Below are 55,279 nucleotides of genomic sequence, written 5' to 3'. Positions count from 1 at the left end.
CGCGGCGGTCGGCTCGCGCGAGGCAGGTGTCGCTCCACGTCCCGAGCATCATGTGTGCACGCGCGCAGGGATGAGCTGGGGAACTCCCCGGAAGGTGACGACGGTGTTGCCGGCCGCGTCCGGCGGGACGAACCAGACGCGCTTGTGCCGCGCGATCCGCCCGCGCAGGAACGGACCGACGTGCACGGTCAGCAAGAGAGGCGGTGACCCCATCACGACCAGACGCCCTCCTTCCCACTCCGCACGAGCGAAATGCCACGGTTCGCCTTCCGGTAAACGCACCGGTCGACGGCGTGTCACCCGCCAGAGCACGACTGCCGCGAAGAAGAGCAGCAGCAGCGCCACGGGCGACGACCACGACCACGTGAGCACCAGGACGAACTGGAGGACGAAGGCCGCACCGGCCAGGACGGTCCACACCAGGGCACGGCGGCTCGCCCGGTCGACGCAGTGCCGGGTCCACTGGTCATCGAGCGCCGTCACCTCGGTGGACGGCTTGTTGGGCACGACCACCTGTCCACCGTACAGGTGACGCTTCCCAGGACGAGCACGGCTAAGTTAGGCTTGCCTAACCTTCGAGGAGGTGCAGCGGTGACCGACACCCAGACAAGGCGCCCGCCGGCCCCGCATGCCGCCGAGCGCGCGCGCACGATCGCCGCTCGCGGTGGCAGCGCCGCGCTGCTCCCCCAGGCGGGAACGCGGACCAGTCCGCTGTTCCACCACGTCCACCCGTGCGGCACCGCGATCCTGCTGCTGGCCGACGAGCACCCGCTGGTCGGTCAGCTGTGGCAGGCCCCGCGCGCCGAGGTGACGGCGATGCTGGAGATCGCCGACCAGGCGCCGGTGGCGTTGCGCGAGCCCGTCCGCGGCCTGCTGTGGCTCACCGGCTGGGTCACCGCGCTCGACGGCCAGGAGGCGCGCGACGAGGTCCTCGCGGTCGCCGACGTGCGGGCCGACCACCGGCTGCTCGACGCGGGTCACGGCGCCGCGGTGCTGCGGCTGACGCCCGCCTCGCTGGTGATCGCGGACGCCGAGGGCACGTCGTCGGTGCGGCCGGAGCAGTTCGCGAGCGCGACACCGGACCCGTTCTGCGGCAACGAGGACCACTGGCTGCGCCACCTGGAGGCCGCCCACCGCGACGTCGTCGGCCAGCTGGCCCGCCACCTGCCGGAGGAGCTGCGGAACGGGCACGTGCGGCCGCTCGGGCTCGACCGGTTCGGGCTGCGGCTGCGGGTCGAGGCGGAGTGCGACGACCACGACGTGCGGATCGCGTTCTCCAGGCCGGTCAGCACGCCGGCCGAGCTCGCCGCCGAGCTGCGCCGCCTGATGGGTTGCCCGTTCCTCTCCCAGCGCTGATCACCGAGGTAGCGTCAGCCGGGTGACCGAACCTGCGCTCATCCCCGACGCCGAGAAGCGCGGCTACCGGATCGAGCTGCTGATCGTCTTCAGCATGACGCTGGGCCTGTCCGGCCTGCGCAGCCTCGTGCGACTGGTCGACAGCCTGCTCCAGCCGACCCCGCTCAACCAGCAGTCGGTCGCGATCAACGTCCCGCAGGCGCGTGCCGACCTGCTCGACCTCGTCGCCCAGCTGCTGAGCGTGCTGCAGCTCGCCGCGTGGGGCGGGATCGGGCTCTACCTGCTGTGGCGCACCGGGATCAAGCTGCGGGTCGTCGGCCTGGACGGCACCCGCAAGCTCGCCGACTCGCTCGGCGCGCTGGGTCTCGCCGCGGTCATCGGCATCCCGGGGCTCGCGTTCTACTTCGCCGCGTGGGGGCTCGGGCTGAACCTCGCGGTGCAACCGTCCACCCTGGACGACCAGTGGTGGATGAGCGTGGCGCTGGTCCTCGCCGCCGCCGGCAACGCCTGGGCGGAGGAGGTGCTCGTCGTCGGGTACCTGATCACCCGGCTCGAACAGCTGGGGTGGCGGCGGTACACAGCGCTGTTCGCGGCGGCCGTGCTGCGCGGCTCGTACCACCTCTACCAGGGCTTCGGCGGGTTCGTCGGCAACCTGGTGATGGGGCTGGTGTTCGGCTTCTACTGGCAGCGGACCAGGCGGTTGTGGCCGCTGGTGATCGCTCACACCATCCTCGACGTGGTGGCGTTCGTGGGCTACACAATGTTGCGCGGCAAAGTCAGCTGGTTGCCTTAATGATTCGACGGTAGTTGGCGGGATTGCACCGCATTCGTTGCCATTTCAGGCTCTGGAGCGGCGATTTGTGCTGTTCAGGGTTACGCTCGTCCGGTGACTGCGCACACGATCGCTGAGACCGAAGCACTCCCGGACGCCGCGCCGCGCGTGGACAGCGAGGTCGGCCCCCTGCGCACGGTGTTGCTGCACCGGCCGGGCAACGAGCTCAAGAGGCTCACCCCGCGCAACAACGACCAGCTGCTGTTCGACGGCGTGCCGTGGGTCGGCAGGGCCCAGGAGGAGCACGACGCGTTCGCCGCGACGCTGACCTCGCGTGGCGTCGAGGTCCTGCTGCTGTCGGACGTCCTGGTGCAGGCCCTGGAGGACAGCCGCGCGCGCATCGCGGGCATCCACAGCGCCGTCAACGAGCGCCGCCTCGGCATCGACCTGGCCGACGCGCTGCGCAGCCACCTCACCTCGCTGCCGGCCCCGCAGCTGGCGCAGGTGCTGACGACCGGCATGACGTTCGAGGAGCTGCCCGCCGCCGAGGGCGCGTCGCTGGTGCGCAAGATGCACCTGCCGATCGACTTCGCCGTCGACCCGCTGCCGAACCTGCTCTTCACCCGCGACTCGTCGGTGTGGGTCGGCGACCGCGTGGCCATCACGTCGCTCGCACTGCCCGCCCGCGACCGCGAGACGACGCTGACGGACCTGATCTACGCCTACCACCCGCGGTTCCGCCGCACCGGCCGCGCGTACGGCGCGCACTCGGCCCCGCTGGAGGGCGGCGACGTCCTGCTGCTCGCGCCCGGCGTGATCGCGATCGGCGTCGGCGAGCGCACCACCCCCGCCGGCGCCGAGTCGTTCGCCCGCTCCGCGCTCGCGGACGGTCTCGCGCACACGGTGCTGGCGGTGCCGATCAAGCAGGAACGCGCCACCATGCACCTCGACACCGTGTGCACGATGGTGGACCGCGACGCCGTGGTGATGTACCCGGCGATCAGCGACTCCCTCACCGCCTACCCGCTGAAGTCCGACGGCGACGGCGGCGTGCGCGTGGACGGCCCGGTGCCGTTCCTGGAGGCGGCGGCCGAGGCGATGGGCATCGAGCGCCTGCGCGTGATCGACACCGGCCTGGACGTCGTCACCGCCGAGCGCGAGCAGTGGGACGACGGCAACAACACGCTGGCGGTCGGCCCCGGTCTGGTCGTGGCGTACGAGCGCAACGTGGAGACCAACGCGCGACTGGAGGACGCCGGCGTCGAGGTGCTCCGCATCGCCGGTTCCGAGCTGGGTTCCGGCCGCGGCGGTCCCCGCTGCATGTCGTGCCCGATCGACCGCGCTCCGCTGGTCTGATTTTTCCTTAGGAACGCCTAACCTTTGTTTGGATTACCTTTCCAAACAAAGGTTAGCTTTTCCTGGAATGCAGGAGCCGTTGTTTTCGGCTACCGTACTCCGCATGGCCTCGAACGTGAAGAAGATCCTGTCCAAGAAGTCGAAGTTCCACGAGCTGCTGCAGGCCCAGGTCGGTCACGAGTTCTCCGCCTCGCAGCAGTACACCGCGCTCGCGGTGTGGTTCGACAACGAGGACCTGCCGCGCCTCGCGGCGCACTTCTACAAGCAGGCCCTCGAAGAGCGCAACCACGCCATGATGATCGTGCGTTTCCTGATGGACAACGACATCCCGGTCGTCATTCCCGGCACCGAGACGCCGATCAACGAGTTCAAGGCTCCGCGCGACCTCGTCGACCTCGCCCTGCGCCAGGAGCAGCAGGTCACCGACCAGATCGTGGCGCTGGCCCAGGCCGCTCGCGAGGAGAGCGACTACATCGGCGAGCAGTTCCTGCAGTGGTTCCTGAAGGAGCAGGTCGAGGAGGTCTCCTCGATGAAGACGCTGCTCACCATCATGGACCGCGCGGACGGCAACATGTTCTACGTGGAGAACTTCCTCACCCGCGAGAACGTGGGCGACGAAGGCGCCGACCCGAGTGCTCCCACGGCCGCCGGTGGCGCGCTGTAGTTTTCCTCCGCACGTCTGAGTGCCTGATCTGAGGCCCGTCCCACCGAATTCGGTGAGACGGGCCTTTTCAGTTCTCCGCCGCTTCGGCCACGTCGGGTCAAGCTCCGGAACAGTCGCTGTCGGCGAGGCGCATGCGCACGGCCTTGACCGTGGTGCCGTCGTTCTCGAAGACGTAGAACCACTTCGGCGACGTGTTCATCTGCACGACGAGCTCCGGACCGTTCTGGGTGGCGGCCGGATAGGCGTTCCTGAGATCGGTGACCGTCGCCCCGGCGCCGATGTTCCTCGACGTCTTGGCGTACTCGGGCAACGTGATCCGGACGATTCCCCTGGCCGCGGAGATGATGACGGCCTTCGGGTCGTTCACCGACGTCATGGCGTAGTTCTTGCACGCCTCGTCCGGCTGGGGCTTCGGTGGGACCAGCATCTCGGTCTTCAGCGCGTCGGCCTCGGTCATCGTCAGCCGCAGCTTGTTGTAGACCGGTGCCGCCGCCTCCGGGGCGCGGGACGGCGTCGTGGTGCCCGTCGTCGACCTCGTGGTGCTGCCGCTGCCGGTGTTGCCGTTGCCGTTGCCGGGGTGGGTGCCGCTCGGGGGAGGCACGTCCGCCGGCACGGTGATCGTCTCGGTGATCACGGTGGTCGACGGCGGCGGGGTCGTCGTGGACGAGGCGGAGGTCGAGAGCGCCGACCCGGCCACGTCCGTGTCCACCGGGCCGTGCCTGAGCTGCACCAGGCCCACGCCGGCGCCGATCAGCACCACCACCGCGAACGCCCCTGCGGCGGTGCTGCGGCGGTGCCGGCGGCGCCGGGCACCGCGGACGACCGTCTCCTCCGCACGGGACGAGACGTGCAGATCGAGGCGTTCGTCGTCCTTGAAGAGCCGGCGCAGCTCGTCCTCGACGTTCACGTCAGTCCCTCCCCAGGCGTGTCCGCAGACTCGCCATCGCCTTGCTGGCCTGGCTCTTCACGGTGCCGCAGGAGATCCCCAGCGCGTGCGCGATCTCGGCCTCGCTGAGGTTCTCGTAGTAGCGCAGCACGACCACGGCGCGCTGCCTCGGCGGCAGGTCGCGCAGCGCCTGCCACAGCGGCTCGTGCTCGAGCCGGCTCAGGTCCGACGTCACCGGCGTGTCCGGGAAGTCCGCCACGAGGTTCTCGCGGCGACGCCGGCGCCAGGTGCTGATGTGCGTGTTCGCCATGGCCCTGCGCACGTACGCGAGCGGGTCGTCCCCCTTGCGCAACACGGCGGGCCAGCGCGAGCCCACCTTCTCCAGGACCGACTGGACCAGGTCTGCCGCGTCGTGCGGGTTGCCCGTCAGGGCGTGCCCGTACCGCAGCAGCCCCGGCATCGACATGCGCACGAACTCAGCGAAATCCCCCACGGTTTCCGCTCTTCCTCCGCCGCCGGCCGCGGCCCACTCAAGTTGCAGCACCGCGGTCACGGCACGTCCTCTCCCCCGGGCAACCTGGCATCGAGGAGATCACGCACGTTCGCGGCACCCGGTTGCCGCCGCCGCGTCACGGAACGGCAACGGCCTCCGGCAGCACGAAAGACCCGCCCGGTGAGCACGGGAAGTCGTGGACCTGCACGACCGCCTCGACCGGGATCGGGCCGTACACGTGCGGGAACCACAGCGGCGAGTCGGGCACGGCCTCCCACCGCACCGGCACGCCGAGCCGTTCCGGGTCGACGACGAGCAGCAGCAGCCCGTCGCGCCCGTGGAAGAACTTGCCCGCCGTCACGTGCACGACGCCCCGGTCGGAGCAGTGCACGAACTCCTCGCCCGCGGCGGGCGTGATCGAACCCGCCGACCGGGCCGCGGCCCAGTCGGCGGTCGAGATGATGTGCAGCAGCACTTATCCACAGCTCCTTGTGGACAACCCTGTGTACAACTCGGTCCGAGCGTCAGCGCAGGGTGATCTGGCGGCCCCGGAGGCCGTCACGGGCCCGGCGCTCGGCGTCGGTCAGCGGCTCGTCCGAGGCCAGTGCCTCCAGCAGGCGCTTGCCCAGCGCCTCCGCCGGGTCGGCCCACTCGCGCGCGTGCATCTCGCGGTCGAGGTCCCACACCGGCACCAGCAGGCCGTGCGCGCGGAACGACCCCGCGTACCGCGAGCCCTCGCCCAGGTCCAGCTCGCCGCGGGCGGCCAGCCGCGCCATCGCGGGGATCAGCTTCTCCTCCGGCTCCGGGCGGACCCAGCGCAGGTGCGCCTTGTCGCCCGCGTCCACCCAGTAGGCGGCCTTCACGCCGGGCGCGTCCACGCGGTCGGTCGGCAGGATCGCCGCGTTCGCGCGTTCGAGGGAGAGCGCCACGTCACCGGTCGGCTCGGTGCCCTCCGGCATCCACCAGATGAAGTCGGTGTGCAGCTGCGGCACGATCTCGGCCTCGGGGTCGAGCAGGTCCTGCAACCGGCCGGGGTGCTCGCCGTTGTCGGGGCCGACGACCGACAGCACCTCACCGGTCTTCGCCTGCTGCGCCCACAGCAGCGCCCGCGCGAGGTCGCGGCTGATGTCACCGGAGCGCGTCTGCACCTGCAGGCCCACGAACGGCACGTCGTCGCCGCGGATCAGACCGGCCGCCGCCGTCGGCAGCACCGTGGCCAGCGTGACCTCGCGACCGTCCTTGACCGGCAGCTTCGCGACGGCGGACGGCACGAACTCGCGCAGCGCGATCAGCTCGCACTCGGCGGCGAGCCCCTCGAACGGGCGGGACACGATCACGTCCGCCGCACCGCCGGGGGCACCGTGGCAGGCCTTGTACCGCTTGCCGGAGCCGCACGGGCAGGGCTGCTTCGGGTTGATCCCGTCCTTCGGTGCGTCCTTGACAGCGGTCCGCTTGGCCACCTCGGCCCTCCTCGTGCTCAGGCTTGTCAGGTCGCCAAGTTAGCCGTCAGCAGGCGGCGCGTGTTCGCCGGGGCGTTCGTCGCGAGGTAGCGGACGCCCAGGTCACGGCACAACGCGATGTCGTCCGCGTCGTCCACCGTCCACACGTACGTCTCGTGGCCCGCTCTGCGGGCGCGGTCGACGTACCCGGGATCGCGGCGCAGCAGGTGGATGCCCGGTCCGGTGCAGTCGGCGAACGGCGGCAACGCACCGCCGCGGTATCGGCCGAGGCGGTCGAGCAGCAGGACCGTGCGGACGTCCGGCGCGAGCTCGCGGAACAGCCGCACGGCGCTCGCGGAGAACGACATCATGACGATCTGCTCCCGCAGCCCGTGCTCCTCCAGCGCGGCGGCGAGCTTGCGCTCGACCTCGTTGCGGTAGCGCACCGGGTGCTTGGTCTCGATGAACAGCTGCACGTTCGTGTCCTTGACCAGCTCCAGCAGCTCGTGGAGCCGCAACAGCCCGGCCGGCTGACCGTGCCGGTGCCAGCTGCCGTAGTCGTGCCGCTGCAGTTCGGCCAGCGTCAGCGCGCTGACCGTGCCGCGGCCGTCGGACGTGCGGGTGAGCGTGCGGTCGTGCACGCACACGAGCTCGCCGTCCCTGGTCAACCTGATGTCGCACTCCAGCCCGTCCGCGCCTTCCTCCAGCGCGAGCTCGTAGGCCCCGATCGTGTGCTCGGGGCGGTCGGTGGAGGCACCGCGGTGCGCGACGACTGATGGCTGCTGCACACGTCGCACCTTAGTTCCCGAACAACAATTTGAGACGTCAATCAACTCACCGTGGACTTCGGCGCCACCTCGACTTACCGTCCGCGTTGTGACGTTCGACCAGCGCGATCCCGCGTTCATCGCCGACCCGTACCCGGCCTTCGCCTCGCTGCGGGCCGCGGGTGAGGTGCACCACCACGAGGGCATGGGCATCGCCGTCGCCGTCTCGCACGCCGCCTGCTCCGCCGTCCTGCGCCACCGCTCGCTGGGCCGCCTCTGGTCGGACGTGAAGCCGGTGGAGCGGTTCCTGTCGTTCAACCTCCTGCACCGCAACTCGCTGCTGGAGAACGAGCCGCCGGTGCACACCCGGCTGCGCCGCCTGGTCGCCGCCGCGTTCGGCCGCGGGCACGTCGAGCGGCTGCGCCCGTGGGTGGCCGAGCTGGCCGACCGGCTGGTGGACGAGCTGACCGCCAAGGTTTCCGACGTCGGTCAGGCCGACCTGCTCGCGCACGTCGCCGCGCCGCTGCCGGTCGAGGTGATCGCCGAGCTGCTGGGCGTGCCCGCCTCCGACCGCTACCTGTTGCAGCCGTGGTCGAACGCGATCGTGAAGATGTACGAGTACGGCCTGCCGCCCGAGCAGCAGGACGCCGCCGAGCGGGCCGCCACCGAGTTCGTCGCCTACCTGCGCGAGCTGATCGCGCTGCGCCGCGTCTCCCCCGGCGCCGACCTGGTGTCGGACCTGGTCGCGGTCACCGACACCGACGGTGCCCGGCTCACCGAGGACGAGCTCGTCGCCACCGCCGTGCTGCTGCTGATGGCGGGCCACGAGGCCACGGTCAACGTGATCGGCAACGGCGTGTACGCGCTGATGGAGCACCGTTCGGAGTGGGAGCGCCTGACGCCGGAGCTGCTGCCCACCGCCGTCGAGGAGCTGATCCGCTACGACTCGCCGTTGCAGCTGTTCGAGCGCACGGCCACCGACCGCGTCGAGATCGCGGGCCACGTGCTGGAGCCCGGCGAGAAGATCGCGGCACTGCTCGGCGCGGCCGCACGCGACCCGCTGGTGTTCGACCGCCCCGACGACCTCGACATCGGCCGGGAGAAGAACCAGCACCTCGGGTTCGGCATGGGCATCCACTACTGCCTGGGCGCGCCGCTGGCGCGGATCGAGGTGGAGGCGGCGCTGTCGGCGTTGCACCGCAAGCTGCCCGGCGCGGTGCTCGCGCAGCAGCCCGACCGGCGCGCGGAGTTCGTGATCCGCGGCCTGCACTCGCTGATGCTCGCCGACGGGGCCTGATCGGACGACCTGGGCACTTCGGCCGGTCCGTCGGGACCGACTAGCGGCGCGGGTAGCGCCGGGGGAGCGTGAACCCGCGCTCCGCGAGCACCGTCCGCAGCCGGTCGGGGTGGTCGGTGATCAGGCCGTCGACCCCGGTGTCGATCACCTCGTGCATCCGCGGCACCTCGTCCACGGTCCACGGGATGACGGCGAGGCCCTGTCCGCGGGCTTCGGTGACCAGCTCGCGCGTGGTCATCGTGTGCACGGGCGACAGTGCCTTCGTGCCGAAGCTCTTGACCGCCCTCGGCACGCTGCCGCCGAAGTCGGCGAGGTCGAGGCCGCCGGTCCACGGTGACCCCGGCCGCAGGAAGTCGGGCTGGGTCAGCGCCACCAGCGGGATGCGGGGCTCGACCTCGCGCAGGCGCATCAGGGTGCCCCAGTCGAACGACTGGACCGTCACGTTCGGCAGGAAGCCGGAGCGGCGGACCTCCGCGACGGTGCGGCGGACGAACTGCTCGCGCGGGGCGGTCTCGTGCGGCGCGGCGGCTTCGACCTTGGTCTCGATGTTGAAGCGGACGCCCCATGCGCGGTGGGCGCGGGCCAGTGCGAAGAGCTCGGCCAGGGTGGGCATGCGGGCGCCGGGCGAGAGTTCCTGGTCCGGGTACTGCGACCAGCGGGTGCTGCCGCAGTCGAGGGTTCTGACCTGGGCGAAGGTCAGGTCCTTCACGTACTTGCCCGCGTAGGGCCAGGCGGGGTCGCCGGGGAACGCCGGTGCGGTGTCGAGGCACTTGGCCGGGTTCGTCCTGCGGTCGTGGGTGATGACCTCGCGGCCGTCGCTGGTGATCTGGAGGTCCAGTTCGAGGGTGGTGACGCCGAGCGCGAGGGCCTTGCCGAACGCCTTGAGGGTGCTCTCGACGGTCAGGCCGATGCCGCCGCGGTGGGCCTGCAGGTCGAAGTCGCGGTGCGGGTGCGCAGCCGCCAGGCCCGGTGTGGCCAGCGCGATCACCAGGGCCCCGATGAGTGTCCGCATCCTCCCAACCTGGCAGTCCCGCGCGACGCCGGGAAGGCCGCCGCGGGAACGGCGGAGGTCAGCGGGGCGAACCGGAGGGGCGGAAGGAGCGCAGCGGTGGTGCCGGGGCGTCCTTCACCTCGACGACGCGCATCAGCCGGACGGACGCGGCGTCCACCGGCAGCAGCAGGGTCGTGGTGCGGCGGATCACCAGTGCGGTCGTGACCTCGACGCCGGCGAGCACCAGGTCGCCGAGCGCGTGCAGCAGGACGCCGTCGGCCTGGGCCTGGGTGCCGTCGCGCAGCAGCCAGAGCATGGTGATCACGAACAGGACGCCGGAGGACGCCCACAGGCCCCACCACCACAGCAGCAGCCGGGACGGGCGGGGGCGTTCGCCGGCGGGACGGCGGGCGACCGCGTGTTCCAGCTCGGCGAGCACCGAGCCGGGCACGACCAGGTTCACGCCGGGGACGAACAGGCTGAGCAGCGCGGAGCGGTTGGAGCGGGACGGGCCGTAGCCGACGATCGTCGCGGCCACGTTCCTGGCGCGGCGCACCCACAGCACCGTCAAGATCAACGCCAGCGGCCAGCCGACCAGCAGGATCGCCGACGAGGACACGACCATCGCGTCCGACGTGGAGACCACGCCCGCCGAGAGCGCGCCGTAGCGGCTCATCGCGAGCAGCACGTACCGCCAGACCTCGGACAGCGCCGCCCACACCGCGACGAACGCGACGAGCCACAGCGTGTTCTGCGCGGTCCTGCCGATCCGGCGCACCCCGTCGACGGAGTCGCCGCTCTCGGCCGTGTCGAGCACGGCCGTCGGCCAGCGCCACGCCAGCAGCGGGAACCCCCACCGCGGCGGCACCGGGTAGTGCGGCGGACCGCCGTAGCGCAGCCGCTGCGACCGGCGCGAGGGCTGCGGGTACGCACCGGGTGGCGGTGTCGCGACCCAGTCCACGCGCATCGGCTGCAGCGGCTGCACGGTCAGATGACCTCGGGTTCCATGCCGTCGACGCCGCCCTCGAGCGGACGACCGTGGGCGTCCCAGTGCTGCATGCCGCCCTCGACGTTCACGGCCTCCCAGCCGTTCTCGTTGAGGTACTGGGTCACGCGGGCGGAACGGCCACCGGCCCGGCACACGACGTAGAGCTGCACGTCGTTCGGCACCTCGTCCAGGCGCGCACCGATCTCGCTCATCGGGATGTGCAGCGCGCCGGGGGCGTGGCCCGCGTCCCACTCGTCCTGCTCGCGCACGTCCAGCAGGACGGCGCCCTCGGGCAGCTTCTCGGGGACGTCGGCGATCTCGACGCTGGGAACAGTCACACCGTGAATGGTGCCATGCCGGAAGTTGCACCTCCGTGAACCTCCGGCACGGCCGCACCCTCAGGACACCTCCGCGACGGCGGCCCCGAGCCTCACGAGCTCCACTTCGGACAGCGGCACTGCCTCCCGCGTGGGCTGGGAGCTCATGCGGCCCGCGTTGACCTGCTCGACGCGGAACGCCAGCCGGTCGGCGCGGAAGACGTACAGGGTCTGCACCTGCAGCTCCGACGGTGCGTCGACGCCGGGCGCGTACAGCTGGAACACGGTGCCGTCGGCGCCGGTGAGGCGCCGGCTCGCGGCACACGTGCCGGTGGCCCACCGCGCGCTGTCCGCCGCCGCGGCCGGATCACCCTCGAAGCGGGCCAGCGCGAACCGCAGGCTCCCGGCGCCCTGTCCGTCGAGGACGTCGACCCGGAAGCCCCGGCGGTCGCCGTGGTGGACGCTCGCGGGGCCGTTGGCGTCCTCGGGGAGCTCCGAGTCGACGACCCGGTCGGGCAGCACCGCCTGGGCCGAGTCCCGCCAGGCCCGCATCTGGCCGGTCGAGGGCAGGAAGGCGCCCATGTTCCGCACCACGTCCGGCTGCGGACCGGCCTCGCCGCAGCTCACCCGCGGCCAGTTGGCGGGATTGGTGGCGAGCGACAGCTCTGGCTCGACCGCTCCCCTCCAGACCGCACCGCCGATCCCGACCGCCGCCACCACGGTCAGCACGCCGCCCGCGAGCCCGGCCCTGCGCACGGCCACCCGGCGCCTGCCCCGCCGCAGCACGTCGTCCAGCGTCGTCGTCGGTGGTGGCGCGGGCACGTCGAGAGCTCCGCGCAGCTCGTCTTCGATCGTCATCAGGCACCCTCCGCGTTGACCGGCTCGCCGTACGCCTCGCGGAGCGTCGCCAAGCCCCTGGCCGTCTGGCTCTTCACGTTGCCCTCGGAGCAGCCCAGCTCGGCCGCCGTCTGCTCGATGGACAGGTCGTGCACGTACCGCAGCACCAGCGCGGCCCGCTGTTTCGGCGGCACCTTCCGCAACGCCGCGTGCAGCCGGGCATCGAGGTCGCCGAAGCCGCCGACGATGCCGTGGTCCGGCAGGTCGGCGACCGGGCGTTCGCGGACGCGGCTGCGGCTGTTGATGAACAACCGCGTCACGGTCGTGCGGACGTACGCCTCGGCGGTCTCGCGCCGGACGCTGGGCCACTTCGCGTAGGCACGCACGAATGCGTTCTGCGCGAGCTCTTCGGCCTCCGACCAGTCGCCGCACAACGCGTACGCGGTGCGCCGCACCCAGTCGAACCGGCTGGTGAAGAACTCCGAGAACTCCTCGTCTCGTCGCACTCCCGGTCCCCCATGCTCGTGCTGCGGTCATGTTCACTACACAGCCGGCACCAGCGGGGTTGCACGGAAACGCGGAACGGGCCGCCCCGGAAACCCGGAACGGCCCGTTCGGCAGTGCGCGGACTAGTGCGCGGTGGCCTTCTCGGCACCCGCACCGGTGAGGGAGCGGACCTCCATCTCGGCCTGCTTGACGGGGTCGGCCTTGTCCTTCGACAGGATCGTGCCGACGTAGCCGAGCAGGAACGCGATCGGGATCGAGACGATGCCGGGGTTCGACAGCGGGAACAGGTCGAAGTCGGCGTTCTTGAACATCGAGGTCGGCGTGCCGGAGACGGCGGGCGACAGGATGATCAGCGTGATCGTCACGATCAGGCCGCCGTAGATGCTCCACAGCGCACCGGAGGTGTTGAACCGCTTCCAGAACAGCGAGTAGAGGATCGTTGGCAGGTTCGCCGAGGCGGCGACCGCGAAGGCCAGCGCCACGAGGAACGCGATGTTCTGGCCGTTGGCGATGATGCCGCCGCCGATGGACACGAGGCCGATGACGATCGCGGTGATGCGGGCGACCTTGACCTCGGAGTTCTTGTCCTCCTCCTGACCCTTCTTGATGATGTTGGCGTAGATGTCGTGGGCGAACGACGCCGATGCCGTGATCGTCAAGCCGGCCACGACCGCGAGGATCGTCGCGAAGGCGACGGCCGCGATCAGGCCGAGCAGGATCGGGCCACCCAGCTCCAGCGCGAGCAGCGGGGCGGCCGAGTTGGCCTTGCCGGGTGCCGCGTTGATCTTGTCAGGGCCGACGAGCGCACCGGCGCCGTAGCCGAGGACCAGGGTGAACAGGTAGAAGATGCCGATCAGCCAGATCGCCCACACGACCGAGCGGCGGGCTTCCTTCGCCGTGGGCACGGTGTAGAAGCGCATCAGGATGTGCGGCAGACCCGCGGTGCCGAGCACGAGGGCCAGCGCCAGCGAGAGGAAGTCCAGCTTGCTGGTGTCGGTCTTGCCGTACTGCAGGCCGGGGCCGAGGAGCTTCTCGCCCGCCTTCGGAGCGGCGTCGACGGCGGCACCGAGCAGCGAGGACAGGTTGAAGCCGTACTTGCCGAGCACCCAGAGGGTCATGACGCCGGCACCGGCGATCAGCAGGACCGCCTTGATGATCTGCACCCAGGTGGTGCCCTTCATGCCGCCGATGAGGACGTAGGCGATCATCAGGGCGCCGACCACGGCGATGACGAGGGCCTGGCCACCGGTGCCCGTGATGCCGAGCAGCAGGGCGACGAGACCACCGGCACCGGCCATCTGGGCCAGCAGGTAGAAGAACGAGACCGCCATGGTCGACGTGGCGGCGGCGGCGCGGACCGGGCGCTGGCGCATCCGGAAGCTCAGGACGTCGCCCATCGTGTACTTGCCGGTGTTGCGCAGCAGCTCGGCGACCAGCAGCAGCGCGACGAGCCACGCCACCAGGAAGCCGATCGAGTACAGGAAGCCGTCGTAGCCGTTGAGGGCGATGGCGCCCGCGATGCCGAGGAACGAGGCCGCGGAGAGGTAGTCACCCGCGATGGCGATGCCGTTCTGCGGGCCGGTGAAGGCACGGCCGGCGGCGAGGTAGTCGGCAGCGGTCTTCGTGTTGCGGCTCGCCCGGATGACCACGAACAGCGTGATCAGGACGAAGACGCCGAAGATGCTGATGTTGAGGATCGGGCTCGACTCGTTCACTTGCCGTCCCCCTCGATCTCACCGCGGAGCTTCTCCGCCAACGGGTCGAGGTTCTTGTTGGCGTGCCGCACGTACAGCGTCGTGATGACGAAGGTCGACACGAACTGCAGCAGGCCGAAGAGGAGCCCGACGTTGATGTTGCCGATCACCTTGGTGGACATGAAGCCGTGCGCGTAGTCCGCGAGCAGCACGTACAGCAGGTACCAGGCGAGGAAGAGGGCGGAGACGGGGAACACGAACTTGCGCAGGCGCTGCTTCAGCTCGGTGAAGTCGGCGCTCGCTTGCACGTCGACCCACTTCTGCGCATCGGGGGACGACTCGCTCGGGGTGTGCTCAGTGGTGCTCACAGTCCCCTCCTCGCGGTACTCGGCGTAGGGCTCAGCAACGTGGCGGGCACGTCATTGCCTCCAGGTGCGGTCCGTTCTTGGTCGAGAACCGTATGGAGACTTGAGTCACTCAGGTAAGACTCTGTTCGTGCCCATGCGCCCAGCAGTCGGGTGAAGCGGCGAACGGTCAGTATTCGAAGACGAAGGGCACCGAGCGTGACCGGAATCACCGTTCACCGATTCGAGTGACCAATTTTCACCCGTTCGAACCGCTGACTACTCAGCGTGTTTACGCAGATCCCCTGCGCTCGTGACCGGCCATCCTGGCCTTCTCCTCCGCGGTCCCGAAGCGGGCGACGTCGCGGTCGCGGATGAAGCCGAGCGGGTCGGGGGCGTGCAGCCGCAGCAGGATCTGGTTCACGTCGGCGGGCGCGCGCCTGCGGGTCGCCTTGCTGACGACGATCATGGTCAGGAACGCGATCGGCACGGTGATCAGCGCCGGCTGGGTGAACACGGCGGGCGCCCAGCGACCGGTGTAGGAGCTGATCACGCTGACCACCTGCGCCGTGATGACCATGCCGCCACCGACGACGAGACCGCACACGGCACCGACCCACGTGAGCCCGCGCCACCAGATCCCGAGGACCAGGAGCGGGCAGAAGGTGGACGCGGCGAGCGCGAACGACATGGCCACGGTCAGTGACGCGTCGGCCCGCGGCAGCAGCAGCGCGAGGCCGATCGCGACGAGTCCGGTGAACACCGTCGCCCACCGGAAGTCACGAACCTTGCCCGGCATGATGTCCGTCGAGACCACCCCGGCGACGGACACGACGAGCCCGGAGGAGGTCGACAGGAACGCCGCGAACGCGCCGGCCGCGACGATCGCGCCGAGGACCTGGCCGCCCAGGTTCGGCACCATCGTCTCGGGCAGCATCAGCACCGCCGCGTCGGTCTTGCCGTTCACCAGCAGCTGCGGCAGGTACAACCGCGACAGCACGCCCAGCACCGTCGGGAAGATGTAGAACAGGCCCAGCAGGTACAGCACGTGCAGCGCGGTCCGGCGGGCCGCCTTGCCGTCCGGGTTGGTGTAGAAGCGGACCAGGACGTGCGGCAGGCCCATCGTGCCGAGGAACGTCGCGAAGATCAGCGAGTACGTCCGGAACAGGTCGGACAGGCCACCGGTCTGCGGGCGCATCCAGTCGCGGTTGGTCGTGGGCGACCCCTCGACGACGGGCACCGGGGCGCCGGCCGTGAACTCCATGACCGTGCCGGGGCTGAGCTCGTAGACGCCGCGGCTCCAGTACACCGCGCCGTTCGCGTCCCTGCCGTCGATCCGGCCGCGCACCACCAGCTGCAGCGGCTCGTCGACGCGGACCTTGATGTCCTGCTCGGCCACGGTGATCGTCTCGGCGGCCGGGAACCTGACCACGCCACCGTCGCTGATCGGCTGCGTGCCCCGGTCCGGCGCGACGAGGAACACCACGAAGAGCACGAACGTGGGCGCGGCGATGGCGAAGAGCTTGCCCCAGTACTGGAACGCCTGCACGAGCGTGATGGCCCGCATGCCGCCGCCCAGCACGTTGACGACCACGATGGCCGTGACGACCAGCCCGCCGAGCCACGCGGGCAGGCCGGTGATCGTCGTGAGCGTCAGGCCGGCCGACTGCAGCTGCGGCACCAGGTACAGCACGCCGATGCAGACGACGAAGAACGTGCTGAAGTGCCGCACGTTCACCGACCCCAGCCGGGCCTCGGCGAAGTCCGGCAGCGTGTACGCGCCGGAGCGCCGCAGCGGTGCCGCGACGAACAGCAGCAGCGCCAGGTAGCCCGCGGTGAAGCCGATCGGGTACCAGAGCGCGTCGATGCCGTCCTTGAGCACGAGTCCGGCGACGCCCAGGAACGACGCGGCGGACAGGTACTCGCCGGAGATCGCGGCGGCGTTGCGGGTGGCGGGGATCGACCGCCGCGCCACCAGGAAGTCCGGGGTGGTGTTCGCGGTGCGGGAGCCGACGTAGCCGAGCAGGAACGTCACCAGTGCGACGGCGACGATTGCGGTGAGGCTCCAGATGGTGGCGTTCACGTCAGCGGTCGACCATGTTCACGAAGTCGCGCTCGTGCCGTTCGGCCTGCCTGCGGAACACCCACCCGACCGCGTAGAGGGCCGGGAAGGGCGCGAGGCCGAGCACGAGCCAGGGGACGCCGATGCCGAGGACCTCGATGCCCCCGATCGCGGGGAACAGGTAGAAGGTGATCGGCAGCAGGCACATGCCGACCAGCACCGCGAACGCGAGCCCGAACGCGGACCTGAGCTGCTGCTTGATGAGGTCGCGGATCAGCTTCTCGCCGACGCTGGTCTGCTCCTCCAGCTCGATGATCGTGCGCGGTGCCTTGCTGCGCGACTTCGTCGAGTCCGCGAGCACCACCCTGCGCCTGCGCGGTTTGCGGGCCTGCTCACCGAGCCAGGCCTCACGGGCGGCCTGTTCGGGCTTTCCCGCGTCGTGCCTGCTCACCAGCCGCTCTTCGGCGGTCGCACGATCCGCTCCTTGAGCTCCTTGGTGTGCCTGCGGCTGACCGGGAGCTCCTTGGCGCCCTCACCGGTGCCGATCACGACCGCGTAGCCGTTCGCCGTCATCCGCAGCTCGCTCACCAGCGGCAACGCCACCAGGTACGAGCGGTGGATGCGCACGAAACCCGCGTTCGCCCAGCGCTCCTCCAGCTGCGCGAGCGGGATGCGCACGAGGTGGCTGCCCTCCTGCGTGTGCAGGCGGGCGTAGTCGCCCTGCGCCTCGACGTACCGCACGGAGGCGCGCGGCACGAGCTTGATGGTGCCGCCCAGCTCGACGGGGATGACCTCGTCGTCACTCGGTTCGGCGGGGTTCTGCGCTGCCTGGCCCGTCGCGGCCGCGGGCGCCGCGGTGCGGCCCACCCGGTCGGCGACCCGGGAGATCGCCTTGAGGACGCGTTCCTCGTTGATCGGCTTGTTGATGAAGTCGAGCGCGCCGACGTCGAACGCCGTGACGAGCGCGTCCCGTTCCTCCACACCGGTCACGAAGACCAGCGCGGGCGGGTACCGGAACGCGCTGAGCACCCGTGCGAGGTCCATGCCGGAAAGTCCGGGCATGTTGATGTCGGCGAACACCGCGTCGACCGGCGGAAGGCCGGCCTTGGTGCGCGCCATCACCTCCTGCTCGTAGTCGCCCCGCAGGATCCGCAGCGCCTCCGCGGCGTCGAATGCCGTCAGCACGCGCCGGATGTGGGGGCTGCTCTCGAGGAGGAACTTGATCTCGCTCAGGCCGGGAGCCTCGTCATCGACTGCGAGGACGAGGAGACCGGCGTTGTCTTGGATACTCACTGTGTCGGGCATCTTGCCCATCAATGTGCGGTCATGTCTACGCCGGGACCGGCCCCGACACGCCCGGTGAAACCGAACTGATGCTCACAGCCCGAATCGGGACCAGCGAGCACGTTCTTCGAGGCTTGTCAGCACCTGCGTGACGAGATCCCCCGATCGGGTGGACGCCCCGGCCAGGCCCAGCTTGGCCAGCAAGGGCCTGCGCGGTTCGACGACCGTCAGCTCGGCGTCCGGGAAGCGCTTGGCGAGCACGGACCGGATCGTGCCGATGCCGTCCGCCAGGCCCAGTTCCACGGCCTTGGCGCCGGTCCACACCTCACCGGTGAAGAGCTCGTCGTCGGCCGCCTTGAGCTTCGCGCTCCTGCGCTCCTTCACCCACGCCTTGAACTGCTCGTGCAGGTCGGCGTGCAGCCCCTTGAGCCACTCGACGTCCTCTGGCTTCTCCGCCTGGAACGGGTCGAGCCGCACCTTGTTCTCACCGGCGGTGTAGACCCGCCGCTCCACACCCGCCTTGTCGAGCAGGCCGTTGAGCCCGAACCCGGCGCTCACGACACCGATCGAGCCGACGAGGCTCGTCCCGTGCGCGTAGATCTCGTCGCCGGCACACGCCAGCCAGTAGCCGCCCGACGCCGCGACGTCCTCGCAGAACGCGAGCACCGGCACGTGCTTCTTCGTCGCGAGCTCCCGGATGCGCTCTGCGATCAGAGCGGACTGCGTCGGCGCACCGCCGGGCGAGTTGATGAGCAGGGCCACCGCGATCAGGCGCTCGTTGTCGAACGCCCGGTTGATGGCCGTTTCCACGTTCTGGAGGCTGATCGTGTTGCGGGCCACCGGTGACGACTGCGGGGTGATGACCCCGTGCAACCGCACAGCGGCGACCACCGGCGGGCGTTCACCCCGGTCCATGACCCGCGGAAGACGGGCCGCGATCTTGTCCGTGACGCTCATGTGCTCGACAGTACGTGCGTTTCGCGGTCACGCGGGAGCCGAGCCGGGTGCAGGTTGCTCCCGCGTGACGTGGAACACGTGGTGCCGGGTTAGAGTCGGCGGGTGACGTTCAACCCCATCCGCTGGCTGGAGCGCTATGTCGAGTGGTGGGACGACCGGGGCAGGCAGAACGCCGCCGGGCCGACACCGATGCACATCTACTGGATGTGGGTGAGCTGGAGCGTCTGCGCCGTCGCGCTGATCACGACCTTGGCCGTCGCAGCGCGCTGAGCTGCGGCGTTGCCGATCAGCACTTGCAGCTGGAATAGCCCTTCGCGGTGCACTTGATGCAGACGCGAACGCGTTCGGGTGCTCGTTGTTCCTGCAATTGATGATGCCCTTAGCTCGCGGCCGGCCTTCGTCGGTTCACCCGACCGGCTGTTCATTGGTCACCACCACAATCGGCAGGTTCGAGGGTGGGGTTGAGGATCGTTGCCAACACAAGTTGAGTTGGTCCGAACGGCTCTCCGCACGGTCGCTCAGGCGCGGACCACGGGCTGTTCCGCCGTCATCGGCTCGTCGGTCAGCTGCGTGCCGATGTTGAGGTTCGGCAGCACGTTCCGGGCGAACTTCGGCACCTTGAGGATGACCTTGGTGCCCGCGTTCGGGGCGGTCTCGACGACCAGCGCGTACTCGGCGCCGAACACCGTGCGCATGCGGTCGTTGATGTTGCCGATGCCGACGTGCGCACCGGTCTGGTGGGCGTCCTTGATGTCGTCGAGGCGGTCGGGGTCCATGCCGACGCCGTCGTCCTCGACGCTGATCAGCGCCTCGTTGCCGTTGTCCTCGGCGGTGATGGTGAGCATGCCGCCGCCGGGCTTCCTGGCCAGGCCGTGCCGGACCGCGTTCTCGACCAGCGGCTGGAGCACGAGGAACGGCAGGACGACCTGGAGGACCTCGGGGGCGATGCGCAGGCGCACGTTCAGGCGGGAGCCGTAGCGGGCCTGCTCGATGGTCAGGTAGCGGTGGATGTTCGTCAGCTCGTCGGCGAGGGTCGTGAACAGGCCGTCGGTGCGGAACGAGTAGCGCGTGAACTCGGCGAACTCCTGCAGCAGTTCGCGGGCGTGGGCCGGGTCGGTGCGGATCAGCGAGGAGATCGTGTTCAGCGCGTTGTAGACGAAGTGCGGGGAGATCTGGGCGCGCAGGGCCTTGACCTCGGCCTGGGCGAGGGCCTGGCGCTGCTTCTGCACGACCTCCAGCTCGAGCTGGGTCGAGACGAAGCGTGCGGTCTCCTCGGCCATGCGGATCTGGCGCTTCGAAGCGACGCCGGAGACGACGATCAGGGTGCCGGCCACCTCGCCCTCGACAACCAGCGGGACCACGACGACGCTGTGCAGGGAGCACGGCCCCTGCAGCTCGCAGCCGAGCTTGCGGTGGTCGACGTGCTCCTTGTGACCGGTGTTGATCGCGCGGGCGACGGTGTCGTGGAGGTACTCGTAGTGGTCGTTGGCGCCGCCGTCCCACGACAGGACGGTGCCCTCCTCGTCGGTGATGGCGACCGCGACGCAGCGCAGCATCTCGCGCAGGTGGGGGGTGGCCTTGTTGGCGGCTTCCTCCGTCAAGCCCGCCCGGAGGTCGCTCGACGCCCTGGACATGCGGTCGAGCATGTCCATCACAGCGTCCTCGACGGAGGTGCTGACGCGTCGAGCGCGGCACAGCATCACGAAGAGGCCGAGAACGGCCAGGGTCGCGATGACGCCGAGCACAGCGCGCTCGGTCAACAGGTCGCCCACGGTGCACATGCTGTGCTGTGGGACGCCCCTATAGCAAGAGGCAGCCTCGGCGTACGCCCGTACGGTCCACCGGCCCGGGTAGACATCCGATGACTTTGGGGAGAGGGTGTGCCGGTGAAAGTGGCACTGTTCGCGACCTGCCTGACCGACACGCTCTTCCCGTCGACGGCACGTGCGGTGGTCCGTTTGCTGGAACGACTCGGCTGCACGGTCGACTTCCCGCTCGACCAGACGTGCTGCGGCCAGATGCACTTCAACACCGGCTACCGGGAGAAAGCCCGGCCGCTGGCGCGCAAGTACACCGACGTCTTCGGAGGGTACGACCACGTCGTTGCGCCATCCGGGTCATGCGCGGGCATGGTTCGGGAGGTCCACCCCGCGCTGGGCACGTCTCCCCCGCGCACGTTCGAGCTCGCCGAGTTCCTCGTGGACGTGCTGGGAGTGACGGACGTCGGCGCGTGGTTCCCCCACCGCGTCACCTACCACCCCACCTGTCACTCGCTGCGCTTGTTGGGAGTCGGGGACAAGCCGCTGGCGCTGCTCAGGGCGGTCAGGGGACTCGATCTGGTGGAACTGCCCGACGCGACGCACTGCTGCGGCTTCGGCGGCACGTTCGCGGTGAAGAACGCCGAGACGTCCACGGCGATGCTGGCGGACAAGATGCGGTGCGTGCTCGACACCGGCGCCGAGGTGCTGTCCGCCGGTGACAACTCCTGCCTGATGCACATCGGCGGTGGCCTGTCCCGGTTGCGGGCCGGCGTCCGGTCCGTGCACCTGGCGGAGGTCCTGGCTTCGACGGAGGAGGACCCGTGGCGCGCAACCCCGTGACGTGGCTGGGCAGCCCGACGTTCCCGAAGGCGGCCAAGGAGGCGCTGAACGACACCCAGCTGCGGCAGAACCTGCGCAAGGCCACCGGCACCATCCGCGGTCGCCGGGCCGCCGCGGTCGCCGAGCTGGATGACTGGGAGCAGCTGCGGGTCGCCGGCGAGCAGATCAAGGACGACGTGCTGGCCCGCCTCGACACCCTGCTCGTGCAGCTGGAGGAGTCGGTCACGGCGCGCGGCGGCGTCGTCCACTGGGCCCGTGACGCCGAGGAGGCCAACCGGATCGTGCTCGGCCTCTGCCGGGAGGAGGGCGCGACCGAGGTCGTCAAGGTCAAGTCCATGGCCACCGCCGAGATCGGCCTGAACGAGGCGCTCGAAGCCGGTGGCGTGCACGCGGTCGAGACCGACCTGGCCGAGCTGATCGTGCAGCTCGGCGACGACCGGCCGTCGCACATCCTGGTGCCCGCGATCCACCGCAACCGCTCGGAGATCCGCGACATCTTCCAGCGCCGCATGGGCGTCGAGGTGAGCGACGAACCCGCGGACCTCGCCGAGGCGGCGCGGCTGTACCTGCGGCAGAAGTTCCTGAGCACCAAGGTGGCGATCTCCGGTGCGAACTTCGCCGTCGCGGACACCGGGTCGATCGTGGTGCTGGAGTCCGAGGGCAACGGCCGGATGTGCCTGACCCTGCCGGACACCCTGATCACCGTGATGGGCGTCGAGAAGCTCGTGCCCACCTGGCAGGACCTGGAGGTCTTCCTCCAGCTGCTGCCGCGCTCGTCGACCGCGGAGCGGATGAACCCGTACACGAGCGTGTGGACCGGCGTGACGCCCGGCGACGGCCCGCAGCGCTTCCACCTCGTGCTGGTCGACAACGGCCGCACCGCGGTGCTGCGGGACTCCGTCGGGCGCCAGGCGCTGCGGTGCATCCGGTGCTCGGCGTGCCTAAACGTCTGCCCCGTCTACGAACGCACCGGCGGCCAGTCGTACGGCTCGGTCTACCCGGGACCGATCGGCGCGATCCTGACGCCGCAGCTGGTCGGCGACCTGCACGACCCGCAGGCGGCCTCGCTCCCCTTCGCCTCCTCGCTGTGCGGCGCGTGCTTCGAGGTGTGCCCGGTGCGGATCGACATCCCGTCGGTGCTCACCCACCTGCGCGCGGAGGTCGTGGAAGCCAAGGGCCGCACCGCGGAGTCGGTGGCGATGGCGGCCGCGGCGTGGGTGTTCGCCTCGGCCTCGCGGTACGAGAAGGCGCAGAAGGCCGGTTCGCTGGCCCGTTTCCTGGCGAAGGACGGGAAGATCAGCTCGTTGCCGTGGCCGGGGTCCAGGTGGACGTCCTCGCGGGACGTGCCCGCACCGCCCGCCCAGTCGTTCCGCGCGTGGTGGAAGGAGAACCGTGGCTAGCGCCAAGGAGGAGATCCTGCGGCGCATCCGCGACGCGCGGGTGCCCGCCGCCGCACCGGTCGTGCGCGGGTACCACCGCGAAGGGCCGGGCGGCGTCGAGCTGTTCGCCGAGCGGGTCGCCGACTACCGGGCGGTCGTGCACGTCGTCACCGACGTCCCCGCGGCGCTGACCTCGTTGCGGGGCAAGCGGGTCGTGGTGCCCTCCGACGTGCCGGACGAGTGGCTGGCCGACGGTGTGGAGTGGCTGCGCGAGCCGTTGTCGATCGAGGACCTGGACGGCGCGGACGGCGTGCTGACCGGGTGCGCGGTCGCGATCGCCGACACCGGCACGATCGTCCTCGACGGTGGTGTGGCTCAGGGCCGGCGCGCGCTGACGTTGCTGCCGGACCACCACGTGTGCGTGGTGCGGGCCGACCAGATCGCCGGGTCGGTGCCGGAGGCGCTGGCACGGCTGGAACCGACGCGGCCGCTGACGTTCATCAGCGGCCCGTCGGCGACGAGCGACATCGAGCTCAACCGGGTGGAGGGCGTGCACGGCCCCCGTGTCCTGGAGGTGCTCGTCCTCGTCCTCCCCGGTCAAGGGGTGGTTATTTGAGCAGGCGCGACAACCGGCGGTCGGCCAGCGGCTTGCCGCCGGTCTGGCAGGTCGGGCAGTACTGGAACGCCTTGTCCGCGAACGACACCTCGCGCACGGTGTCGCCGCACACCGGGCACGGCAGGCCGGTCCGCGCGTGCACCCGCAGGCCGGAGCGCTTCTCGCCCTTGAGCCGGGCCGCGTCCTGGCCCACCGAGCGGGCCACCGCGTCCGTCAGCGTGCTGATCATGGCCTCGTGCAGCCGGTCGAGCTGCTCGTCGTCGAGGCGCCCTGCCGTGGCGTAGGGCGAGAGGCGGGCCAAGTGCATGATCTCGTCGGAGTAGGCGTTGCCGATGCCCGCGATCAGGCCCTGGTCGGTCAGCGCGGTCTTGAGCCGCTCGGTGCGCTTGTGCAGCAGGTCCTCCAGCTGGGTGCGGGAGAGCTGCAACGCGTCCGGGCCGAGCCGCGCGACCGAGGAGATCGTCTTCGGGTCGTGCACGATCCACGCGGCGAGGCCCTTCTTGGTGCCCGCCTCGGTGAGGTCGAAGCCGGGGCCCTGGCCGGGCGGGCCGAGGTGCACGCGCAACGCGAGCGGGCCGCGGCCCTGCTTGGGCGGCGGGGCCGCCATGGTGTCCGCCCAGCGCAGCCAACCGGCCCGCGCGAGGTGCACGACCAGGTGCAGGCCGTCCGCGACCTCCAGGTCCAGGTGCTTGCCGTGCCGGTGCGCGGCCACGACCTCCTGGCCCTGCAGCGCGGTCCACGGCGGGTCGAACGTCTTCAGCACCTGGAGCGACGCCACGTCGACGCGGTGCACGGTGCGGCCGACAGCGTGTTCACGCAGGTGGTGAACCAGTGCTTCTACCTCGGGCAGCTCGGGCACCGCTCCAGTGTCGCATCAGTCGACGGGTTGCAACGGGCCTTCGACGTCGGGCAGCGAGTGCATCTCGATCGTCCTGGCCACCCGCGAGGCCTCCTGGCGCACGGCGAGCGGGCCGCGGACCTGGCCGATCCACCGCTCCGGCGGCAGCTCGTCGGCGGTCGCCTTGCTCTCCGCGACCAGCGTGTGCGGGCGGCGCAGCGCCCAGCGGACCGGGAAGAACAGGAACAGGAAGATCAGCGCGAGGACCAGCCACGAGGGCACGACGACCTCCTCGGGCGTCCACGCGATCAGCACGACCGTCATGACGAGCAGCAGGCCGGCCATCATGATGCCGGGCAGCGCACCGCCGCTCACGTCGTGCTCGAAGTCGTCGGACAGCACCGGGTTGCGCCACTCGATGCGGCTGTGCACAGTCCACATCCGCCCGTCCGCACCGCGTACCAGCCGCGTCATGACACCGTCTCCCACGCTCAGTCGGTCTTGGTCAAACCGTACCGGTCGCGGGGTGAGCCTTGTGGGTGAACCTCAGTCGGTCCGCGGTTTCGGGTAGAGCGTGATCGTCGTCGACGTCGTGGGCGGCGGCGTCGGCGGGTCGCACGGCGTGGAGCTGGAGGGTGCCGGCGACGACGAGGACGACGTGTCGAGCGACTTGATCCCGCGCGGCGTCGACCCGGCCGTCTCGACGTCGGAGGGGGCCGGGTCGGAGGACTTCGCGACCGGCTCCGCGCGTTCGGTGGCCGGTTCGCGCTGCTGCTCGGTGACCGGCGGCGGCGTGGCCGTGGTCCTGCGCACCGTCTCGGGACCGGACCGGTGCGCGGCGGGGGCGATCGCGTTGCCCGGCTGCTGCTGCTCCCGCCGCTGCTGCTGTTCGGGAGCGGGCGGGGCCTGGACGAGCTCCTGGCTGTTCCCGCTGGTCGTGCCGGACGGCAGCGACTGGACGACGGGGTGCTGGTCGGGTTGCAGCATCGCCACGCCGGGACCGTCGGAGAACACCGTGGCCACGGTGCCGACCAGGCCGATCGTCGCGACGGACGCGGCGGCGATGGCCAGCTTCGCCTTGCCGAGCAGCACCTTGCCCGCGAACGCGAGCCCGAGCGTGGACGGCACGACCAGGAACGCCGCGCTGGCCCGCAGCGTCGCGCAGACCTCGTTCAGCTCGGCGTGGAGCTGCGAGCAGGACGAGCAGGCGTCCAGGTGGGCGCGGATCCGGCGTTCCTCGACGCCCTGGACCCCGCCCGCGGTGTAGGTGCCGAGCTTCGCCCTGATCGCCGCGCACGACGACCGCCCGTCGTCCACGGCCAGGTGCGCCTGCAGGTAGGCGGCCCGCAACCCTTCACGGGCGCGCCGGGCCAGCGCCGACATGGCGTTGGGCGAAAGACCGAAGTGCGGTGCCACGGTGGCGGGGCGCTCGCCCTCCACCTCGACGCGCCACAGCACGACCCGCCAGCGTTCCGGCAGGCTGGAGAAGGCACGGGTGATCAGGTTGTGCTCGGCGCGCCTGGCGGCGTTGTCGGCCACCGGCTCGGCCCGCCGGTTCAGCTCCTCGTCCTCGACCGGCACGTCCCGCCGCCGGCCGCTCCACTCCCACGCCACCCGGCGAGCGACCGTCAGCAGGTAGGTGCGCACGTGGTCGGTGGGCCCGCTGCCGCGGCGGATCGCCTGCAACATGCGGAAGAACGCCTCGGCGGTGAGGTCGTCGGCCTCGGCCGCCTCGCGGACGTGCCTGAGTGAGAAACGGCGGACCGCGTCCGCGTGCCGGGAGAACAGTTCGCCGTAGGCCGAGTCGTCTCCGTCGCGCACCCTGGCGAGCAGGTCCCGGTCGACCTCGTTCTCGTCGACCATCACAGGGCTCAACATGCCACAAGGGGCCAGACCTGCCCCTGGATGAGAACAGGTCGATACACAAGACCATCCGATCGACGTGGGCTGATCAGCGCAACGCTTTCGGTGACAGGACGGTCACAGGTGGGCGTCGGGCCGTCGGAGGAAGAAGACCCACCGGTTACCGTTGCCCTCGTGGTGGACTGGCGGGAACGGGCGACGGCACTCGTGCCGGAACTTCGCGATGTCGCCATGACCGAGGAATGGTCCTGCCACGTCTTCTTCTCCGAGCTCTCCCAGCTGACCGCGGAAGCGCACCGCGAACAGGACGACGACGTGCTGCGGCGCGCGTACGGGTTCGCGCACTGGTGCTTCCACCAGCCGGAGCAGTTCCTGGAGAACGCGGCGCTGATCAGCTTCTACGAGCACGTGTTCGACGACTGGGACCAGCGCGAGGAAGTGGCGGCGTGGCTGCCGGTCGACGTGCTGCCGAAGGTGCGGGCGCTGTGGGAGTGGCGCTGGCCCAAGGAGCAGTTGGACGAGGTGGACCAGCTGCTGGCCGGTTTGGAGCCCCCCGGTCGAGACGCGGTTTAGCCCTGTTGTATAGTTCTCCACGTACGACAGCAAGACAGGCGGATGTAGCGCAGTTGGTAGCGCATCACCTTGCCAAGGTGAGGGTCGCGAGTTCGAGTCTCGTCATCCGCTCTCGTAAAAGGCCGGTGCCCAGTGGGTACCGGCCTTTTGCGTTGTCCAGGTCCCGCCACGTGGGTTCTCGGGATGATCGGCGGCCGCTCACGTGGAAAGGTGGTCATCGTTCTCTCGCATCGAACGACAAGGACCCGGAGATCATGGCCATCACTCAGACGGCAAACGCGCACTGGGAAGGCTCTCTCGTCGAGGGCAAGGGCAACGTCGCCCTCTCCACGTCGAACGCCGGCAGCTTCGACATCGACTGGAAGGCGCGGGCCGAGGAGGCCGGCGGCAAGACCAGCCCGGAGGAGCTCATCGCGGCGGCGCACTCCTCGTGCTACTCGATGGCGCTGTCGCACGGCCTGACCGGTGCGGGTACGCCGCCCACCTCCATCGACACCAGGGCCGAGGTCAAGTTCCAGGCCGGCCAGGGCATCCTCGGGATCCACCTGACCGTGCGCGCGAACGTGCCCGGTCTGTCCGAGGAGGACTTCAAGACGGCCGCCGAGGGCGCCAAGGCGAACTGCCCGGTCTCCAAGGCGCTCGCGGCCGTCGAGATCACGCTGGACGCCGCCCTGGTCTGAACCGCAGCTCCGCGGGGCCGTGGCTGATCAGGTGCCTGCGCGGGCGGATGGGCTGCTCGACCACCTCGAACGAGCGGTCGAGCAGCTCTTCGGCCACGACGCGGCCCTGCAACCGGGCGAGGCCCGCGCCCAGGCAGTAGTGCGTGCCGTGGCCGAAGCCGAGGTGCGCGGGTGCGGCGGGGCGGCCGGGGTCGAAGGTCTCGGTGAACGCGCGCGGGTCGCGGTTGCCCGCGGCGAAGTCGAGGAACAGGTGCTCGCCCTCAGCGACCGTCGTGCCGCCGACCGACACCGGGCAGGTGGCCGTGCGGAAGAAACCGATGAGCGGCGCGTCCAGGCGCACGACCTCCTCCACCACCCCGGCGAGGCGGCGCTCGTCCCGGTCCAGCCGCAGCAGCAGGCTGGACAGCATGTTCGTGGTCGACTCGGTGCCCGCGACCACGAGCCCCAGGCAGAGCGAGAGCCGTTCCTGCTCGGACAGCTGACGGCCCTTGAGCACGTCGGAGCGCCCGAAGTAGGCGCAGAACTCGTTCATGGCGGCGAAGTACGACCCGAGCACCCGTTCGCTGACCTCCTCGCCGCTGGTCAGCTCCAGCACCGGTGCCACGAACTCGCGGAACAGCGGGAAGTCCGCCTCCGGCACGCCGAGCACGTCGCCGAGGACGCCCAGCGCGAACGGCGCCGCGAACCCGCTCACGAAGTCCGCCTCCTCCGGCAGGCCGTCGAGCAACGCCCTGGCGCGCAGCCGAATCGGATCAGCCATTCGGCGCACGGCCGTCTGAGTGAATTTGTGGTTCGCCGCCGCACGAATTCGCGCGTGCCCGGCGCCGTCGGTGGTGTTGATCGAGTACATCAATTCCAGCAACCGCCGCTGTTCGGGCGGCAGCGCGGCAGCGACGTCCGCTACCTGCGGACCTGTGGCGTGCCGGGACGAGAACGCGGCCGGATCAGCCAGAACGGCGCGCAGCTCGGCATAGGCGGTCACGCGCTGGGCGTTGATTCTCGGATCGAATTCCATTGCAGCATCTTGTCCCGTTTCCAGCCTTTGTCGGAGCCCTGTTGAGCCGAGCACCCGGCTGCGGAATGTCGACGCCCTGAGTGGGCCGGCAGTCGTCCAATGCCGAACCGTTGCCTCCATCCGCCCGCCAGGAGCCGGTTCTGCGGGCACGATGGGTGCGTGGACCGGGACGAAACGCTCACGCACCTGAGCGGCGACGACTGGCTGAGACCGGACTCGTCGTCCACCCAGCTCTACCGGGACCTCTGCGCGTTGCGGGACCTGCCCGTGCGGGAGCTGACACCGACCTCGCTGCACCTGCTGGTCACGCACCAGGTCGGGCTCGACGTGACGGCGGTGCTGGCGCTGGAGCACGTGGAGGCCGACCCCCTGCGGTCCGTAGCCCTCTACCCCGGCGACCTGCTGGCCGCCCTGCTGCGGGTGGACCACTCGTTCTGGACCGACCACCCGGTGCTGCTGGAGCGGATGTCGCTGGTGCTGGACCGCCTGCGCACGCTGCCCGACGGCGACTGGCAGCTGCTGGTCTCCGCGGCCGAGCAGTTCCCCGGTTAGCCGCGCATTTCGCGCTGTCACAGGGCGTGATCAACGCGAAGGATCACAAAAGTCCGACTGAGTAGAAAAGTCCCGGTTTGCTTGACCCAATCGAGTGAACCCGATAGGCAATCCCCGTGTTGGCGGCGATGAGCGGGCCGGGAAGGCTGGCAACCGGTGCGCTCATCGGTGCCGTAGTAGCGGCGTTGTCAGTGCTCGGACCGCTTTTCGGCTCGTTCGCGGCCGGCGATTCGGAGGACCCGCAGGATGCTTATCCGGCCCGCGTTTCCCTTCTCAACACGCCTTCTTTGATGCCGACGCAGACCGAGTCACAACTACAGACAGTGTCATCTGCGCCTTCTTCAGCCCCGTCGTCGTCCGCGCCGTCTTCTTCTTCCTCCACGACAACGACTACGACCACGACGACAACAACAACGCAGGTCGTCACCACTACGACGACCACGACGACGAAACCGCCGGCTCCCACCACGACGACCACACGGCCGCGGCCTACCACCACGACCACGACCACGCGGCCTTGCGGGATCATCTTCTGCTGATCAGGCCGACCGGTTCCCGTCGTCCGGCTCAGGCAGCGTTCCTCGGGGCGAGCCGCACCACCAGCTCCAGGTCCAGCGCGTGCGCGAGGCGGTCCAGCACCGGGATCGTCGGCACCGTCCCACCTGCTTCGAACCGGGCCACCGCGGGCTGTGTCATCCCCGCCGCCTCGGCGAGCTGCGCCTGGCTCCACCCGCGCGCTTCCCGAACCTCCCTGACCGAGCGGCCCAGTTCGAACGCGATGCGGGCCGCCTCGTAGGCCTCGTCAGCCCCGGCCTCAGCCATCCGCCGGTCGCGGAGTTCCTTCCAGCCGGCCAACCTCACCACTCCCCGTCGTGCTCGTCCACGGTGTGCTGCTGATCAAAGAGTTTCCTGCGCCGTCGGCATACAGCAGAACCGACCGGTACCGGTGCCGCCACCCCGAACGCAGACCGCGCCGCGCCGACCGGACGATCCGGGGCAGCACCGCGTGAACGCGGGAAATCGATGATCGGCCCGCACAAGCCGAGCAGAACGCCGACAGCGCCCCGACCTGCGCCTTACGGAGACCGAACCCCGGCATGTGGTCAATGTGACGGTGCCTCCCACCACAACCAGGTCACGACTTGAGAGGCCGGAACGATCGGTTCTACGAGCACGGGCACAATGTCCGGGTCATGTACGCGCGGAAGGGGGTGCCAGGGGTGACCTGGCAAGACGAGCTGCAGAAGCTCGACAACGAACTCGCCTCTGGTCGGATCTCGGCTGATGACTACCGCCGCCGCAGGGACGAGATCCTCGCGGGCTCGGCGGGTGGTTCCGCGGTTCCGAACCAGCAGCAGCAGGCGCCGTTCGCTCCCCCGTTCAAGTGGGAGGCGGTGCCGCCCAACGCGCCCAGCGCGGACGCGACCCAGGTCGTGGGCACTCAGCAACCGAAACAGCAGCCGCAGCAGCCGCAGCAGCAGCAGAGTGCCAACCCGGATGCCACGCAGGTGGTGAACACGCAGCAGCGGCCCAACGCCGACGCCGAGCGCACGCAGTTCGTGACGCCGGTCGCGCCGCCGAGCTGGCAGGCGCAGCCGAACTGGCAGGGGCAGCAGGCGCCGCCGCCGTGGGTCGGTGGTGACTTCGACCAGATCAACCAGCCGACGCCGGGGTGGACACACGGGCCGGAGGTCTTCGACGACAGCAGTGGCAAGGGCGGCAAGGGCAAGGTCATCGGCATCGTCCTCGCCGTGCTCCTGCTCGCCGGTCTCGGTTTCGGCGCCTACTGGTTGTGGGGTCGCGGCGGTGACAACAGCGCGGGTGGCCAGACGAGCACCCCGCCCCCGACGAGCACCACGCAGAGCGCGCCGCCGGACCCGATCCAGGTGGGCAAGGTCGCCGGCAACCCGCAGGAACGCAAGGACATCACGAACTTCACCCAGATCGAGAACCTGAAGCCGCCGTACCTGACGCCGGGTGAGGTCACCGCGTACAAGACCGCGGGTGGCGCCAAGTCGAAGCTCAGCCTGGCCACGCCGGCCAAGGGTGCGAACACCACGATCATGATCGTCACGGCGACCGACAAGGTGGCCGCGAACAACGGTGTGCTGGAGCTGAAGACCATCCAGGTCACGAACGGCATGCAGGAGATCACCTCCGACGTGCCGGAGAAGGCCGGCGCGACCCAGGTGGACGCCAAGGACGGTCAGCCCGCGCGCATCCGCGGCCACTACTCGAGCGACAAGTACATCGTGCGCATCGACGTGACGGCGGCGAGCCTCACCGAGGCGCTGGCGCTCTTCAAGGCCGCGGCGGAGACCCAGCTCAAGGCGATGCCCGCTGATGCCTGAGGTCACCGCCTGCACGGTGGTCGCGCAGAACTACCTGCCGGCCGCCCGTGTTCTCGCCCGTTCCTACCTCCGGCACCACCCCGGTCACCGGTTCGTCATCCTCGTCATCGACGCCGAGTGGGACAGCGCCGTCGACGAGGACGGCGTGCGGGTGGTCGGCCCGGCCACCGCGGGCATCGACGAGCTCGACTACCTGCGGATGGCCACCGCGTACTCGGTCACCGAGCTCGCGACGGCGGTGAAGCCGTACCTGCTGCGCCGGCTGCGCGGCGGGTCGGACGTCGTCATGTACATCGACCCGGACATCAAGGTGTTCGCGCCGATGCCGGAGCTCGCCGAGCTGGCGGTGGAGCACGGCATCGTGCTCACGCCGCACTTCCTGGCGCCCCTGCCGCGTGACGGCAAGGAACCCAGCGAAGCGGTGATCATGGGCACCGGCATCTTCAACCTGGGGTTCGTGGCGACCGGTCCGGGTTCGGAGCCGTTCCTCGACTTCTGGGCGGAACGCCTGCGGCACGACGCGATCGTCGCGCCCGAACGGCAGCTCTTCACCGACCAGCGCTGGGTCGACCAGGTGCCCGCCCTGTTCCCGAACCACGTGCTGCGCGACCCCGGTTTCAACGTGGCGTACTGGAACCTGCACGAGCGGCACGTCGAGAAGAGGGGCGAGACCTACTTCGCCGACGGGCACCCGCTGCGGTTCTTCCACTTCAGCGGCTACCGCCCGGAGCACCCGTGGCTGCTGACGTACCACTGCCAGCGCAAGCCGCGCATCCTGCTGTCGGAGAACCCCGGTCTCAAGGCGATCTGCGACGACTACGGAAGTGCGTTGCAGGCCAACGGGTACGCCGAAACGCTCGACGCGATCCCGTACGGCTTCAACAAGATGGCGGACGGCTCGAAGCTCACCCCGACCATGCGCTCGATGTACCGCAGCGCGTGGATTCGCGCCGAGGTGCCGCACGAGCGGGTTTCCAAGCACGACACGGAGATCCCGCCGCACGCGTTCGGTGCGGACGGCGGGCGGGCGTTCCGCGAGTGGCTGACCTCGCCGGCCACCCCTGGACAGGCCGCCGCCGGCCTGAGCCGCATGACGATGTCCGTCTACGAGGCGCGCACCGACCTGCAGCTCGCGTTCCCGGACGTGCTCGGCGCGGACGCCGCGGACTTCCGCAGCTGGTGCCGTGCCTCCGGGATCTCCGAGGGCATGCTGCCGACGTGGGGCCTGCCCGGTGAGCCGAAGCCGGTGCGCGAACCCGTCGACGAGTTCGGCGTGAACCTGCTCGGCTACCTGACCGCGGAGCTCGGGCTCGGCGAGATGGGCCGGATCGTGCACGACGCGATCGACCTCGCCGGTGTGCCGATCGTGTCCGTGGTGGAGGACCGGCTGGTCTCCAACCGCACGGACGTCGACGACCCGGAGACGCTCGGCGACCCGCGGTTCCCGGTGAGCGTGCTCGCCGTCAACGCGGACCAGACCAAGGCCGTGCTCGGCAACCACCCCGGTGTGGGGCACCACCGCTACCGCATCGGGCTGTGGGCGTGGGAGCTCGAGGACTTCCCCGAGTGGCTGCACGCAGCCTTCGCGCTCGTCGACGAGGTGTGGACGGTCAGCGACTTCTGCCGCGACGCCATCGCGCAGCACTCGCCGGTGCCGGTCAGGACGATCCCGGTGCCGGTGCGCGACCCCGGTGAGCCCGCCCCTGCTCCCACCGGTCCGGTGCAGTTCCTCTTCGCGTTCGACTTCAACAGCATCGGGCAGCGCAAGAACCCGTGGGGCGCGGTCACCGCGTTCCAGAAGGCGTTCGAGGGCCGCGACGACGTCCGCCTGGTCATCAAGGCGATCAACGGCAAGCTGCACCCGCTCAGCGCGGAACGCCTGCGCGTGCTGGCCGCCGGCGACCCGCGGATCGAGCTGCTGGAGCGCTACCTCAGCGTCCAGGAGCTGCACGACCTCTACGCGAACAGCACCGCGTACGTCTCGTTGCACCGCAGCGAGGGCTTCGGGCTGACCGTCGCCGAGGCGATGGCCCGCGCGCTGCCGGTGATCTCGACCGACTACTCGAGCACCACCGAGTTCTTCGACTCGAGCGTCGGCTGGCCGGTGCCGTACGAGCTGGTCGAGGTCGGCAAGGGCAACTTCCCGTACCACGAGACCGCGGTGTGGGCCGATCCCGACCTGGACGCCGCCGCGCGGGCCATGCGGGAGATCGCCGACGACCCGGCGGAGGCACGCCGCCGCGGCCTGGCCGCGCGGGAGCACATCCTGCGCACCAGGTCGATGGACACCGCCGCCGAGTGGATGCGCGAGCACCTGGGCAACGCCTACGAGAGCTGGCGGGGCCGGCGGTACGCCACGGCGGCTCCCAGCCCGTCGGCCGACCCGTTGCAGCCGCTGCGCGAGTCGAAGCAGGCGCTGCTGTGGCAGCCCGAGGCCAGTGCGCCGTCCCGGTTGCCGGGTGCGCCGGCGATGCGGCGGGCCGTGCTGCGCGTGATCGACCACTACGACGTGCACCAGCGCAAGGTGATGGGCGCGCTGGTGGACGGCGTCGAGGACACCGCCGGGCAGATGCTCGCGCGCATGGACTCGATGGAGCGCTCGCTGACCCACCGCCTCGACGACGTGGCGAAGAGCGTCGCCAAGACGATCGAGCGGATCGAGCGGCTGGAGCAGGTCCCCGCTCCCGACGTGGACGGCGTGCTGCGCGACCTCGCCAAGGTCAACGAGGACGTCGCCAGGGTCGGCACGGACGTCACCGAGGTCAGCCGGGCGGTCGGCTCGGTGCGCGAGCAGCTCGCGGACGCCGAACGGCGCAACCACGAGATGTTCGCCGACCGCGACGTCCGGATCGACCAGGACGAGCTCACGCTCCAGCAGGTTCGGCGCGACCTCACCGCGGTGCACGAGGCCGCGCGGCTGGACCACGCGCCGGTGCCGCGGGGCGCCCAGGTCGTGCTCTGCGACGTGGGCTCGCTGCTGGTGCCCGAGGACGACGTGGTGCTGCCGTGGCTGACCTACCACCGCTCGTGGGAGGTCAGCGAGGCCGACCTCATGGCGGAGCTGGTCGGCGACGGCGCGTTCCTCGACATCGGCGCGCACGTCGGTTACCACACGCTGCGGCTGCTCCAGCGGTCCTCGGCGCCGATCACCGCCGTGGCGGTGGAGGCGAACCCGGTGACGGCCGAGTACCTGCGGCGCAACGTGGCGACGGTCCTCCCGCCGGCGGTGGCCGACCGGGTGACCGTGCTGTCCATGGCGGCGTGGGACACCGAGACCGAGGTCGTGCTCGTCCAGGAGGAGGAGTTCAACAGCGGTGACCACCGGGTGCACGACGCCGGCGACGGCGTCACCGGTGTCACGGTCCCCGCTGTCCGCCTGGACAGCCGCGCGGAGGTCACCCGGCAGCGGATCAGCCTGGTGAAGGTCGATCTGCAGGGCCGCGACCACCGGGCCCTCGCCGGGCTCACGGACGTGCTCGAACGCGACCGTCCGCACGTCGTGTGCGAGTTCTGCCCGGACGCCATCGGCGAGCTGGGCGACGACGCGGCGCAGGTGCTCCTCACCTACCGCAAGCTCGGCTACCAGCTGACGCCGGTCGACGACAACGGACCCGTCGCGGGCGAGCGGTCGGACGACGAGCTGATCAGGATGGCCGACGAAGCCGAGACGAAGTTCATAACTCTCTGGCTTCGCCCCCTCTGAGCTGCGCCGATCTCGTACGATCTGTCCCGGCTCGCGACCATCGGTGTGAGCCGGGACATGGGGGTCGTACGTGACCGGGAGCAGCCAGGGCGCAGCCGTGCGCCGCAACGGCCTGCGCCATGCGGTCGGCACGGCGGTGGTCGTGGCGGTGCTCCTGGTCATCGGTGGTGGCAGCTGGCTCGCCTGGGGTCGTGACCTCGAACTGGCCGGTGCCCGCGACGCCCGCCCCGTGGGTGAGGCCGGGCGCGTGCCCGCCGACCGGCTCGCGCTGGCCGACATGGGCGGCGTGCACGAGAACTACCAGCCGATCCGCACGTTCGGCGGTGTCACCAAGGTCGGCTTCCTGACCGACGACGAGGTCGTCGAGTACGCCGACGCCGACGCCTCCGGTGCCCGCATGGCGGTGTCGATCTACCCCGAGGGCAAGGCCACGCTCGCGGTCGTGCAGGTCCGCGACGCCGACGCCGCCCGGGACCTCGCGGCGGAGCTGGCGGACCTCCAGGAGGAGTACGGCCTGAAGCCGGCCGAGACCCACGTGCACCGCTCCCGCGACGGCCTGCTCACCCGGACCGTCTACACGCACGAGGACCTCGTGGTGCGCCTCGAGGTGCGCGGCAAGACGTCCCGGTGGGTGCGGGAGAAGACGGCCGAGCTCGTCGAGGCGCAGCGCGAGGTGCTGGCCGCTGATGAGTGAGCCCGTCACCCAGCCGGTCGTGGCCGTGACCGCGCGGCCGCCCGGCCTGCACGCACCGGTCGCGCTGGGCACCGCCCTGGTCGCCTACAGCGTCCTCGGCGGGCTGTGGCTGAACCGGCACGGCCACTCGCCGGAGTGGCTCGTCGTCGTGCGGGAGTGGGTCAACCGGCCGCTCGGCCTCGGTGAGGACTTCGGGCTCCTCGGCCTGTCGCTGCTGCTGGTGTGCGCCGGGCACCTGCTGTTCGCGCGGGCGATGAGCACGGGGCTGCCGAGGTTCCTGGGACGGCTGGCGTGGCAGGCCGGTCTGCCGCTGGTGGTCGCGGTGGTGCTCGGCGTGCTCTTCTCGCTGTTCGCCGACCCGTTGCCGCTGGTGGTCGACTACCGGGAGAACCCGCCGGCCCTCGCGGTGCTGGCGGTCGTGGTCTTCGCGGTGCTCTGCACGGGGTCCGCGGTGCTGCTGCCGCGCAGGCCGGTCGTGGCGGTCGCCGCGCAGCTCACCGTCGTGGTCGTGCTCCTCGTGGTGGCCGGGGTCGCGGACCTCGACCAGCTGGCGATCCTGGCCGCGCTGGTGGCGCTGCCGATCTGCGGCGAGCTGCAACTGCTGCTGCGCACGGGGCTCGGGCGGTTCTGGGAGGTCGCGCCGCTGGTGCTGGTCTGCTTCGTGGTGCCGGCGGTGACCGAGCACCTGTTCCGCACGGCCGCCCTGTGGTGGTTCACCGTCGCCGCGGTGGTCGCGTTCATGCTGGTGCAGCTCGCGGTGAAGGGCGAGCCGCACACCGCGCGGCCGCGGCCGGTCGACTGGCTCGTCAGCCGCGCCTTCCCCCTGGTGCTGCTGTGCGGTGTGCTGGCCTACCCGCTGCTGGGGCTGCTGCCGCTGCCGTTCAACTACCTCGTGGCGTTGCCCGTGTGGGGCCTGGGGGCCGAGCTGCTGCACCGCTGCTTCGGGAAGTCGACATGAACACGCTCACGAACGTGCCCACGACCGCGCAGGCCCGCCCGCGCGCGTCCGGCGGCTACATGCACGGCCTGGACCTCCTGCGGGTGATCGCGTCCACGGTCGGCGTCTACGTGCACACCGCGAACTGGTTCGCCGTGAACCAGCGCGAGTTCTCGTTCAGCGACTTCGTCCGGACGGTGCTGGCCGACCCGCTGCAGCTCAACCCGCACCTGTCGTTCACCGACGTCACGATCTTCATGGTGATCAGCGGCATGGTGGTCACCCACGTGGCCGACCGGGAACGGCCCGGTCAGTTCCTGCTGCGCCGCTTCGGCCGGATCATCCCGCTGCTGGTGGTGGTGCTCGTCATCTCGGCGGTGCTGATCAACCTCGGCGTGTTCCGCGCGGAGACCAAGCAGACGTCGCTGAGCTTCCTCGACGTGCTCACCGGCGTGACGCTGGCGGGCTTCTTCACCACGCCGACCGTGATCCTGGTCGGCGTCACCTGGACGTTGCTGCTGCAGATCACGTTCTACTCGTACGTGGCGGCCACGATGCCGTTGCTGCGGCGACGACCGTGGCTGCCCCCGGCGGCCGCCGCCGCCCTGATCTGCCTGACGCTCTCGCTCGCCAGCGGCCCGCAGTCCGATGCGGTGCACCGCATCGGTGTCATCGCCTGCTTCATCACGCTGATCTTCATCGGCCAGCTGATCACCCTGGTCCGGTCCGGCAAGGTGCACGTCGGCACCGGCCTCGCGATCGGCACCGTCCACTTCGGCCTGTTCGTCTGGGCCGACAAGCTCGGGGGGTACGCGTACTCGGGCGGCGGCATGGTGCGCACCGCGTTCCTGTGCATCCTGCTGGTGCTCGTGATGATGTACGTGGGCGGTCCGGTCACCAAGTCCGCGTTCGTGAAGGCCTGGTCGGCGCGGACGTACGCGATCTACCTGATCCACCCGGTCTGCATCTACCCCACGCTCGCCGCGCTGGCACCCCAGATCGGCAACGTCCCGGCGCTGCTCGTGGCGCTGCTGCTGACCGCCGCCGTGACCGAGGTCCTGCACCGCTACGTGGAGATGGCCGTGCACCGGCGCATCCGCCGGTGGGAGAAGAAGCGGTCCGCGTCCGCCCCTGCGCGCTGATTCACGGCCGGACGACCGCATCGCGGCGCCGCCGACGTCGTTGTACCCGCTGGACGGGGGACGGCGGGCTCCCCTGGCCACTGACGGTGCCCGGCCCGTTACTCTTCTCGCCGCAACGGCGGTCCGGGACCGCACGAGGGCGAAGGGGGTCGGTCCCGCTGGAGTCACCAGCACGCACCCAGACCGGCGCTGACCAGGCACGTTCCGAGAAGACGCGGGTCGCGTTCATCGACATCGGCCGGGCCGTCGGCGCCCTCCTGGTCTTCTACAGCCACATCGCGGCCCAGTGGGTGGGCAAGCGCGACGAGGAATCCCGGTTCTTCGACGTGCTGAACGCCGTGTCCAGCGACCCGTTCCACATGTCGCTGCAGGGCATCGGCGAGGTCGCCGTGCCGTTCTTCTTCCTGGTCAGCGGGTTCGTCGTGACCCCGATCGCGCTGCGGCACGGCCAGACCCGCTTCGGCCTGAACCGGCTCTCGCGCGTCTACCCGCCGATGATCTTCACCGTGCTCCTGACCGCGCTGCTGATCACCGTCGGCGGCGGTCTGCTCGCGACCGGCCAGGCCCAGACGATCAGCGCGTGGACGCTGTTCACGAACTCCGTGCTGGTCAACTACCTGATCTTCCCGCAGGTCGTGCTGGTGGGCGTGGCCTGGACGCTGATCGTCGAGGTCATCTTCTACCTGGTGCTGATCCTGCTGATCCCGGTGCTCAAGCGCTGGGTGTGGTTCGGTCTCGCCATCGAGCTGACCTTCGTGTTCATCGTGCTGATGAGCCGGGCCCAGTTCGGCAAGTCGTGGTCGCTCTTCGCCGTCAACGTCTCGTACCTGCCCATTCCGATCATCGGCCAGATCATCTGGGCGACCACCACCAAGCGCATCCCGCTGTGGGCCGGCGGCGTCTACACGGCGCTGGCGTGGTCGTTGTACGTGCTCGGCGACCTGCTGAAGCTGGGCCGCGTCGACAACTCGTACAGCCTGGCGCTGGCCATCGCGGTGATGTGCTTCCTGATGGGCCTGTTCGCCGAGCCGCGGCTGCGCGAGCGGAAGTTCTGGATCGCGCTGTCCGAACGCAGTTATTCCATCTACCTGCTGCACGGCCTGATCGCGTTCGCCGTGCTGGACCTGCTGCGCCCGGCCGTTCCGCTGCTGCCGGCGGTGGTGATCGCCGTGGCGGCCACGTTCGCGTTCGTCGAGCTCAGCTACCGGTTCGTCGAGAAACCGAGCCACAAGCTCGCGCGCAGGCTTTCCCGGCCGTCGCCCAAGCCCAAGCCCAAGCCCACGCCCGCGCCGGAACCAGAGCCGAAGCCGGCGCCGGAGGCAGCGGCCCCCGTGGCGGAGGAGAGCACCGAGATCACCCCGGCGCGGGAGCACCGGGACTCGCGCGCGATCGTGGCGGCCGAGGTGACGATCGAGCTGCCGCGCGTGCGCAAGCGGGCCGTTCCCGCCGTTCCCGCCGTCGCTGCCGCGGAGGACGAGGACCACACGCAGGTCCTGCCGCGCGTGCCGAACTACCCGACCACCGACCCGGACGAGGGTTCCCGCCGCCGGCGACTGGACGACAACGCCCGCGGGGCCGTGACCGTGGCCGCATTGCTCGCCGAGCAAACCCAGAGGGAACAGGCCAGAAAAGATCACCGGTCCGAGCGGCGCAGCCGGGAGAATCGACCGGCTCAGTGAGTCGCTCCCACTTGCAACCGCCGACGAGTGCTAGACGTCTACCTGTGTAAGTCACCGTTCGGAGGCGACACATGTGGATCAGCGTGACATTAGTCACATTAGGTGGTTTGGCGTTCTTGACGCGAACCGTGACGGCCGTCCTGGCCGTTTCCTCTCGCAAGAAGATGAATGACTACGCTAAGCCACAAACGTCCACCAATTGAGATACTCGTTCGGCCTACGGCTTACGGGCGAACGTTGACTTACCGTACGATCCTTTCGGGTCGTATGACTGAACGGTCACCTGATGGGGACCTCACAGGGGTAGGTGCGCCATGGACCACGCACTGAGCAAGGTCATCGAGCTGCGCGAAAACGGGTTTCAGTTCCTGCACCTGAGGGACGACGCCGGGCAGCTCGACCGCATCATGGCGTTCAAACAGCGCAGAGGGTTCATCGACTCGATCCTCTTCTGGTCGGAGACCGAGGCCCGCGCGGGACGACTGCCCGCGGTGCGCGACTCGGCCAGGCCCGCGCAGGCCGTCTGGATCTACGAGGGCCCGTTGATCGAGGCCGTGGACCGGTTGCTGGACCTGCCGGAACCGGGTGCGCGCAACGCGCCGTCGTTGATGAAGGCGACCGCGTCCGATCTGGCCGTCGTGACGACGCTGCCGTTCAAGCTGAAGCTGCCGCCCGGCGCCATCGCCTGACGACGTGCCGGTCATTTCCCAGTCGCCAATTGTTGCGGCGACTTCGAATGCTGCGCCGAACAGCTCACCGAACGTGTGAAGAACTTCCCCCTCCCGGATTACGCAGCTTGATGTAGAGGGGCCGGGTGCGGAACCTTCGCGCCCATGAACCTCAGGAAGACCGTCGCGGGGGCCGCCGTGGCCCTCGGCAGCGCCACCGTCATGCTCGGCCTGGGTGGCATCGCGCACGCGGACACCGCGAACGCCAACGCCCACACCGCTCCCGACCTGGGTGGCCAGCTCGGTGACGTCGCGTCCGTGGGCGACCTCGCCTCCGTCAACACCAAGGACGTCGACGGCAAGGTCCAGGCGCTCAACGCCCAGCAGCCCGACGTCAACGCGCTCGTCGAGAACGTCGACTCCAGTGCGACCGCGACGCTGCTGGGCCTGACCGAGCCCTCGGGTGTGCCGACCGGCAACGCCTCCGTCGACATCTGATCGTCGGCATCTGATCGTCCGCCGCTGAACTGACCAGTTCTTCCTGACCGGAGCGGCGCCCGGTTCCCTCCCCCTCGAACCGGGCGCCGTTCCACTTTCTCCAGCACCTGAAGAGAGGGAACCGCCGTGCGCCTGAAGAAGATCGTCGCCTCCGCCGGGATCGCCGCCGGTGCGCTGGCCGCGTTGGCCGGCACCGCGAACGCGAGCCCGCAGGCCGTTCCGCAGCTGCCGCAGCTCGACCCGGTCACGCAGCTCAGCGAGCTCGGCGACCGCGCGGGTGTCACGGCGCTGCACGACCTCAACGGTCCGAACGTGACGGCGGTGCACAACGGCACCGCGCTGGTGGAGGGCTGAGCTAGCGACCGACCGCGTACCCCTGTGCGCCGCGCGGGTTGGCCCCGGCGCGCAGGAGCCCGTCCGCGGCGTCCCTGGCCACGGCCGACATCCGGCCGAGGGTCCACTCGCCGGCGTCCACGACCTGGTGGCCACGCGCACGCAACGCTGCCAGCACGTCCACGCCGGCGCGTGACTCGATGACGAGCTCCCCCGGTGTCCAGGCCCGCGGGTAGAACGAGCTCGGGAACGCGTTGGAGTGCCACATCGGCGAGTCGATCGCCTCCTGCAGGTTCAGCCCGGCGCGGTGCGCGAGCCAGAAGCCGAGCTGCCACTGGTCCTGCTGGTCCCCGCCGGGCGTGCCGAACGCCAGTGCGGCCTCCCCGTCCCGCAGCGCCATCGACGGCGACAGCGTGATCCGCGGGCGCTTGCCGGGGGCGAGCGAGTTCGGCAGTCCCCGGTCGAGCCAGAACATCTGGGCGCGGCTGCCCAGGCAGAACCCGAGCGACGGGATCGTCGGCGAGGACTGGAGCCAGCCGCCGGACGGGGTCGCGGAGACCATGTTGCCCCAGCGGTCCACGACGTCGACGTGCACGGTGTCGCCGCGCGTCACGCCGGAGCGCGCCACCGTCGGCTCGCCGATCGCACCGGTCGGGTCGGACACGGGGGTGGCGGGTCCGCCGGTGATGTGCCGGGGCAGCACGGGTGCGCGGCCGCCGGGCGAGCCGGGCCGCAGCTCGTAGGAAGCGCTTTCCCCGATCAGGGCACGGCGTTCGGCCGCGTAGGAGCGGGACAGCAGGATGTCGAGCGGGACGTCGCCGACGTCGCCGTACCAGGCCTCGCGGTCGGCGAACGCCAGCTTGGCCGCCTCGACCGCCAGGTGCACGGTCTCCGCGGTCGGCCTGCCGTCCACGTAGGACAGGTCGTAGCCCTCCAGCAGCCGGAGCTGTTGCACCAGAACGGGTCCCTGCGTCCACGCGCCGGCCTTGACGAGCGTCCACTCGCCGAACTCCGCGGTCAGCGCGTCCTCGTACGACGCCTCCCACGAGGCCATGTCCGCACCGGTCAGCACACCGGCGTGGTCGCGGCCGGAGTCGTCGCGGTGGGCGGTCCGGCAGAACTCGTCGACCTGGGCGGCCACGAAGCCCTGCGACCACGCCCTGCGCGCGGCCTCGATCTGCGCCTCGCGGTCGGCGCCCGCGGCCTCTCCTGCGGCGAGCAGCCACTCCCAGGTGTCGGCGAGCTTCGGGTTGCGGAACCGGCCACCGCGCGCGGGCAGCGCACCGCCGGGCAGCCACTGCGCGGCCGAGGTGGTCCAGTGGTCGCGGAAGAGGTCGGAGACGCGTTCGATGGTGTCGACCACGCGGTCGAGGAGCGGGAACCCGTCCCTGGCGTAACCGATCGCGCGGTCGAGCACCTCGCGCAACGTCTTGGTGCCGTGGTCGCGCAGCAGCGTGAGCCAGCCGTCCCACGCGCCCGGCACGGTCGCCGCCAGCAGGCCGCTGCCGGGGATCAGGTCGAGGCCGAGGCCGGTGTAGTGGTCGATCGTGGCGGCGGCGGGCGCGACGCCTTGGCCGCTCAGCACGCGCGGGGCGGACCCGGCCTTCGCGAAGATGATCGGCACCTCGCCGCCGGGGCCGTTGAGGTGCGGTTCCACGACCTGGAGCACGAATCCGGCGGTGACGGCGGCGTCGAAGGCGTTCCCGCCGTCCTCCAGCACGGCCATGGCCGCCGAGGAAGCCAGCCAGTGGGTCGAGCCGACCATGCCGAAGGTGCCGACGAGTTCGGGGCGCGTGGTGAACACCCCATAAAGGTACGCGGGGCTAACTAAATTGCGTGACTCCGAGTGACGCACGACCCACGCCCGAATGGAGCAGCCCCGCGCGGGCCAGCGCCTCCGCGTCCAGGTGGTTCCGGGAGTCGACGATCGTGTGACCGTCCATGAGCTCGGCCACCCGCGACCAGTCGAGCGTGCGGAACACCGGCCAGTCGGTCAGCAGCACGACCGCCTCGGCGCCCTTGACCGCCTGGTACGGGTCGTCGACCACCAGCATCCCGGTGATCGGCCCGCTCACCTCCGGGTCGTGGGCGGTGAGCTCGGCACCCTCCAGCACCAGCTGTTCCGCCACGGCCAAGGCGGGCGAGTCGCGCAGGTCGTTCGTGCCGGCCTTGAACGCGAGCCCGAGCACGCCGATCCGCACTCCGGCGAGCGTTCCACCGCAGGCGGCGCGGACCTTCTCGACGACCCGCAGCTGTGCGCGGACGTTCGCCTCGATCGTGGAGCGGACCAGTCCGAAGTCGACACCCGCCGCCTCGGCGATCTGCACCATCGCGTGCGTGTCCTTGGGCAGGCACGACCCGCCCCAGCCCGGTCCCGGCCGCAGGAACGACTGCCCGATCCGCTTGTCGTAGCCCATGCCCTCGGTGACCGACTCAACGTCGGCGCCCAGCCGTTCGCACAGCTCGGCGACCGCGTTGACGTACGAGAGCTTCATCGCGAGGAAGCAATTCGCGGCGTACTTGACCATCTCGGCGCTGGCGGCGTCCATCAGCACGGTCGGGGCGCCCAGCTTGGCGAACAGCGCCGCCACCCGCTCGGCCGCGGACGGCGAGTCCGACCCGACCACGATCCGGTCCGGGTGCAGGAAGTCGCGCACGGCAGTGCCCTCGCGCAGGAACTCGGGGTTCGACACCACCGCCACGTCCTCACGCCCGAGCAACGCGCGCACGCGTTCCGACGTACCGACGGGCACCGTGGACTTGGTGACCACGACCGTCCCGTACGGCAGCACGTCGCGGATCTCGGCGGCCACGGACTCGACGGCGCTGAGGTCGGCCGCACCACCCGCGCCCATCGGCGTCGGCAGGCAGAAGAACACGACGTCGGCGTCCCGCACCGCGGGAGCGGCACCGACGACGAACTCCAGCCGTCCGGCCAGCCGGCCCTCGACGACGAGCTCGGCGAGCCCCGGTTCGAGGATGTCGACCTGGCCGGCGCGCAGTCTGACCACCTTCTCCGCGTCGACGTCCGCGCACACGACGCGGTGTCCCAGTGATGCGAGGCAGGCCCCCGTGGTGAGTCCCACGTAGCCGGTGCCGACGACCGCGATGCGACGGGCGAACATGCGGGTGACCCTGACATCCCCGGTTGGCCGCTCGGGGAACACCGTACGACTTTCGTCGTAGCTGACCGTGACAGATCTCCTCCCAGAGGTCTACCGGCGCGGGCGATGTTTCGAACACCGTCGAACGGCACAGTTCAAGGCATGGGAGTTCTGCTGATCGCAATGATCTTCATCGGCCTCGCGGTGCTGGCAGCGGTGCCCCTGGTGGCGCTGCTGCACCTGTCCGACCGTTGACCCGGTCCGGGGGTCGACCACCGGGTAACGAGCGTTAACCTCCTCGCGAGCAGTTCGCTTCGAGGAAGGTGAAGGCATGGAGATCTCGGGTACCGCGGCCATCGTCACCGGTGGCGCGTCCGGTCTCGGCGGCGCGACCGCACGTGCGCTGGCGGCGCGTGGAGCGCAGGTGTTCGCGCTCGACCTGCCCGGCGCGATCGAGAAGGCGGAAGCCGTCGAGAACGTCACCTACCTGGCCGCCGACGTGACCTCCGGCGACGAGGTCCAGGCCGCCGTCGACACCGCGGCCGGCTCCGGCGCCCCGCTGCGCATCACGGTGAACTGCGCGGGCATCGGCCCGTCGACCAGGACCGTCGGCAAGAGCGGCCCGCACGACCTCGACCTCTACCGCAAGGTCGTCGAGGTCAACCTGATCGGCACGTTCAACGTGCTGCGCCTCGCCGCCGCCGCGATGGGCAAGACCGAGGAGCTCGAGCACGGCGCCCGCGGCGTCATCATCAACACCGCCTCGATCGCCGCGTTCGACGGTCAGATCGGTCAGGTCGCCTACGCCTCCTCCAAGGGCGGCGTCGTCGGCATGACCCTCCCGGCCGCGCGCGACCTGTCCTCCGTCGGCATCCGCGTGCTGACCATCGCCCCCGGCATCGTCGACACCCCGATGCTCGCCACGGTCTCCGACGAGTTCCGCGCGGGCCTCGCCGCCGGTGTGCCGTTCCCGAAGCGCCTGGCGCAGCCGTCGGAGTACGCGCAGCTGGCCGTGTCGATCGTGGAGCACGACTACCTCAACGGCGAGGTCATCCGCATGGACGGCGCCCTCCGCATGTCCCCTCGCTAGCCCCACGCGCCTGCTTCTCGAGTGCACGCGGGGAGCTTTCGTACTCACATGAGGTACGAAAGGTCCCCGCGTGCGTTCGGCGTGGGCGGGCGGCGCGTCAGAGGTCGCCGGCGTAGGGCAGGCGGGACATCGCGTCCGAGGTCATCCACTCGCGCAGGCGGTGGGTGGCTCGGACGTCGTCCTCGTTGTACTCCAAGAGCCTGCGTCGCTGGTCGAGGTCGAGCGGGTCGCCGTTCAGGCCGACCGCGGACCGGTACCAGCGCATCGAGTTCTCGCCGCCCGCCTCCGGGTCGCGCCACGTGAAGCCGGCGACCGGGGCGATGATCTTCAGTCCCTTGCCGTGGGCGCACAGGAACTGCTCGCGCACGATGCCGAAGAGGTCCACCCACGCGTCGGAGCCGATGAACTCCTTGACCTGCGCCACGGTCGGGATGCCGGGCTTGCCGGCGAACCGTTCCGCGGACGCCAGCAGCCAGCGGTTCTCGGCGAGCTCGTTGTAGCAGTAGGCGCGGAACGACAGGCCGCGTGCCTTGGCGCGCAGGCGGATGCCGGTCAGCCAGGTCCAGAACTCGGCGAACGAGCGAGCCTCGTCGTCGCACGGCAGCGCGTCCCACGTGACGAACGCGCGGTAGCCGTGGTCCTCGTCGACGTCCTTGCCGGACAACAGACATCCCCACATGTACGCGCCCAGGTCGCCGAAGCTCTCCATGTCGACGTCGACCTCGACGTCGGCGCGCGGCACGTTCATCTCCCGCACGCGGCGGACCAGCGTGAGGTCGCGCAACCACGCCCGCGCGAGCACGACCGCGTCGCCGAACGGCATGCCGACGAGCTGGATCGGGCCGTCAGAGGCCGGGTCGAGCTCCGCCAGCTGGTCCACAGTGGACAGACCGACCCTGCGCAGCGCCACCGCGTCCTCACCGCGCACGACCAGTGAGACGTCCCTGCCGCGCTTGAGGTCGGTGTCGCAGGTCGGCCACCACGGGCAGGTCTTGCAGTCGACGATCCGCGACGGCTTGGCGAGCGGGTCCTTCTGGTTCGCCGCCGCCAGCGCCACGGCCAGCCGGTCGGAGAACCGCGCGTCGTACTCGGCCAGCGCGGTGCGTCCGCCGGGCCAGGTCGGTGCCTCCAGGTCGTGCCACAGCACCACGTCGGCGTCCATGCCGATCACGCCACCGGTCGCGCGGGCGTTCGTCGCGTGGCCCGCGGCCTGGAGCTGGCGCTGGGCGTGCGCGAGCCGCAGCTGGTCACGGGGCTGCGGCCGGACCTTGCGATGCGGGTCGGTGCGGCTGCCGCCGGGCAACGGCATGGTCAACGGGCTGGTGCGCGCGCCCTGGCCGGGGTCGGTGATCTTGTGCCGCACCACGAGCACCGGCACGTACCCGGTCGCGTCCTTCACCAGCAGGTCGATGCCACCGCGACGGCCGCCACGCGGGTCACGCGGCAGTGCGGCGCCCCAGATGTAAGGCGCGCCCATCTCCATCGCCGCGAGCGTGACGCGTTCCCGGTCCGCGGTGCGCACCTCGGGACCGTTCGGCACCTCGAAGAGGTTAGAGCCGACGATCCGCCCGAGGGCGTCCGCCACCGCGCGGCGGTGGTTCGCCGCGTCCGCTTTCCGTTGTTCCGAAGCCGGGTCCAGCGCCGCTTTGGGAGCGTCGCGCATCTCCGGATCGTTTTCGAGGTGCACCCGCCGCCGACAACGAGTGACCACGCCGGCGTCTAGCTGCACCTGGGAAGTCACCGGTGCAGCGTATGTCGCGCGCCGACCTCATGTGCCAGCAACCTGGGCAGTAAGTTTCACGTGACGGAGGAGGTGTACCCGAATGGCGCGCAAAGCGAAGGCCGGATTCACGCCCGGCAGGGCGAAGAACCTGGTCGGCGTCGCGAAGGTGGTGGCGCCCGCGCTCATCCCGGTGCTGGCCCCCGTGATCGCCCGCGGAGCTGGGGTTTTGAGCGAGCAGTACGACCGCTACCGCGCACGGAGGCTCGGCATCGACGTGGCCGACATCGGCCGGTACTCCGGTTACGGGGCCCGGTTGCACGCGCGGATCGTCGGCTTTTCGGAGTCGCTCGAGACGGTGCGGGCCGCGGATTCCGATTGGGTTTCGAAGACCGAGGCGCGCCTGTCGCAACTGCTCGCCGCCGTGCGCGCTTCCGAACGCATGCCGACGGCCCGGCGCAAAGCAGCGCACCGGGCCGTCGGAACCGATCTGGACGTGTTGGAGCAGGAACTGCTCAGGCGTCTGAACGTGCGCTGACGTTCGGCGTGCGCCCGGTCACCTTGGCCACGGCCTCGACCGCCGCCTCCTCGACCACCTGACCGGGGTCGAGGTGGGCGGTGACCTCCTCCATGACCTCGGCCACGCGTTCCTCGCGCCGGATCATCGGGTCGGACCGCAGGTCCTTGGCCAGCGAGACGCACAGGCCGACCATCACGACCATGAACGGCAGCGCCGCGATGATCGTGAGGTTCTGCAGGCCGGTCAACGCGTTGGAGCCGCCGACCAGCAGCATCACCGCGGCCACGGCACCGGTGAGCACGCCCCAGAACACCACCACGGCCTTGGTCGGGTGCATGGAGCCCCGCTGGGAGAGCGTTCCCATCACGATGGACGCGGCGTCGGCGCCGGACACGAAGAAGATGGCGACGAGGATCATCACGACCACGCCGGCCACGGTGGCCAGCGGGAACTGGTCGAGCAGCGAGAACAGCTGCGACTCCGGCGTCGACTGGCCCGCGAGGTCCACACCGGACCGCTGCTCGAAGATCGCCGAGCCGCCGAGGATCGCGAACCACACCAGCGACACCGCGGACGGCACGAGGATCACGCCGGCGACGAACTGGCGGATCGTGCGGCCGCGCGAGATGCGGGCGATGAACGTGCCGACGAACGGCGTCCAGGAGATCCACCACGCCCAGTAGAAGATCGTCCAGCCGGACAGCCACGTCTCGGTCGCCTCACCACCGGAGGCGGCGGTGCGACCGGCCATGTTGGCCAGCTCGCGGAAGTAGTCGCCGAGCGCGGTGGGCAGCAGGTTCAGGATGAACACCGTCGGGCCGACGACGAACAGGAACAGCGCCAGCACCACGGCCAGCACCATGTTGGTGTTCGACAGCCACTGGATGCCCTTCGCGACCCCCGAGACGGCGGATGCGACGAACGCCACGGTCAGCACGGCGATGACCGCGACCAGCACGCCCTTGCCGACCTGGCCACCCCACCCGGCCGCCTCCAGCCCGCTCCCGATCTGCAGGGCGCCGAGACCGAGGGAGGCGGCCGAGCCGAACAGCGTGGCGAAGATCGCCATCACGTCGATCGCACGGCCCCACCCCGACGCGGCCCTGCGACCGAGCAGAGGGGCGAAGGCAGCGCTGATCAGCGACGACCGGCCACGGCGGAAGCTCCCGTAGGCGATCGCGATGCCGACGACGGCGTAGATCGCCCACGGGTGCAGGGTCCAGTGGAAGAGCGTGGTGGCCATGGCGGTCTCGAGGGGGTCGCCCTCGGTGCCGGGCGGCGGCTTCACGAAGTGCGTGAGCGGCTCGTTCACGCCGTAGAACATGAGCCCGATGCCCATGCCGGCGCTGAACATCATCGCGACCCACGAGACCGTCTTGAACTCGGGTTTCTCGTCGTCACGACCGAGCGGGATCTTGCCGTAACGGCTGAAGGCGAGCCAGAGGGCGAACAGCACGAAGCCGGACGCCGTGAGCACGAAGGCCCATCCCAGGTTCTGGATGACCCACCCGAGCGCGGTCTTCGAGGCCGAGGCCAACGAGTCAGTTCCGGCAATCCCCCAGGCCACGAATGCAAGCGTGAGACCTGCGGCAACGCCGAACACGACCCGGTCGGTGCGGCCCGGCCTGTCGCATTGGTTGTGCATGCGGCCCTAGATACCCACTCGTGGACCGATGCAAACCGGTCGCATTACCCTCAGATCCGTGAGCACCCGGTCGAGTGAGATGCGCACCCTTCGCGGTGCCGTTCTCGCGGTGACCTCGTCGGCGCTCACGATCGCCGCCCACGGCATCGGCGGTGGTGAGCTCGCGGAGTTCGTCCACGCGCTGCCGCTGGTGGTGCTGATCGCGTTCGCGGCGGCGTCGCTCGCGGACCGGCGGACCGGGAGGCTCTCGGTCATGGCCGGGCTCGCCACGGCCCAGCTCGCGCAGCACCTGCTGCTGACCTGGGTCAGCCACGAGCACACCGGCACGCTCACCTGGCAGATGTTCGGCGCGCACCTCGTCGCGGCGACGCTGACCGGGCTGTTGCTGTTCCACGCGGAGAACGCGCTGTTCCGGCTGTTCGCCGCAGTCACCCGCCTGATCCCCCGCAGGCTCACGCCGCAGCCGGTGCTCACGCCGGTGCGGACGTCCACCGGCACGCCCTACCTGCGGCGCGCACACGCCGCCGAGCTGAGCCGTGCCCACGGGCTGCGCGGCCCGCCCTGTGGTTCCTGACACCCACGCACCCGCATCTCCCCCCTTTGGCATCAGGAGCCACAACCACATGTCTGCACATCGCTTTGGCGTGCGCGCGCTCGCCGTCCTCGCCGTGGCCGGGTTCGCCGTCCTCGGCACCCCCGCGATCGCGTCCGCGCACGTCAGCGCCCAGCCCTCGGAGTTCACGCAGGGCGGCCGCGCCACGTTCGCGTTCCGCGTCCCGAACGAGCGGGACAACGCCGGCACGACCAAGATCGAGGTCACGCTGCCGCAGGACACCCCGCTCACCTCGGTGCGCACCCGGCCGCTGCCCGGCTGGAAGGCAGAGGCGGTCAAGGGCAAGCTCGACAAGCCCGTCACGGTCGCCGGCAAGGAGATCACCGAGGCGTTCACGTCGATCACCTGGACCGCGGAGCCCGGCACGAAGATCGGGGTCAACGAGTACCAGGAGTTCTACGTCGCCCTCGGCACCCTGCCGGAGAAGGACACCCTGCTGCTGCCGACGAAGCAGACCTACGAGAACGGCGAGGTCGTCGACTGGAGCCAGCCCGCGGGCGCCGACGGCAAGGAGCCGGAGCACCCGGCACCCGCGCTGAAGCTCGCCCCGAAGAAGGCGGACGGTGACGACCACGGCCACGGCTCGACGAACGCCGCGAACTCGACCGACACGCACGAGGCGTCGGCCGCCGGTTCCGACCAGACCGCCCGCTACCTCGGTGGCGCCGGCCTGGCCGTCGGTGCGCTGGGCCTGGGCTTCGGCATCGGCGCGATCCTGCGTTCGCGCAGGAAGGCGTGACCCACAGCATGAAGCGCGCACTCATCGCGTGCCTGATCGCGGGTGCGGCCGTGCTCACCACGGCCGCGCCCGCTTCGGCGCACAACGCACTGATCAGCAGCGACCCGAAGGACAAGGCCTCGCTGGAGGCCGGCCCGTCCTCGGTCACGCTGACCTTCGACCAGGACGTGCAGGGCGGCAAGGACATCAACACGATCTCGGTGGTGGACGCGAACGGCGGCCACTACGAGGTGCCGGGCGACCCGAAGATCACCGACAACTCGGTGTCCGCCCAGGTCAACGCCCTGGGCAAGGCTGGTCAGTACAAGATCGGCTACCGGATCCTGTCCGCGGACGGCCACCCGGTCTCCGGTGAGCTGACGTTCACGCTCACCAAGGACGGCACCGGTACGCCCACCACCCCGGCCAGCGCCGACGCCTCCGGCAGCAGCGACTCCGGTGGCGGCATCCCGCTGTGGGTGTGGATCGTCGGCGCCGTGGTGCTGCTCGGCGGCGGCGTGTTCATCGCCCTGCGCGGCGGCGGCGGGAGCGCCAAGGCATGAGCGACGTCCGGACCACCGCCCCCACCCACTACCGCGTGCTCGCCGGTCTGGTGTTCGGCGCGCTCGCGGGCATCGCCCTCGGCCTCGTGCTGGCGCCCCCCGTCGTGGTCGCCGGGGTCGTGGACGCCGGGGCGGCGGTCCGGTACGGCCTGCCGGTCACCCGCGTGCTGCTCGACGTGTCGGCGACGATCGTCGTCGGCCTGTCGATCCTGCCGAAGCTGCTCGGCTTCGACCGGCCCACGCACACCGAACCGGTCATGCGGATCGCCCGGCCCGCCGCGGTCGTCGCCGCGGCGGTCTGGGTGGTGACCGCGCTGCTCGCGATCGTCCTGCAGGCGGCGGAGCTGCGGCCGGGCAGCGACGTCAGCATCGGCAACGCGGTCGACTACATCGCCACGGTCGGCGCCGGCAAGGGCCTGCTGTTCAGCGCCGCCTGCGCGTTCGCGTACCTGCTGGTCGGCGTGCTGGCGGTGCGCAGCGGCGAGTCCGTGCCGGCCGAGCTGCGCATCCTGGTCTCGATGTTCGGCCTGCTGCCGATCCCGGTCACCGGGCACGCCTCCAACTGGAAGTACCACGACTACTCGATGGTCTCCATGGAGCTGCACGTGCTGGGCGCGGCGGCGTGGACCGGCGGGCTCGGCGCGCTGATGGCGCTGGTCGCGTACCGCAAGGGCCTGCTCGCCGTCGCGCTGCCGAAGTTCTCCCGGATCGCGACCGTCAGCCTGGTCGTCGTCACGGTGACCGGCCTGTTCAACGGTCTGCTGGAGCTGGCCCTCAACCCGGTCGTGCCGTTCCCGCAGTCGATGTTCACCACCGGCTACGGCCTGCTGTTCCTCGGCAAGGCGGCGTGCGCGGCCGCGGTCGCGGTGCTCGGCGCGCGCATCCGGTGGAAACTGCTGCCGCAGATCTCGCAGCACCGGACCACGGCGATCGTGCAGTGGGCGGTCTTCGAGATCACCGTCATGGGCCTGGCGTTCGGCCTGGCCGTCGTGCTGAGCCGCGCACCGGTCAGCTGACCCCGGTCGCGACCCTGACCAGGTCGGCGAGCGCCCGTGACCGGCTGTGCGGTGGCCACGCGATCACCGTGGTCACCTTCGGGGCGTCCACGACCGGAACGGCGACCAGCCCTTCGGTGAGCCTCGTGCGGAAGTCCTCCGGCACCACGGCGACGGCCCTGCCGAGCTCGATCATCTGGAACAGCTGCGTCAGGTTGCGCACCTCGATGCCGGGACCGTCCGGGTAGGTGCCGTCCGGACGCGGCCAGCGGGCCCGTTCGGCCAGACCGCTGACGTCCGCCATCCGCAGCTGCGCCACTCCCGCGAGCGGGTGCGCCGACGGCATCACCGCGACCTGGTCCTCGGTGTGCAGGACCTCCACGTCGAGGCCGGTCGTCGGGTCGTACGGCTCGTGCAGCAACGCCACGTCGGCCCGTCCGTCGAGCAGCGGGACGTGGGTGTTCGACTCGCACAGCAGGACGTCGACCGGCACGGCACCGGGCTGGGCCGCGTACACGTCGAGCAGCTTCGCCAGCACCTCACCGGAGCTGCCCGCCTTCGCGGCGAGCACCAGCGACGGCCGGTCGGCGGCCGCGTCCCTGGTGCGGCGTTCGGCCGCGACGACAGCGGCGAGGATCGCCCTGGCCTCGGCCAGCAGGGTCGCGCCGGCGGCGGTGAGCAGGACCTTGCGGCTGGTGCGGGTCAGCAGTTCGACGCCGAGCCGGTGTTCGAGCTGCGCGATGGTGCGCGACAGCGGCGGCTGGGCGATGCCCAGGCGTTCGGCGGCGCGGCCGAAGTGCAGCGCCTCGGCGACCGCGACGAAGTAACGGAGCTCCCTGGTCTCCACGCCGTCCACCGTATCCATACCGCTGGGGTATCGCTGCGACACCGAGGTGGTGTTGATCTTCACGGCCTCGCGGAAGACGATCAGAGACATGAGCGAACAGACGATTGCACTGGTCACGGGCGCGAACAAGGGCATCGGGTACGAGATCGCCGCCGGTCTCGGCGCGCTCGGCATGAGTGTCGGTGTGGGCGCTCGGGACGCCCGGCGTGGCGAGGAGGCGGCGGAGAAGCTGCGGGCGAACGGCGCGGACGCGTTCTTCGTGCCGCTGGACGTGACCGACGACGAGAGCGTGGCCGCGGCCGCGGCGCTGTTCGAGGAGCGGTTCGGCCGCCTCGACGTGCTGGTCAACAACGCGGGCATCGCCGGGTCGTGGCCCACGCCGCCGTCCGCCGCCACCCCGGCGGGCCTGCGGGAGGTGCTGGAGACCAACGTGATCGGCGTCGTCCGGGTCACCAACGCGGTGCTGCCCCTGCTGAGCCGGTCGGCACGGCCGCGGATCGTCAACCAGTCGAGCCACCTGTCGTCGCTGACCCTGCAGACCGCGCCGGACGCGGCCTTCCACGACATCGACGGGATCTACACGCCGTCGAAGACGTTCCTGAACGCCGTCACCGTGCAGTACGCCAAGGAGTTGACCGGCATGAAGGTCAACGGCGCCTGCCCCGGCTACGTCGCGACCGAGTTCAACGACTTCCAGGGGCGGGAGACGCCGGCGAACGCCGCGCGGATCGCGGTCGAGCTGGCCACGCTGCCCGACGACGGGCCGACCGGTGGCCTCTTCGACGGCGATGGTCCGGTGCCCTGGTGATGCGTTGTTCAACGTGAAACATCCGGGGTGACCGGGGCTGCACTCGGCGAGTGGTCCGTTCGACGCGGCGAACAGCGCGCGAACGGACTAGTCGGTGATCAGTCGGGCCGAAGATTCTTCGCGCATGCGGGCCAGGCGGTTCATCGTCCGCTGGCCGCGGCGGTCGAGCTCACGGCTGTCGATCCAGCCGTTGGCGTAGTAGCGGTAGTCCTGCGCGAGGGCGACGAGCTCGGCGAGGTAGTCGGCGGAACGCCGCCGGCGCTCCTCGTCGAACGACGCGAGCAGCGGCAGCTGGGTGTCCACGACCTCGTCGAGCAGCTGCGCGGACCGCAGCGCTCTCCGTGACCGCCACCTCCGAGTAAGCATCACGCGCCGCACCCCGCCCTTCGCCCCGACCTGCCGCACCTTAGGCCCTGTGTTTCCCGCCCGTCGATGCTGCATTCGTGTCAGGGGCTCCTGGCGTTACCGGTTCGTGTCCCACGCCATCCGAACGTGGTGCTATGGGGCCCAAACGACGTGCTGGTCAGGCAGCCGTGTCGGCTCCGGTGAAGCGGGCGACGCGGTCGGCCAGCTCGCGGGCCTCGGGGTTGTTGCGGCGCTTCTCGGCCTCCTGGCGCAACGGCTCCATGCGCTGCTTGGTGCGCACCGACTTGAGGCTCTCCGACAGGTCGACCGCCTGGCGGCCGATCTTGGCGCCGTGGTCGATGTCGCCCTCGATGAGGTGGTTGATCGACATCGAGGTCAGGTTGAACGACCGGCTGCGGGCCATGTCGTCGCCGAAGTTGTTGATCGCCTTGGACAGCGCGGGAATGGCGGTCCTCGTGTACTTGGCGTCCACCGTCTGAGCCAGCTCCGTGTGCACCGTGCCGATCATGGACGAGAGGTCGATCTCGTTGAAGAACTTGGCCCACGCGGGCGCCTCGGCGACGTTGGCGCGGGAGAACTCGTCGCGGGCGCGGCCGAGCAGCTTGAGCGCCTGCTCGTCGGAGCCCATCTTCGCGTACGCCCAGGCCTCGTTGGCGCACAGGATGCCCACCGCGAGCTCGGAACCGGAGTTCTGCGCGGCCAGCTGGCCGAGCTGGAACACCTTGAGCGCGTCGTCGGGGGCGTTCTGGTGCAGGTACACGCGGCCCATGCGGTACAGGATGTTCGCCATCAGCGCCTCGTTGTCGCCCTGCTTGGCGAGGTCGAGCGCCTGACCGAAGTGGTTGCGGGCGGAGTCCATCAGGCCCGTGTCGAACGACGTCCAGCCGGCGAGGTTGTGCAGGTCGGCCAGTGCGACGTAGAGGCGCTGGCGCACGACGTCCGTGGAGCTCGCACCGAGCATCTGCTGTCCCCAGGACAGCTGGGCGACGACCGCGTCGCGGCAGGAGCCGCCGCCGTACTGGTAGTCGAGGGCGCGCAACGCGCGGGTGGCCGCTTCCACCTGGCGCACGTCGGTCATGCCGATGCGTCCCGGAGCCGGAGTCTGTGTGGGGTGTGAGACCCACGACCCGGAGTCCGCTCCGAACACGGCCGCGCCGA

61 protein-coding genes and 1 tRNA gene (2 of these 62 cut by a window edge) are annotated in these 55,279 nt (G+C 70.4%); 30 read left to right on the top strand and 32 right to left on the bottom strand.

All coding sequences use genetic code 11. The annotated features are described in order from the left end of the window. Positions 1-52: the beginning of a hypothetical protein gene (locus tag ACZ7CD_RS04575; RefSeq protein WP_360397001.1), read on the bottom strand. It extends 401 nt beyond the left edge of the window; only the first 52 of its 453 coding nucleotides appear in the window; its start codon is at positions 50-52; its stop codon lies off the left edge, out of view. Next, positions 49-513: a hypothetical protein gene (locus ACZ7CD_RS04570; protein ID WP_360397002.1), complete on the bottom strand. Its 465-nt coding sequence runs from the start codon at positions 511-513 to the stop codon at positions 49-51. Before ACZ7CD_RS04570 ends, ACZ7CD_RS04575 begins: the two co-directional genes overlap by 4 nt. Positions 514-591: 78 nt before the next feature. Here ACZ7CD_RS04570 and ACZ7CD_RS04565 point away from each other — a divergent pair, with 78 nt between their 5' ends. From ACZ7CD_RS04565 to ACZ7CD_RS04550, 4 genes are all read left to right on the top strand, one after another. Next, the gene (locus ACZ7CD_RS04565) at positions 592-1,356 is read left to right on the top strand and encodes a DUF2470 domain-containing protein (RefSeq protein ID WP_470372878.1); all 765 of its coding nucleotides are present in this window, start codon (positions 592-594) and stop codon (positions 1,354-1,356) included. Between the two features lie 94 nt (positions 1,357-1,450). Next, on the top strand, positions 1,451-2,149 hold the full coding sequence (locus ACZ7CD_RS04560; protein WP_458434269.1) for a CPBP family intramembrane glutamic endopeptidase: 699 nt from the start codon (positions 1,451-1,453) through the stop codon (positions 2,147-2,149). A gap of 147 nt (positions 2,150-2,296) precedes the next feature. Beyond that, positions 2,297-3,484 (top strand): arginine deiminase, encoded by a 1,188-nt coding sequence (locus tag ACZ7CD_RS04555; protein WP_458434270.1) that lies wholly within the window; start codon positions 2,297-2,299, stop codon positions 3,482-3,484. A 103-nt stretch (positions 3,485-3,587) separates the two neighbouring features. Then, complete coding sequence (locus ACZ7CD_RS04550; RefSeq protein ID WP_470372879.1) at positions 3,588-4,148, top strand: ferritin; 561 nt, start codon at positions 3,588-3,590, stop codon at positions 4,146-4,148. A 97-nt stretch (positions 4,149-4,245) separates the two neighbouring features. Here ACZ7CD_RS04550 and ACZ7CD_RS04545 read toward each other — a convergent pair whose 3' ends face one another. The 5 genes from ACZ7CD_RS04545 to ACZ7CD_RS04525 all read right to left on the bottom strand — a co-directional run bounded on the left by ACZ7CD_RS04545 (position 4,246) and on the right by ACZ7CD_RS04525 (position 7,754). After that, a complete protein-coding gene (locus ACZ7CD_RS04545; protein WP_470372880.1) occupies positions 4,246-5,055 on the bottom strand; it encodes a hypothetical protein in 810 nt (269 codons plus the stop codon). Position 5,056: 1 nt separating this feature from the next. Beyond that, on the bottom strand, positions 5,057-5,578 hold the full coding sequence (locus ACZ7CD_RS04540; RefSeq protein WP_470369987.1) for a SigE family RNA polymerase sigma factor: 522 nt from the start codon (positions 5,576-5,578) through the stop codon (positions 5,057-5,059). Between the two features lie 85 nt (positions 5,579-5,663). Further along, entirely contained in the window at positions 5,664-6,002 is a 339-nt protein-coding gene (locus tag ACZ7CD_RS04535) for a DUF952 domain-containing protein (RefSeq protein ID WP_470378301.1), read from the bottom strand. Between the two features lie 49 nt (positions 6,003-6,051). Then, complete coding sequence (locus ACZ7CD_RS04530; protein ID WP_360397010.1) at positions 6,052-6,987, bottom strand: DUF5926 family protein; 936 nt, start codon at positions 6,985-6,987, stop codon at positions 6,052-6,054. A gap of 26 nt (positions 6,988-7,013) precedes the next feature. Beyond that, positions 7,014-7,754, bottom strand: coding sequence for a glycerophosphodiester phosphodiesterase family protein (locus ACZ7CD_RS04525; RefSeq protein WP_360397011.1), 741 nt, complete (start codon positions 7,752-7,754; stop codon positions 7,014-7,016). A gap of 88 nt (positions 7,755-7,842) precedes the next feature. On the opposite strand from ACZ7CD_RS04525, the gene ACZ7CD_RS04520 reads away from it, so the two are divergent. Then, positions 7,843-9,030 (top strand): cytochrome P450, encoded by a 1,188-nt coding sequence (locus tag ACZ7CD_RS04520; protein ID WP_360397012.1) that lies wholly within the window; start codon positions 7,843-7,845, stop codon positions 9,028-9,030. Positions 9,031-9,070: 40 nt separating this feature from the next. Here the strand turns inward: ACZ7CD_RS04520 and ACZ7CD_RS04515 are convergent, their stop codons facing one another. The 11 genes from ACZ7CD_RS04515 to ACZ7CD_RS04465 form a co-directional block, all read right to left on the bottom strand. Further along, on the bottom strand, positions 9,071-10,042 hold the full coding sequence (locus ACZ7CD_RS04515) for a glycerophosphodiester phosphodiesterase family protein (protein ID WP_470378300.1): 972 nt from the start codon (positions 10,040-10,042) through the stop codon (positions 9,071-9,073). A 58-nt stretch (positions 10,043-10,100) separates the two neighbouring features. After that, positions 10,101-11,006 (bottom strand): DUF4328 domain-containing protein, encoded by a 906-nt coding sequence (locus tag ACZ7CD_RS04510; RefSeq protein ID WP_458429789.1) that lies wholly within the window; start codon positions 11,004-11,006, stop codon positions 10,101-10,103. A gap of 2 nt (positions 11,007-11,008) precedes the next feature. Further along, a complete protein-coding gene (locus tag ACZ7CD_RS04505; RefSeq protein ID WP_458434273.1) occupies positions 11,009-11,356 on the bottom strand; it encodes a rhodanese-like domain-containing protein in 348 nt (115 codons plus the stop codon). A gap of 51 nt (positions 11,357-11,407) precedes the next feature. Next, entirely contained in the window at positions 11,408-12,184 is a 777-nt protein-coding gene (locus tag ACZ7CD_RS04500) for a hypothetical protein (RefSeq protein WP_470369724.1), read from the bottom strand. Then, positions 12,184-12,669, bottom strand: a complete 486-nt coding sequence (locus ACZ7CD_RS04495; protein ID WP_470378299.1) for a SigE family RNA polymerase sigma factor — start codon at positions 12,667-12,669, stop codon at positions 12,184-12,186. Before ACZ7CD_RS04495 ends, ACZ7CD_RS04500 begins: the two co-directional genes overlap by 1 nt. 123 nt (positions 12,670-12,792) lie before the next feature. Continuing rightward, the gene (locus ACZ7CD_RS04490; protein WP_360397018.1) at positions 12,793-14,385 is read right to left on the bottom strand and encodes a solute symporter family protein; all 1,593 of its coding nucleotides are present in this window, start codon (positions 14,383-14,385) and stop codon (positions 12,793-12,795) included. Beyond that, positions 14,382-14,732: a DUF485 domain-containing protein gene (locus tag ACZ7CD_RS04485; RefSeq protein ID WP_360397019.1), complete on the bottom strand. Its 351-nt coding sequence runs from the start codon at positions 14,730-14,732 to the stop codon at positions 14,382-14,384. The genes ACZ7CD_RS04490 and ACZ7CD_RS04485 overlap by 4 nt, the downstream gene beginning before the upstream one ends. Before the next feature lie 268 nt (positions 14,733-15,000). After that, on the bottom strand, positions 15,001-16,791 hold the full coding sequence (locus ACZ7CD_RS04480; RefSeq protein WP_458429791.1) for a sodium/solute symporter: 1,791 nt from the start codon (positions 16,789-16,791) through the stop codon (positions 15,001-15,003). 1 nt (position 16,792) lies between these two features. Next, entirely contained in the window at positions 16,793-17,221 is a 429-nt protein-coding gene (locus ACZ7CD_RS04475) for a hypothetical protein (protein WP_360397021.1), read from the bottom strand. After that, entirely contained in the window at positions 17,218-18,084 is an 867-nt protein-coding gene (locus ACZ7CD_RS04470) for a LytR/AlgR family response regulator transcription factor (protein WP_360397022.1), read from the bottom strand. The genes ACZ7CD_RS04475 and ACZ7CD_RS04470 overlap by 4 nt, the downstream gene beginning before the upstream one ends. Positions 18,085-18,147: 63 nt before the next feature. Next, positions 18,148-19,011 (bottom strand): S49 family peptidase, encoded by an 864-nt coding sequence (locus ACZ7CD_RS04465; RefSeq protein ID WP_360397023.1) that lies wholly within the window; start codon positions 19,009-19,011, stop codon positions 18,148-18,150. A 102-nt stretch (positions 19,012-19,113) separates the two neighbouring features. Between ACZ7CD_RS04465 and ACZ7CD_RS04460 the strand changes: the two genes are divergently transcribed. Next, on the top strand, positions 19,114-19,281 hold the full coding sequence (locus ACZ7CD_RS04460; RefSeq protein ID WP_360397024.1) for a hypothetical protein: 168 nt from the start codon (positions 19,114-19,116) through the stop codon (positions 19,279-19,281). Positions 19,282-19,529: 248 nt separating this feature from the next. Here the strand turns inward: ACZ7CD_RS04460 and ACZ7CD_RS04455 are convergent, their stop codons facing one another. Further along, positions 19,530-20,792, bottom strand: a complete 1,263-nt coding sequence (locus tag ACZ7CD_RS04455) for a sensor histidine kinase (RefSeq protein ID WP_360397025.1) — start codon at positions 20,790-20,792, stop codon at positions 19,530-19,532. A gap of 111 nt (positions 20,793-20,903) precedes the next feature. Between ACZ7CD_RS04455 and ACZ7CD_RS04450 the strand changes: the two genes are divergently transcribed. The 3 genes from ACZ7CD_RS04450 to ACZ7CD_RS04440 are packed head-to-tail and all read left to right on the top strand — an operon-like array spanning position 20,904 to position 23,606. After that, positions 20,904-21,611 carry a (Fe-S)-binding protein gene (locus ACZ7CD_RS04450; RefSeq protein WP_470378397.1) on the top strand — a complete coding sequence of 236 codons (708 nt, stop codon included), beginning with the start codon at positions 20,904-20,906 and terminating at the stop codon, positions 21,609-21,611. Continuing rightward, complete coding sequence (locus tag ACZ7CD_RS04445; RefSeq protein WP_470372884.1) at positions 21,593-23,011, top strand: LutB/LldF family L-lactate oxidation iron-sulfur protein; 1,419 nt, start codon at positions 21,593-21,595, stop codon at positions 23,009-23,011. The genes ACZ7CD_RS04450 and ACZ7CD_RS04445 overlap by 19 nt, the downstream gene beginning before the upstream one ends. Beyond that, the gene (locus tag ACZ7CD_RS04440; RefSeq protein WP_470372885.1) at positions 23,004-23,606 is read left to right on the top strand and encodes a LutC/YkgG family protein; all 603 of its coding nucleotides are present in this window, start codon (positions 23,004-23,006) and stop codon (positions 23,604-23,606) included. The genes ACZ7CD_RS04445 and ACZ7CD_RS04440 overlap by 8 nt, the downstream gene beginning before the upstream one ends. Here the strand turns inward: ACZ7CD_RS04440 and ACZ7CD_RS04435 are convergent. From ACZ7CD_RS04435 to ACZ7CD_RS04425, 3 genes are all read right to left on the bottom strand, one after another. Further along, complete coding sequence (locus tag ACZ7CD_RS04435; protein WP_360397028.1) at positions 23,599-24,465, bottom strand: Fpg/Nei family DNA glycosylase; 867 nt, start codon at positions 24,463-24,465, stop codon at positions 23,599-23,601. The two genes, ACZ7CD_RS04440 and ACZ7CD_RS04435, sit on opposite strands and share 8 nt — an antisense overlap. 15 nt (positions 24,466-24,480) lie before the next feature. Continuing rightward, on the bottom strand, positions 24,481-24,918 hold the full coding sequence (locus tag ACZ7CD_RS04430; RefSeq protein WP_360397029.1) for a DUF983 domain-containing protein: 438 nt from the start codon (positions 24,916-24,918) through the stop codon (positions 24,481-24,483). A 72-nt stretch (positions 24,919-24,990) separates the two neighbouring features. Then, on the bottom strand, positions 24,991-26,322 hold the full coding sequence (locus ACZ7CD_RS04425; RefSeq protein ID WP_360397030.1) for a sigma-70 family RNA polymerase sigma factor: 1,332 nt from the start codon (positions 26,320-26,322) through the stop codon (positions 24,991-24,993). A gap of 159 nt (positions 26,323-26,481) precedes the next feature. Here ACZ7CD_RS04425 and ACZ7CD_RS04420 point away from each other — a divergent pair, with 159 nt between their 5' ends. The 3 genes from ACZ7CD_RS04420 (at position 26,482) to ACZ7CD_RS04410 (ending at position 27,560) form a co-directional block, all read left to right on the top strand. After that, positions 26,482-26,880, top strand: coding sequence for a DUF7674 family protein (locus ACZ7CD_RS04420; protein WP_360397031.1), 399 nt, complete (start codon positions 26,482-26,484; stop codon positions 26,878-26,880). Between the two features lie 38 nt (positions 26,881-26,918). Next, a tRNA-Gly gene (locus tag ACZ7CD_RS04415) sits at positions 26,919-26,991 on the top strand. 143 nt (positions 26,992-27,134) lie between these two features. Beyond that, complete coding sequence (locus ACZ7CD_RS04410; protein ID WP_360397032.1) at positions 27,135-27,560, top strand: OsmC family peroxiredoxin; 426 nt, start codon at positions 27,135-27,137, stop codon at positions 27,558-27,560. Here ACZ7CD_RS04410 and ACZ7CD_RS04405 read toward each other — a convergent pair. After that, a complete protein-coding gene (locus tag ACZ7CD_RS04405) occupies positions 27,535-28,320 on the bottom strand; it encodes a cytochrome P450 (protein ID WP_470378298.1) in 786 nt (261 codons plus the stop codon). The two genes, ACZ7CD_RS04410 and ACZ7CD_RS04405, sit on opposite strands and share 26 nt — an antisense overlap. A 54-nt stretch (positions 28,321-28,374) precedes the next feature. On the opposite strand from ACZ7CD_RS04405, the gene ACZ7CD_RS04400 reads away from it, so the two are divergent. Continuing rightward, positions 28,375-28,620 (top strand): hypothetical protein, encoded by a 246-nt coding sequence (locus ACZ7CD_RS04400; protein ID WP_458429802.1) that lies wholly within the window; start codon positions 28,375-28,377, stop codon positions 28,618-28,620. A 114-nt stretch (positions 28,621-28,734) separates the two neighbouring features. Then, complete coding sequence (locus ACZ7CD_RS04395; RefSeq protein ID WP_360397035.1) at positions 28,735-29,127, top strand: contact-dependent growth inhibition system immunity protein; 393 nt, start codon at positions 28,735-28,737, stop codon at positions 29,125-29,127. 250 nt (positions 29,128-29,377) lie between these two features. On the opposite strand, the gene ACZ7CD_RS04390 is transcribed toward ACZ7CD_RS04395, so the two are convergent. Both ACZ7CD_RS04390 and ACZ7CD_RS04385 read right to left on the bottom strand, forming a co-directional pair. Next, positions 29,378-29,638, bottom strand: coding sequence for a hypothetical protein (locus tag ACZ7CD_RS04390; RefSeq protein WP_360397036.1), 261 nt, complete (start codon positions 29,636-29,638; stop codon positions 29,378-29,380). 56 nt (positions 29,639-29,694) lie between these two features. Then, entirely contained in the window at positions 29,695-29,982 is a 288-nt protein-coding gene (locus tag ACZ7CD_RS04385) for a helix-turn-helix domain-containing protein (protein WP_470372888.1), read from the bottom strand. Between the two features lie 365 nt (positions 29,983-30,347). On the opposite strand from ACZ7CD_RS04385, the gene ACZ7CD_RS04380 reads away from it, so the two are divergent. The 9 genes from ACZ7CD_RS04380 to ACZ7CD_RS04340 all read left to right on the top strand — a co-directional run bounded on the left by ACZ7CD_RS04380 (position 30,348) and on the right by ACZ7CD_RS04340 (position 41,153). After that, positions 30,348-31,478, top strand: coding sequence for an SHOCT domain-containing protein (locus ACZ7CD_RS04380; protein WP_470378297.1), 1,131 nt, complete (start codon positions 30,348-30,350; stop codon positions 31,476-31,478). Further along, a complete protein-coding gene (locus ACZ7CD_RS04375) occupies positions 31,471-35,181 on the top strand; it encodes an FkbM family methyltransferase (RefSeq protein WP_470372890.1) in 3,711 nt (1,236 codons plus the stop codon). Before ACZ7CD_RS04380 ends, ACZ7CD_RS04375 begins: the two co-directional genes overlap by 8 nt. A 70-nt stretch (positions 35,182-35,251) precedes the next feature. Further along, entirely contained in the window at positions 35,252-35,875 is a 624-nt protein-coding gene (locus ACZ7CD_RS04370) for a hypothetical protein (RefSeq protein WP_360397040.1), read from the top strand. Beyond that, positions 35,868-36,833: a hypothetical protein gene (locus ACZ7CD_RS04365; protein ID WP_470378296.1), complete on the top strand. Its 966-nt coding sequence runs from the start codon at positions 35,868-35,870 to the stop codon at positions 36,831-36,833. The genes ACZ7CD_RS04370 and ACZ7CD_RS04365 overlap by 8 nt, the downstream gene beginning before the upstream one ends. Beyond that, on the top strand, positions 36,830-37,954 hold the full coding sequence (locus tag ACZ7CD_RS04360) for an acyltransferase family protein (RefSeq protein ID WP_458429809.1): 1,125 nt from the start codon (positions 36,830-36,832) through the stop codon (positions 37,952-37,954). Before ACZ7CD_RS04365 ends, ACZ7CD_RS04360 begins: the two co-directional genes overlap by 4 nt. Positions 37,955-38,040: 86 nt before the next feature. Next, positions 38,041-39,633: an acyltransferase family protein gene (locus ACZ7CD_RS04355; protein ID WP_470378295.1), complete on the top strand. Its 1,593-nt coding sequence runs from the start codon at positions 38,041-38,043 to the stop codon at positions 39,631-39,633. A gap of 314 nt (positions 39,634-39,947) precedes the next feature. Further along, the gene (locus ACZ7CD_RS04350; RefSeq protein ID WP_053732108.1) at positions 39,948-40,322 is read left to right on the top strand and encodes a hypothetical protein; all 375 of its coding nucleotides are present in this window, start codon (positions 39,948-39,950) and stop codon (positions 40,320-40,322) included. Positions 40,323-40,466: 144 nt separating this feature from the next. Then, entirely contained in the window at positions 40,467-40,799 is a 333-nt protein-coding gene (locus tag ACZ7CD_RS04345) for a hypothetical protein (protein ID WP_470378294.1), read from the top strand. A 126-nt stretch (positions 40,800-40,925) separates the two neighbouring features. After that, the gene (locus ACZ7CD_RS04340) at positions 40,926-41,153 is read left to right on the top strand and encodes a hypothetical protein (protein WP_360397045.1); all 228 of its coding nucleotides are present in this window, start codon (positions 40,926-40,928) and stop codon (positions 41,151-41,153) included. 1 nt (position 41,154) lies between these two features. On the opposite strand, the gene ACZ7CD_RS04335 is transcribed toward ACZ7CD_RS04340, so the two are convergent. Both ACZ7CD_RS04335 and ACZ7CD_RS04330 read right to left on the bottom strand, forming a co-directional pair. Further along, positions 41,155-42,936, bottom strand: coding sequence for a gamma-glutamyltransferase family protein (locus tag ACZ7CD_RS04335; protein ID WP_470378293.1), 1,782 nt, complete (start codon positions 42,934-42,936; stop codon positions 41,155-41,157). A gap of 19 nt (positions 42,937-42,955) precedes the next feature. Then, positions 42,956-44,257: a UDP-glucose dehydrogenase family protein gene (locus ACZ7CD_RS04330; protein WP_470372896.1), complete on the bottom strand. Its 1,302-nt coding sequence runs from the start codon at positions 44,255-44,257 to the stop codon at positions 42,956-42,958. Positions 44,258-44,567: 310 nt separating this feature from the next. Between ACZ7CD_RS04330 and ACZ7CD_RS04325 the strand changes: the two genes are divergently transcribed. Then, positions 44,568-45,326, top strand: coding sequence for an SDR family NAD(P)-dependent oxidoreductase (locus ACZ7CD_RS04325; protein ID WP_458429814.1), 759 nt, complete (start codon positions 44,568-44,570; stop codon positions 45,324-45,326). A gap of 97 nt (positions 45,327-45,423) precedes the next feature. Here ACZ7CD_RS04325 and ACZ7CD_RS04320 read toward each other — a convergent pair whose 3' ends face one another. Further along, positions 45,424-47,067: a TM0106 family RecB-like putative nuclease gene (locus ACZ7CD_RS04320; protein WP_470378292.1), complete on the bottom strand. Its 1,644-nt coding sequence runs from the start codon at positions 47,065-47,067 to the stop codon at positions 45,424-45,426. 82 nt (positions 47,068-47,149) lie between these two features. Here ACZ7CD_RS04320 and ACZ7CD_RS04315 point away from each other — a divergent pair, with 82 nt between their 5' ends. Continuing rightward, positions 47,150-47,584 (top strand): DUF6474 family protein, encoded by a 435-nt coding sequence (locus ACZ7CD_RS04315; protein ID WP_360397050.1) that lies wholly within the window; start codon positions 47,150-47,152, stop codon positions 47,582-47,584. On the opposite strand, the gene ACZ7CD_RS04310 is transcribed toward ACZ7CD_RS04315, so the two are convergent. After that, the gene (locus tag ACZ7CD_RS04310) at positions 47,562-49,211 is read right to left on the bottom strand and encodes a BCCT family transporter (protein WP_360397051.1); all 1,650 of its coding nucleotides are present in this window, start codon (positions 49,209-49,211) and stop codon (positions 47,562-47,564) included. The genes ACZ7CD_RS04315 and ACZ7CD_RS04310 overlap by 23 nt on opposite strands. Positions 49,212-49,269: 58 nt before the next feature. Between ACZ7CD_RS04310 and ACZ7CD_RS04305 the strand changes: the two genes are divergently transcribed. Genes ACZ7CD_RS04305 through ACZ7CD_RS04290 form a run of 4 tightly spaced genes read left to right on the top strand, consistent with a single transcriptional unit; the run spans position 49,270 to position 52,121 of the window. Continuing rightward, on the top strand, positions 49,270-49,785 hold the full coding sequence (locus ACZ7CD_RS04305) for a hypothetical protein (protein ID WP_360397052.1): 516 nt from the start codon (positions 49,270-49,272) through the stop codon (positions 49,783-49,785). Positions 49,786-49,834: 49 nt separating this feature from the next. Beyond that, complete coding sequence (locus ACZ7CD_RS04300; protein ID WP_360397053.1) at positions 49,835-50,563, top strand: YcnI family copper-binding membrane protein; 729 nt, start codon at positions 49,835-49,837, stop codon at positions 50,561-50,563. 8 nt (positions 50,564-50,571) lie between these two features. Then, positions 50,572-51,105 carry a copper resistance CopC family protein gene (locus ACZ7CD_RS04295; protein WP_470378291.1) on the top strand — a complete coding sequence of 178 codons (534 nt, stop codon included), beginning with the start codon at positions 50,572-50,574 and terminating at the stop codon, positions 51,103-51,105. Next, complete coding sequence (locus ACZ7CD_RS04290; protein ID WP_458429817.1) at positions 51,102-52,121, top strand: copper resistance D family protein; 1,020 nt, start codon at positions 51,102-51,104, stop codon at positions 52,119-52,121. The genes ACZ7CD_RS04295 and ACZ7CD_RS04290 overlap by 4 nt, the downstream gene beginning before the upstream one ends. On the opposite strand, the gene ACZ7CD_RS04285 is transcribed toward ACZ7CD_RS04290, so the two are convergent. Beyond that, complete coding sequence (locus tag ACZ7CD_RS04285) at positions 52,114-52,947, bottom strand: LysR family transcriptional regulator (RefSeq protein WP_470378396.1); 834 nt, start codon at positions 52,945-52,947, stop codon at positions 52,114-52,116. The two genes, ACZ7CD_RS04290 and ACZ7CD_RS04285, sit on opposite strands and share 8 nt — an antisense overlap. An 88-nt stretch (positions 52,948-53,035) precedes the next feature. Between ACZ7CD_RS04285 and ACZ7CD_RS04280 the strand changes: the two genes are divergently transcribed. Further along, entirely contained in the window at positions 53,036-53,755 is a 720-nt protein-coding gene (locus tag ACZ7CD_RS04280) for an SDR family oxidoreductase (protein WP_470378290.1), read from the top strand. Positions 53,756-53,842: 87 nt separating this feature from the next. Here the strand turns inward: ACZ7CD_RS04280 and ACZ7CD_RS04275 are convergent, their stop codons facing one another. Next, entirely contained in the window at positions 53,843-54,121 is a 279-nt protein-coding gene (locus ACZ7CD_RS04275) for a hypothetical protein (RefSeq protein ID WP_360397057.1), read from the bottom strand. Positions 54,122-54,278: 157 nt separating this feature from the next. Continuing rightward, positions 54,279-55,279 carry the 3' portion of a helix-turn-helix transcriptional regulator gene (locus tag ACZ7CD_RS04270; RefSeq protein ID WP_360397058.1) on the bottom strand. The gene runs 382 nt beyond the window's last position, so 1,001 of the gene's 1,383 nt are visible here — the last part of the coding sequence; its start codon lies beyond the right edge, outside the window; it ends in the stop codon at positions 54,279-54,281.

Source organism: Lentzea sp. NPDC036949 (genome assembly GCF_055608075.1).
This window is presented reverse-complemented; position numbering and strand designations above follow the sequence as displayed.

What these genes read in the sequence shown, in the direction of transcription:
- ACZ7CD_RS04410 (WP_360397032.1), top strand. Translation starts at nt 27,135, where the DNA reads ATGGCCATCACTCAGACGGCAAACGCGCACTGGGAAGGCTCTCTCGTC.
- ACZ7CD_RS04375 (WP_470372890.1), top strand. Translation starts at nt 31,471, where the DNA reads ATGCCTGAGGTCACCGCCTGCACGGTGGTCGCGCAGAACTACCTGCCG.
- ACZ7CD_RS04295 (WP_470378291.1), top strand. Translation starts at nt 50,572, where the DNA reads ATGAAGCGCGCACTCATCGCGTGCCTGATCGCGGGTGCGGCCGTGCTC.
- ACZ7CD_RS04560 (WP_458434269.1), top strand. Translation starts at nt 1,451, where the DNA reads ATGACGCTGGGCCTGTCCGGCCTGCGCAGCCTCGTGCGACTGGTCGAC.
- ACZ7CD_RS04330 (WP_470372896.1), bottom strand. Translation starts at nt 44,257, where the DNA reads ATGTTCGCCCGTCGCATCGCGGTCGTCGGCACCGGCTACGTGGGACTC.
- ACZ7CD_RS04405 (WP_470378298.1), bottom strand. Translation starts at nt 28,320, where the DNA reads ATGGCTGATCCGATTCGGCTGCGCGCCAGGGCGTTGCTCGACGGCCTG.
- ACZ7CD_RS04455 (WP_360397025.1), bottom strand. Translation starts at nt 20,792, where the DNA reads ATGTGCACCGTGGGCGACCTGTTGACCGAGCGCGCTGTGCTCGGCGTC.
- ACZ7CD_RS04300 (WP_360397053.1), top strand. Translation starts at nt 49,835, where the DNA reads ATGTCTGCACATCGCTTTGGCGTGCGCGCGCTCGCCGTCCTCGCCGTG.
- ACZ7CD_RS04500 (WP_470369724.1), bottom strand. Translation starts at nt 12,184, where the DNA reads ATGACGATCGAAGACGAGCTGCGCGGAGCTCTCGACGTGCCCGCGCCA.
- ACZ7CD_RS04345 (WP_470378294.1), top strand. Translation starts at nt 40,467, where the DNA reads ATGAACCTCAGGAAGACCGTCGCGGGGGCCGCCGTGGCCCTCGGCAGC.
- ACZ7CD_RS04275 (WP_360397057.1), bottom strand. Translation starts at nt 54,121, where the DNA reads ATGCTTACTCGGAGGTGGCGGTCACGGAGAGCGCTGCGGTCCGCGCAG.
- ACZ7CD_RS04360 (WP_458429809.1), top strand. Translation starts at nt 36,830, where the DNA reads ATGAACACGCTCACGAACGTGCCCACGACCGCGCAGGCCCGCCCGCGC.
- ACZ7CD_RS04325 (WP_458429814.1), top strand. Translation starts at nt 44,568, where the DNA reads ATGGAGATCTCGGGTACCGCGGCCATCGTCACCGGTGGCGCGTCCGGT.
- ACZ7CD_RS04425 (WP_360397030.1), bottom strand. Translation starts at nt 26,322, where the DNA reads ATGTTGAGCCCTGTGATGGTCGACGAGAACGAGGTCGACCGGGACCTG.
- ACZ7CD_RS04290 (WP_458429817.1), top strand. Translation starts at nt 51,102, where the DNA reads ATGAGCGACGTCCGGACCACCGCCCCCACCCACTACCGCGTGCTCGCC.
- ACZ7CD_RS04515 (WP_470378300.1), bottom strand. Translation starts at nt 10,042, where the DNA reads ATGCGGACACTCATCGGGGCCCTGGTGATCGCGCTGGCCACACCGGGC.
- ACZ7CD_RS04465 (WP_360397023.1), bottom strand. Translation starts at nt 19,011, where the DNA reads ATGAGCGTCACGGACAAGATCGCGGCCCGTCTTCCGCGGGTCATGGAC.
- ACZ7CD_RS04470 (WP_360397022.1), bottom strand. Translation starts at nt 18,084, where the DNA reads ATGGGCAAGATGCCCGACACAGTGAGTATCCAAGACAACGCCGGTCTC.
- ACZ7CD_RS04310 (WP_360397051.1), bottom strand. Translation starts at nt 49,211, where the DNA reads ATGCACAACCAATGCGACAGGCCGGGCCGCACCGACCGGGTCGTGTTC.
- ACZ7CD_RS04430 (WP_360397029.1), bottom strand. Translation starts at nt 24,918, where the DNA reads ATGACGCGGCTGGTACGCGGTGCGGACGGGCGGATGTGGACTGTGCAC.
- ACZ7CD_RS04280 (WP_470378290.1), top strand. Translation starts at nt 53,036, where the DNA reads ATGAGCGAACAGACGATTGCACTGGTCACGGGCGCGAACAAGGGCATC.
- ACZ7CD_RS04350 (WP_053732108.1), top strand. Translation starts at nt 39,948, where the DNA reads ATGGACCACGCACTGAGCAAGGTCATCGAGCTGCGCGAAAACGGGTTT.
- ACZ7CD_RS04550 (WP_470372879.1), top strand. Translation starts at nt 3,588, where the DNA reads ATGGCCTCGAACGTGAAGAAGATCCTGTCCAAGAAGTCGAAGTTCCAC.
- ACZ7CD_RS04365 (WP_470378296.1), top strand. Translation starts at nt 35,868, where the DNA reads ATGAGTGAGCCCGTCACCCAGCCGGTCGTGGCCGTGACCGCGCGGCCG.
- ACZ7CD_RS04315 (WP_360397050.1), top strand. Translation starts at nt 47,150, where the DNA reads ATGGCGCGCAAAGCGAAGGCCGGATTCACGCCCGGCAGGGCGAAGAAC.